The organism is Tritonibacter scottomollicae (assembly GCF_032924845.1).
In the GTDB taxonomy this organism is placed as follows: Bacteria; Pseudomonadota; Alphaproteobacteria; order Rhodobacterales; family Rhodobacteraceae; genus Epibacterium; species Epibacterium scottomollicae.
The window spans coordinates 1-57,671 of sequence record NZ_CP136704.1 but is presented as its reverse complement, the minus strand read 5'-3'; the positions used below and the strand labels follow the sequence as shown (position 1 = coordinate 57,671).

44 protein-coding genes, 3 tRNA genes, 3 rRNA genes and 7 pseudogenes (1 of these 57 running past the window's edge) are annotated in these 57,671 nt (G+C 56.3%); 17 read left to right on the top strand and 40 right to left on the bottom strand.

Annotated elements, in window-relative coordinates; translation table 11 throughout:
* Both R1T40_RS00985 and R1T40_RS00980 read left to right on the top strand, forming a co-directional pair.
* Positions 1-500: the end of a CaiB/BaiF CoA transferase family protein gene (locus R1T40_RS00985; RefSeq protein WP_317385548.1), read on the top strand. Its footprint begins 688 nt before the window's first position; the window shows 500 of its 1,188 coding nt (coding positions 689-1,188); the start codon falls outside the window, past its left edge; its stop codon occupies positions 498-500.
* Entirely contained in the window at positions 490-1,626 is a 1,137-nt protein-coding gene (locus R1T40_RS00980; RefSeq protein WP_317385547.1) for an acyl-CoA dehydrogenase family protein, read from the top strand. The genes R1T40_RS00985 and R1T40_RS00980 overlap by 11 nt, the downstream gene beginning before the upstream one ends.
* A gap of 218 nt (positions 1,627-1,844) precedes the next feature.
* On the opposite strand, the gene R1T40_RS22240 is transcribed toward R1T40_RS00980, so the two are convergent.
* Both R1T40_RS22240 and rsgA read right to left on the bottom strand, forming a co-directional pair.
* Positions 1,845-2,156: a transposase gene (locus tag R1T40_RS22240; RefSeq protein ID WP_394805006.1), complete on the bottom strand. Its 312-nt coding sequence runs from the start codon at positions 2,154-2,156 to the stop codon at positions 1,845-1,847.
* Between the two features lie 550 nt (positions 2,157-2,706).
* Positions 2,707-3,681 (bottom strand): ribosome small subunit-dependent GTPase A, encoded by a 975-nt coding sequence (rsgA, locus tag R1T40_RS00975; protein WP_317385546.1) that lies wholly within the window; start codon positions 3,679-3,681, stop codon positions 2,707-2,709.
* Between the two features lie 707 nt (positions 3,682-4,388).
* On the opposite strand from rsgA, the gene R1T40_RS00970 reads away from it, so the two are divergent.
* Complete coding sequence (locus tag R1T40_RS00970) at positions 4,389-4,856, top strand: hypothetical protein (RefSeq protein ID WP_317385545.1); 468 nt, start codon at positions 4,389-4,391, stop codon at positions 4,854-4,856.
* 216 nt (positions 4,857-5,072) lie between these two features.
* Here R1T40_RS00970 and R1T40_RS00965 read toward each other — a convergent pair.
* The 5 genes and pseudogenes from R1T40_RS00965 to R1T40_RS00945 form a co-directional block, all read right to left on the bottom strand.
* Positions 5,073-5,352, bottom strand: a pseudogene (locus R1T40_RS00965) (integrase core domain-containing protein); the annotation flags it as partial.
* A gap of 72 nt (positions 5,353-5,424) precedes the next feature.
* Positions 5,425-6,189, bottom strand: coding sequence for an ABC transporter ATP-binding protein (locus R1T40_RS00960; protein ID WP_317385544.1), 765 nt, complete (start codon positions 6,187-6,189; stop codon positions 5,425-5,427).
* On the bottom strand, positions 6,186-7,223 hold the full coding sequence (locus tag R1T40_RS00955) for a FecCD family ABC transporter permease (protein WP_317385543.1): 1,038 nt from the start codon (positions 7,221-7,223) through the stop codon (positions 6,186-6,188). Before R1T40_RS00955 ends, R1T40_RS00960 begins: the two co-directional genes overlap by 4 nt.
* A complete protein-coding gene (locus R1T40_RS00950; RefSeq protein ID WP_317385542.1) occupies positions 7,223-8,227 on the bottom strand; it encodes an ABC transporter substrate-binding protein in 1,005 nt (334 codons plus the stop codon). Before R1T40_RS00950 ends, R1T40_RS00955 begins: the two co-directional genes overlap by 1 nt.
* A gap of 328 nt (positions 8,228-8,555) precedes the next feature.
* Positions 8,556-9,325: pseudogene (locus R1T40_RS00945) on the bottom strand (IS5 family transposase).
* Positions 9,326-9,946: 621 nt separating this feature from the next.
* On the opposite strand from R1T40_RS00945, the gene R1T40_RS00940 reads away from it, so the two are divergent.
* Positions 9,947-11,368 carry a sulfotransferase family protein gene (locus R1T40_RS00940; protein ID WP_317385541.1) on the top strand — a complete coding sequence of 474 codons (1,422 nt, stop codon included), beginning with the start codon at positions 9,947-9,949 and terminating at the stop codon, positions 11,366-11,368.
* A 123-nt stretch (positions 11,369-11,491) separates the two neighbouring features.
* Here the strand turns inward: R1T40_RS00940 and R1T40_RS00935 are convergent.
* Positions 11,492-11,716, bottom strand: a pseudogene (locus tag R1T40_RS00935) (transposase); the annotation flags it as partial.
* Between the two features lie 215 nt (positions 11,717-11,931).
* On the opposite strand from R1T40_RS00935, the pseudogene R1T40_RS00930 reads away from it, so the two are divergent.
* Positions 11,932-12,195: pseudogene (locus tag R1T40_RS00930) on the top strand (transposase); the annotation flags it as partial.
* 59 nt (positions 12,196-12,254) lie between these two features.
* Here the strand turns inward: R1T40_RS00930 and R1T40_RS00925 are convergent.
* The 8 genes and pseudogenes from R1T40_RS00925 to R1T40_RS00890 form a co-directional block, all read right to left on the bottom strand.
* Positions 12,255-12,401: pseudogene (locus R1T40_RS00925) on the bottom strand (integrase core domain-containing protein); the annotation flags it as partial.
* Positions 12,400-12,761 (bottom strand): annotated as a pseudogene (locus R1T40_RS00920) (transposase); the annotation flags it as partial. The pseudogenes R1T40_RS00925 and R1T40_RS00920, both read right to left, overlap by 2 nt.
* A 254-nt stretch (positions 12,762-13,015) precedes the next feature.
* On the bottom strand, positions 13,016-13,711 hold the full coding sequence (urtE, locus tag R1T40_RS00915) for an urea ABC transporter ATP-binding subunit UrtE (RefSeq protein ID WP_317385540.1): 696 nt from the start codon (positions 13,709-13,711) through the stop codon (positions 13,016-13,018).
* Positions 13,698-14,453, bottom strand: coding sequence for an urea ABC transporter ATP-binding protein UrtD (gene urtD, locus R1T40_RS00910; RefSeq protein WP_317385539.1), 756 nt, complete (start codon positions 14,451-14,453; stop codon positions 13,698-13,700). Before urtD ends, urtE begins: the two co-directional genes overlap by 14 nt.
* Positions 14,450-15,631 (bottom strand): urea ABC transporter permease subunit UrtC, encoded by a 1,182-nt coding sequence (gene urtC / locus R1T40_RS00905; protein ID WP_317385538.1) that lies wholly within the window; start codon positions 15,629-15,631, stop codon positions 14,450-14,452. Before urtC ends, urtD begins: the two co-directional genes overlap by 4 nt.
* 4 nt (positions 15,632-15,635) lie before the next feature.
* On the bottom strand, positions 15,636-17,564 hold the full coding sequence (gene urtB / locus R1T40_RS00900; protein WP_317385537.1) for an urea ABC transporter permease subunit UrtB: 1,929 nt from the start codon (positions 17,562-17,564) through the stop codon (positions 15,636-15,638).
* A 67-nt stretch (positions 17,565-17,631) separates the two neighbouring features.
* Positions 17,632-18,909 carry an urea ABC transporter substrate-binding protein gene (gene urtA, locus R1T40_RS00895; RefSeq protein ID WP_317386921.1) on the bottom strand — a complete coding sequence of 426 codons (1,278 nt, stop codon included), beginning with the start codon at positions 18,907-18,909 and terminating at the stop codon, positions 17,632-17,634.
* A gap of 567 nt (positions 18,910-19,476) precedes the next feature.
* Complete coding sequence (locus tag R1T40_RS00890; protein ID WP_317385536.1) at positions 19,477-19,656, bottom strand: hypothetical protein; 180 nt, start codon at positions 19,654-19,656, stop codon at positions 19,477-19,479.
* Between R1T40_RS00890 and R1T40_RS00885 the strand changes: the two genes are divergently transcribed.
* Entirely contained in the window at positions 19,648-19,935 is a 288-nt protein-coding gene (locus R1T40_RS00885; protein WP_317385535.1) for a hypothetical protein, read from the top strand. The genes R1T40_RS00890 and R1T40_RS00885 overlap by 9 nt on opposite strands.
* Before the next feature lie 305 nt (positions 19,936-20,240).
* On the opposite strand, the gene R1T40_RS00880 is transcribed toward R1T40_RS00885, so the two are convergent.
* The 3 genes from R1T40_RS00880 to R1T40_RS00870 all read right to left on the bottom strand — a co-directional run bounded on the left by R1T40_RS00880 (position 20,241) and on the right by R1T40_RS00870 (position 24,362).
* A complete protein-coding gene (locus tag R1T40_RS00880; protein ID WP_317385534.1) occupies positions 20,241-21,299 on the bottom strand; it encodes an IS110 family RNA-guided transposase in 1,059 nt (352 codons plus the stop codon).
* A 312-nt stretch (positions 21,300-21,611) separates the two neighbouring features.
* Complete coding sequence (locus R1T40_RS00875) at positions 21,612-23,108, bottom strand: insecticidal delta-endotoxin Cry8Ea1 family protein (protein ID WP_317385533.1); 1,497 nt, start codon at positions 23,106-23,108, stop codon at positions 21,612-21,614.
* A 621-nt stretch (positions 23,109-23,729) separates the two neighbouring features.
* Positions 23,730-24,362 carry a tyrosine-type recombinase/integrase gene (locus tag R1T40_RS00870; protein ID WP_317385532.1) on the bottom strand — a complete coding sequence of 211 codons (633 nt, stop codon included), beginning with the start codon at positions 24,360-24,362 and terminating at the stop codon, positions 23,730-23,732.
* A gap of 284 nt (positions 24,363-24,646) precedes the next feature.
* Here R1T40_RS00870 and R1T40_RS00865 point away from each other — a divergent pair, with 284 nt between their 5' ends.
* The gene (locus tag R1T40_RS00865; protein WP_317385531.1) at positions 24,647-26,743 is read left to right on the top strand and encodes an amidohydrolase family protein; all 2,097 of its coding nucleotides are present in this window, start codon (positions 24,647-24,649) and stop codon (positions 26,741-26,743) included.
* A gap of 549 nt (positions 26,744-27,292) precedes the next feature.
* Here the strand turns inward: R1T40_RS00865 and R1T40_RS00860 are convergent.
* Both R1T40_RS00860 and R1T40_RS00855 read right to left on the bottom strand, forming a co-directional pair.
* Entirely contained in the window at positions 27,293-27,544 is a 252-nt protein-coding gene (locus R1T40_RS00860; RefSeq protein ID WP_317385530.1) for a hypothetical protein, read from the bottom strand.
* A 216-nt stretch (positions 27,545-27,760) separates the two neighbouring features.
* Complete coding sequence (locus tag R1T40_RS00855; RefSeq protein ID WP_317385529.1) at positions 27,761-28,720, bottom strand: hypothetical protein; 960 nt, start codon at positions 28,718-28,720, stop codon at positions 27,761-27,763.
* A 169-nt stretch (positions 28,721-28,889) separates the two neighbouring features.
* On the opposite strand from R1T40_RS00855, the gene R1T40_RS00850 reads away from it, so the two are divergent.
* On the top strand, positions 28,890-29,744 hold the full coding sequence (locus R1T40_RS00850; protein WP_317385528.1) for a LysR family transcriptional regulator: 855 nt from the start codon (positions 28,890-28,892) through the stop codon (positions 29,742-29,744).
* Between the two features lie 333 nt (positions 29,745-30,077).
* Positions 30,078-30,608 (top strand): DUF1415 domain-containing protein, encoded by a 531-nt coding sequence (locus tag R1T40_RS00845; protein WP_317385527.1) that lies wholly within the window; start codon positions 30,078-30,080, stop codon positions 30,606-30,608.
* Positions 30,609-30,966: 358 nt separating this feature from the next.
* Here the strand turns inward: R1T40_RS00845 and R1T40_RS00840 are convergent, their stop codons facing one another.
* The 5 genes from R1T40_RS00840 to R1T40_RS00820 all read right to left on the bottom strand — a co-directional run bounded on the left by R1T40_RS00840 (position 30,967) and on the right by R1T40_RS00820 (position 35,318).
* Positions 30,967-31,470 carry an AAA family ATPase gene (locus R1T40_RS00840; RefSeq protein ID WP_317385526.1) on the bottom strand — a complete coding sequence of 168 codons (504 nt, stop codon included), beginning with the start codon at positions 31,468-31,470 and terminating at the stop codon, positions 30,967-30,969.
* 675 nt (positions 31,471-32,145) lie between these two features.
* Positions 32,146-32,703, bottom strand: coding sequence for a thioredoxin family protein (locus tag R1T40_RS00835; protein WP_317385525.1), 558 nt, complete (start codon positions 32,701-32,703; stop codon positions 32,146-32,148).
* A 76-nt stretch (positions 32,704-32,779) separates the two neighbouring features.
* Entirely contained in the window at positions 32,780-33,346 is a 567-nt protein-coding gene (locus R1T40_RS00830; RefSeq protein ID WP_317385524.1) for a carboxymuconolactone decarboxylase family protein, read from the bottom strand.
* Between the two features lie 127 nt (positions 33,347-33,473).
* Positions 33,474-34,058 carry a TetR/AcrR family transcriptional regulator gene (locus R1T40_RS00825; RefSeq protein WP_317385523.1) on the bottom strand — a complete coding sequence of 195 codons (585 nt, stop codon included), beginning with the start codon at positions 34,056-34,058 and terminating at the stop codon, positions 33,474-33,476.
* Between the two features lie 183 nt (positions 34,059-34,241).
* Complete coding sequence (locus R1T40_RS00820) at positions 34,242-35,318, bottom strand: hypothetical protein (protein ID WP_317385522.1); 1,077 nt, start codon at positions 35,316-35,318, stop codon at positions 34,242-34,244.
* Positions 35,319-36,179: 861 nt separating this feature from the next.
* Here R1T40_RS00820 and R1T40_RS00815 point away from each other — a divergent pair.
* Positions 36,180-37,118 carry a DUF4123 domain-containing protein gene (locus R1T40_RS00815; protein ID WP_317385521.1) on the top strand — a complete coding sequence of 313 codons (939 nt, stop codon included), beginning with the start codon at positions 36,180-36,182 and terminating at the stop codon, positions 37,116-37,118.
* Positions 37,119-37,127: 9 nt separating this feature from the next.
* Here the strand turns inward: R1T40_RS00815 and R1T40_RS00810 are convergent, their stop codons facing one another.
* From R1T40_RS00810 to R1T40_RS00790, 5 genes and pseudogenes are all read right to left on the bottom strand, one after another.
* On the bottom strand, positions 37,128-38,561 hold the full coding sequence (locus tag R1T40_RS00810) for a phospholipase effector Tle1 domain-containing protein (RefSeq protein WP_317385520.1): 1,434 nt from the start codon (positions 38,559-38,561) through the stop codon (positions 37,128-37,130).
* Position 38,562: 1 nt separating this feature from the next.
* The gene (locus tag R1T40_RS00805; RefSeq protein WP_317385519.1) at positions 38,563-39,294 is read right to left on the bottom strand and encodes a hypothetical protein; all 732 of its coding nucleotides are present in this window, start codon (positions 39,292-39,294) and stop codon (positions 38,563-38,565) included.
* 23 nt (positions 39,295-39,317) lie between these two features.
* Positions 39,318-39,971: a GAD-like domain-containing protein gene (locus R1T40_RS00800; protein ID WP_317385518.1), complete on the bottom strand. Its 654-nt coding sequence runs from the start codon at positions 39,969-39,971 to the stop codon at positions 39,318-39,320.
* A gap of 188 nt (positions 39,972-40,159) precedes the next feature.
* Positions 40,160-40,258: pseudogene (locus R1T40_RS00795) on the bottom strand (ATP-binding protein); the annotation flags it as partial.
* A 338-nt stretch (positions 40,259-40,596) separates the two neighbouring features.
* The gene (locus R1T40_RS00790) at positions 40,597-41,874 is read right to left on the bottom strand and encodes a DUF4123 domain-containing protein (protein ID WP_317385517.1); all 1,278 of its coding nucleotides are present in this window, start codon (positions 41,872-41,874) and stop codon (positions 40,597-40,599) included.
* A 62-nt stretch (positions 41,875-41,936) separates the two neighbouring features.
* On the opposite strand from R1T40_RS00790, the gene R1T40_RS00785 reads away from it, so the two are divergent.
* Entirely contained in the window at positions 41,937-43,523 is a 1,587-nt protein-coding gene (locus R1T40_RS00785) for a hypothetical protein (RefSeq protein WP_317385516.1), read from the top strand.
* A 79-nt stretch (positions 43,524-43,602) separates the two neighbouring features.
* Positions 43,603-44,352, top strand: a complete 750-nt coding sequence (locus tag R1T40_RS00780) for a hypothetical protein (protein ID WP_317385515.1) — start codon at positions 43,603-43,605, stop codon at positions 44,350-44,352.
* A gap of 1,254 nt (positions 44,353-45,606) precedes the next feature.
* On the opposite strand, the gene R1T40_RS00775 is transcribed toward R1T40_RS00780, so the two are convergent.
* Positions 45,607-46,278, bottom strand: a complete 672-nt coding sequence (locus R1T40_RS00775) for a deiodinase-like protein (protein ID WP_317385514.1) — start codon at positions 46,276-46,278, stop codon at positions 45,607-45,609.
* A gap of 291 nt (positions 46,279-46,569) precedes the next feature.
* Complete coding sequence (locus tag R1T40_RS00770; RefSeq protein WP_317385513.1) at positions 46,570-47,370, bottom strand: class I SAM-dependent methyltransferase; 801 nt, start codon at positions 47,368-47,370, stop codon at positions 46,570-46,572.
* Positions 47,371-47,728: 358 nt separating this feature from the next.
* Between R1T40_RS00770 and R1T40_RS00765 the strand changes: the two genes are divergently transcribed.
* From R1T40_RS00765 to R1T40_RS00755, 3 genes are all read left to right on the top strand, one after another.
* Positions 47,729-48,109, top strand: a complete 381-nt coding sequence (locus R1T40_RS00765; protein ID WP_317385512.1) for a VOC family protein — start codon at positions 47,729-47,731, stop codon at positions 48,107-48,109.
* Positions 48,110-48,330: 221 nt separating this feature from the next.
* Positions 48,331-48,693 carry a Rid family hydrolase gene (locus tag R1T40_RS00760; RefSeq protein WP_106165696.1) on the top strand — a complete coding sequence of 121 codons (363 nt, stop codon included), beginning with the start codon at positions 48,331-48,333 and terminating at the stop codon, positions 48,691-48,693.
* A gap of 36 nt (positions 48,694-48,729) precedes the next feature.
* Complete coding sequence (locus R1T40_RS00755; RefSeq protein WP_317385511.1) at positions 48,730-49,506, top strand: methyltransferase domain-containing protein; 777 nt, start codon at positions 48,730-48,732, stop codon at positions 49,504-49,506.
* 237 nt (positions 49,507-49,743) lie between these two features.
* Here R1T40_RS00755 and R1T40_RS00750 read toward each other — a convergent pair whose 3' ends face one another.
* Positions 49,744-50,490 (bottom strand): hypothetical protein, encoded by a 747-nt coding sequence (locus tag R1T40_RS00750; protein ID WP_317385510.1) that lies wholly within the window; start codon positions 50,488-50,490, stop codon positions 49,744-49,746.
* Between the two features lie 156 nt (positions 50,491-50,646).
* On the opposite strand from R1T40_RS00750, the gene R1T40_RS00745 reads away from it, so the two are divergent.
* Both R1T40_RS00745 and R1T40_RS00740 read left to right on the top strand, forming a co-directional pair.
* Positions 50,647-51,132, top strand: coding sequence for a hypothetical protein (locus R1T40_RS00745; RefSeq protein WP_317385046.1), 486 nt, complete (start codon positions 50,647-50,649; stop codon positions 51,130-51,132).
* Positions 51,090-51,338: a hypothetical protein gene (locus R1T40_RS00740; protein WP_317385045.1), complete on the top strand. Its 249-nt coding sequence runs from the start codon at positions 51,090-51,092 to the stop codon at positions 51,336-51,338. The genes R1T40_RS00745 and R1T40_RS00740 overlap by 43 nt, the downstream gene beginning before the upstream one ends.
* 360 nt (positions 51,339-51,698) lie before the next feature.
* Here the strand turns inward: R1T40_RS00740 and R1T40_RS00735 are convergent.
* The 6 genes from R1T40_RS00735 to R1T40_RS00710 form a co-directional block, all read right to left on the bottom strand.
* A tRNA-Met gene (locus R1T40_RS00735) sits at positions 51,699-51,775 on the bottom strand.
* 49 nt (positions 51,776-51,824) lie between these two features.
* A 5S ribosomal RNA gene (rrf, locus tag R1T40_RS00730) occupies positions 51,825-51,939 on the bottom strand.
* A gap of 125 nt (positions 51,940-52,064) precedes the next feature.
* Positions 52,065-54,899 (bottom strand): 23S ribosomal RNA (locus R1T40_RS00725).
* 447 nt (positions 54,900-55,346) lie between these two features.
* Positions 55,347-55,423: transfer RNA gene (locus R1T40_RS00720), tRNA-Ile, on the bottom strand.
* A gap of 25 nt (positions 55,424-55,448) precedes the next feature.
* Positions 55,449-55,524: transfer RNA gene (locus R1T40_RS00715), tRNA-Ala, on the bottom strand.
* Between the two features lie 154 nt (positions 55,525-55,678).
* Positions 55,679-57,142 (bottom strand): 16S ribosomal RNA (locus tag R1T40_RS00710).
* The 16S, 23S and 5S rRNA genes sit together here with 3 tRNA genes alongside, the layout of an rRNA operon.
* Positions 57,143-57,671 lie beyond the last annotated feature (529 nt).

Below are 57,671 nucleotides of genomic sequence, written 5' to 3'. Positions count from 1 at the left end.
GGACGGGCAGCAAACATGCCCTATCGGCCCCCTTCGGCACCTATCCGGCCGGGGATGGTAGCTTCACCGTCGCGGTGCTGAACGACCGGCTGTTTGCGCGCTTCGCAGCAGCCATCGACGCGCCGGAGTTGGCGGACGACCCACGCTTTGCCAGCGATGCCTTACGGCAGCAGAACGAACCTGCGTTGGCGCAGCATATCGAAAGCTGGGCCGCCGACCTTAGTGCCCAGGACGCAGTGGCGGTTCTGTCAGGCGCAAGCATTCCAGCCGCGGCGCTGTGTTCGGTGCCCGAGGCCTGGGGCTCGCCGCAAGCGCAGGCGCGCGGGCTGGCTTCGGCGGTAGAGCACCCTGCCCTTGGCACGCTCACGGTGCCGGAGCAGCCGGTGCATTTCAGCGGTGCGCCCCGTGGCAAGCGCCAGTCAGCGCCCGCTTTAGGCGCCCACACCCAGAACATACTGCAACAGCTTTGGCAAAACAGGGAGAGCCCCGATGAGCGTTGATCTGAACAGCGAAGAACAGGCCGTCACCACCCAGATCGAACGGTTTTCCAGCGAGGTTCTGGCACCTGCCGCTGCGGCAATCGATGCAAAGTCCCAATTTGCAACCCTGCACCGCGCAGCACTGGCAGAAATGGGAATTATGGGCATGAACCTGCCCGAAATGTATGGCGGCATCGGTTTGTCCGGGCCTGCACTTTATTGCGCGGTGGAGGCTATCGCGGGGGCCTGCGGTTCTACCGCCTCGATGCTGACGGCCCATTTGCTGGCGACGGATTCACTGCTTCTGGGTGCGGATGAGGTGCTCAAACAGCGCGTCCTGCCAGCCGCCGCAGCGGGTGAGGCACTTGGCGCTTTTGCTCTGACAGAACCGATGGCTGGCTCCAACCCTGCGGACATGCGCAGCACCGCCACCCGGGACGGCGACGGCTACCGGCTGAAGGGCTCTAAATGCTTCATCTCCAACGCGGGCGAGGCCGATTTCATCGTGGTCTATGCCAAGACTGACAACGAGGCAGGCGCTCGCGGGGTCAGCGCCTTTGTAGTGGAACCGGGCAAGACTGATGGTGTCGACATCGGCAAGCACGAGGAAACCATGGGCCTGCGCGGCGGTCATGTGTTCCCGATCTCGTTTGACTGCCATGTGCCCGCGGAAAACCGGCTGGGCGACGAAGGCACCGGGTTCCGCACCGCAATGAAGGTGCTGGACAACGGCCGTATCGAAGTCGCCGCACAGGCCACCGGCATCGCGCGCGCCGCGCTGGATGCGGCCGTGTCCTATGCCAAAGAACGCGAGGTCGGCGGACGGCCGATCAGCAGTTTCCAAGGGCTGCAGTGGATGTTGGCCGACAGTGCCACTGAACTGGCTGCCGCGCGGGCCTTGGGCCTTCAAGCCGCACGCAAGCGCGGCACCGGCGAGCGGTATTCCTCAGATTCGGCCTTTGCCAAGCTATACGCCAGCGAGGCCGCCTGGCGCATCGCAGACCGGGCGCTGCAGATCCACGGCGGCTACGGCTACACCCGCGACTTTCCGCTGGAACGCTACTTGCGCGACTTGCGGATTTTCAGGATTTACGAAGGCTCCTCGGAAATACAGCGAACCATCATTGCCCGCGAACTTCTGAGTTAGCTTTCAGGTTAGCCGCATGTCTGTGTGTGCAGCGCAGACAGCCGCTGGCCCCGATGAGGTCCGCTGACCTAGTCCCAAATCGCTTCGCGGACAACGACGTGTCCCTGACCTTCGGCGGGGAGTCTCGGCGGGCGGGTTGACATTGCTCCACTATCTCAATGGTCTTGCGTCACAGGTGTTCTTTTCTCAGCGACTACGCAGTGTGAAGCCGGTTCCTTTCAATGCGGGTTAGAACCGCCCAGATGATGCGGGCGGTCTGGTTTGTCCTTCATCGGGTTCAATCTGGCAGGCATGCCGGTGACCAGAAGACGCCTGTGGTATCGATCTTTAATCTTGGAGATGCGCTCCAGACCTTCATTGCCGCCGCTGGACCGACTTATGGGTTTTAGCTCCAGCCAGGCCGCAAATTCGCGCCCAACGCGGAACTGATGCCCGTCGGCTCGCTGTCGTAACAGTGGCCGAGGCGGTCGCAGGGCCGACCTCAGAAAGAGTTCGTAGCAGCATGACCTTTGGGTCTTTCCGGCCTTCAAGCAGAATGCGTTTATCGTACGAGATAATGCGCAAGTGCAGAGCAACCATCTGATCGCACAGGTTCGTTAGGACATCCATGGCGACTTCAGGAATGCTTGGCCAATCGCCGTGAAGTACCGACTTTGCAAATTTCACGGCGCTCCCAATCCCTCGGGCAATCACGATGCCAAACTCGCCTAACAGGCCGCGCAGCATGTTGCTGAGCTGGGTCCGTTGCCGCACGATCAGATCACGGCGCGGTGGAAGAACAGAACGCCCTGCTGTTCCTCAGTCCTGATCGCCACGAAACGCATCGTTGGGCGCGTCACGCCTCAAAGATTACTTCTGCGTCCATGTCGTCCGACTTGCCACGTTCGACATGAGCCTTCATATCCATTGCAGGCATCCGCACTATGGCGCAGCGCGACGCAAGTGGAGCAGGAGCCACCCCCCCCTCTTTAACGGACATCAGTGCAGCATGCCGCCTTGAGTTGAGCGACCGCCAAGGGCCGGTTGCGCGTCCAGCAACGAGCGGCGCTCTCGGTGCGGATAGAGTTGGCTTAGTCCGGCTCAGCGCCGTCGACCCCGCACTGACATTTTCTTGTTCCCGCGCGCGCCCGTCACAACGGGCGTGTTCTGTTCGTTTTCATCCCTCAACTTACTCCACCGCGCGAGACGCGCGGGATCTAGCGTCCCAGCGGCGACCGCGGACTGCACCGCGCAACCGGGTTCATGCTTGTGCGTGCAATCGCGAAATCGGCAATCGGGAGCCAGCTCCGTGATCTCGGCAAAAAGCTCATCGAGACCGGCTGATAGATCGCTTACATGCAAGGTGCGCATTCCGGGCGTGTCGATCACCCAAGCACCACCTTCGATGGTGTGCAGGGAACGGGACGTGGTGGTATGCCGTCCTTTTGCGTCATCTGCGCGGATGCCCCCGGTGGCTTGCGCCTCATCTTTGGATTTCTGGGCCAGAGTATTTAGCAGCGTTGATTTGCCCACGCCAGACGATCCGATCAGCGCCACGGTCTGTCCCGCGCCGCACCAAGGCGCGAGGGCAGCAATCGCATCCTGTGACTTTCCGTTGATCGAGACCACTGGCAATCCCCGCTGCAACGCCGCGGCCTCGCGCTGGAATTTTGCCGCATCAGGCGTCTGATCCACTTTGGTCAACACAATCACAGCGCCAGTTCCTGCTTCGTTGGTCAAAGCCAGGTAGCGCTCCAGGCGGGCAGGATTGAAGTCGTCATTACAGGACGTGACGATAAATACTGTATCCACATTCGCCGCGATCAGTTGCAGCTGCCGCGCCCCGACGGTCTGACGTTGCAGCAGCGAGTGGCGGTCCAGTCGGCGGGAAAGTTGATAACTGTGAGGATCGGCCAGAACCCAATCCCCCACGGCGAAATCTGCAGTTGTCATCGCCGCAGGCAGGCTCAGTTTGGCCTGCCCATCAACAGAGACAGCCGTCATCTTCGACCGATGCACCGCGGAGACCCGCATCGGCTCAAGACCTGCGTCTTCAAGGCCAAGTTGACTTTGCAAGGCGGTTGTCCAGCCAAGTGCGTGCAATGATGCGGGGATATGATGGTCTTGCTTTTCCACAAATCCCTGAATGGTGTGATTGAGCCTTCATGGCAAGTGTTTCGGCGGCACCGTTTCCGGTGTTGCACCTCATGACTTCAAGTTCATGGCCTGACGGGGCCCTCGCAAATACGAGCATCCCCAAAAATGTGGTTTGCGATCTGAATGCCTGTCCGGCACTCCCGCTCGTACTCCAGTGTCAAGTTGGCATCGCCCCGCCGGTACGGTCGTGCAGGTAATGGCTCATGGCCATGATCACCCCAGCCACAACCTTCATGCCCAGTCAGCCGCCATTGATTAAGTCGCGTTTAGGCCCAAGGTCGGCGAAGCCGCCGGATTGCGAAACCTGCGCATATGCAAACACAGATCCACCTTCGGGAGCTGACAATCCATTGCGGAAACCGCATCTGTCGACCGATGCCACGACGCGGTCCCATCAGATTAGTCAATTGCAGCTCTTGCGAAGATAGGACGATCCGGGAGCATTTGGAGTGTGTGGCCAGACATCTGTGCGGTGTCCACGAGAGTGAGATATAGGCGGTCCGATCACGTCTTCTTCACTGAAACAAGATTGTCAGGAACAACATTGGATGTGGCGTGTTGATGGCTTGCAACGGAGGCACAAGCCTCTAACGAAACACTGCGATCCTGAAAAGGAGGACAACACTATGAAACGTTTTGCACTGACCACGGCCGCGATCTCCGCCCTGATGGCTGTTCCGGCAATGGCTGATCTCAACACAGCGGACGCCCAGACCTTCAAGGAAATGAAAGAGTCTTATCCCGCGCTCGACCGCAAAGTCTTTGAGCAGGTAGACGTGAACAAAGACGGCGTGGCCGATATGGCAGAGGTTGACGAAGCCGAGCAGTCGGGTGTCCTGAACGAAGAGTTGAGCGTTGCACCGGACAACGGCACCTATGACCCATCTCCGAATGGTGTGGACGAGGCAGGTGCACTGACCTTCTCTGAACTGAAGGAAGAGTACCCATCGCTTACCAAGAAGGTCTTCGAGGAAGTCGACGTGAACAAAGACGGTGTCGCGGACATGGCTGAAATTGACGAAGCCGAGCTCTCCGACGTGTTGGAGCCGGGCATTGGTAACACCGCTGAGGGACAATCCTACAATCAAGGGTAATACTGCCCCACTCGCTGCAGCACATTGGTGATGGCGAATAGAAATGAAAGGGTCCTTCCCGCGATGGGAGGGGCCCTTTATTCTAGGTTCAGGATGCATTGATTTCCGCAAGAGCGCGTGGTTCACGGTTTCAAGAAGAGAGCGGTGAGTTGAGCCACCTCTTCTGGCTGACCGACGCGCAGGTGGCGCGAGACGTGTCCCCCGCTGGCCCCTCGCTCATAACCCGAGACTGCGGGTTTGATTTTGGTAGTCGCCGGCTTCGGGCTGGGCAAGCGTGGCGGGCGAGGAGCACAAATTTCTCAAGCGCATGCTGCGCTTACCTGTGCGTTTTATTACCCCGCGAAGAGTGCGACCTGGGGTTGTCAGAATCGTAGCGCCACAGCACCAGCTTGCGGCGGGCATCGTCCAGGGTATCGAACAATTCTTGATTGAGAAGCTCATCCTATAGGCTAGCGTTGAATGCCTCGATGATTGCATGCTGCTGCGGTTTTCCAGGGGCTCCAACTGGATCTCAACACCGGTGTTTACCTCATCGTGACAAGTGATGCCGCCTTCGATGCCGCCTGCCTCATTCCGGGCTGAACCTGATATGCGGGCGGTCGGCCCCCGGCATTCCGACGATCTGGGCTGTGACGCGGAACACTTCGCGAAGGGTCTTTTGCGTCAAGACCTCTTCGGGCGTGCCACAGGCCCGGACAGCTCCGGCCTCCAGCACTACGATCCGGTTGCAGAACATGGCAGCAAGGTTGAGATCGTGCAGTGCGACGACGCTGGTCAGATCCAGATCGCGAACCATGCGCAGGATCTCGATCTGGTGGTGAATATCAAGATGGTTCGTCGGCTCGTCGAGGAACATCACCTGCGGGGACTGCGCAAGAGCGCGGGCGATATGCACGCGCTGGCGCTCGCCCCCCGACAAGGTCTGCCACGCCTGTTTCCTACGCGACGCCATATCGACACGATCCAGCGCATGGGCCACTGCGGCCTCATCCCCCTCGGACCAGCCTGCAAGGGCAGACCGGTGCGGGGTCCGGCCAAGCCGCACGACATCCGCTACGGTGACATTCGTGTCGGTGGCCACGCTTTGCTGGACAAAGGCAACCTGTCGTGACAACGCCTTGCGCGGGACCTGCGCAATGTCCTGCCCGTTGATCTCGACTTGGCCAGACATGGGGCGTTTCAAACCCGCCAATAGCCGCAACAGGGACGACTTGCCCGATCCGTTGGGGCCGATCAGCCCCAAGGTTTCCCCCGGCGCAACCGTCAGCGACACGTCCGACACGATGGTACGGCGCTTCACGCCCCATATCAGGTTTTTAGCAACAACGCTCATGTCTGCGGCCTCGCGCGGTAGAGGATAATGGCGAAAAACGGGACGCCGACCAGCGCGGTGACGACCCCGATGGGCACTGTCTGCTGTGTAGCGATCAAGCGCGAGGTAATGTCTGCTATCACCATGAAAACCGCGCCGATCATGGCGCTGGCCGGCAGCAGCCGCATGTGCAGTGGGCCCACCAAATAGCGCGCCGCATGCGGCACCACGAGTCCCACGAAGCCGATCGCACCGACCATGCTGACGATGGTCGCGGTCAGAAGCGCGGTCACGGCGAACAGCACGAGGCGTATACGGGCCACTGGCACGCCGAGCGCCGCCGCGTCTTCGTCACCGAAGGTGAAGGCGTCCAGCGACCTCGCCATCCAGATGCAGATGGCAAGGCTGGCGATCACGACTCCGATCAGAAGCTGGAAATCCGGCCATCGCACTCCGCCGAAGCTGCCCAGCAGCCAGAACATCACGTCCCGCGCCTGCTGTGCATTGCCCGAAGTTGTCACAATGTAGGAGGTCAACGCGTTGAAGAGCTGCGAAGCCGCGACCCCCGCGAGGATCGTGTGGTTCGGCCCGCTCGTCGCGCCGTTGGACAGCAGCGCCACCAGCGCAAAGGCAGCGAAGGCCCCACCAAAGGCCCCAAGCGAAAGTGAAAGGCCGCCCGCGCCAATGCCCAGCACGATGACACAGACCGCCCCGGTCGAGGCGCCCGCAGACACGCCAAGCACGAAAGGCTCGGCCAGCGTGTTGCGCAGGAGCGCCTGTAGGATCGCCCCGCAGATCGCTAGCCCGGCCCCCGCCAGCGCCGCGACCAGCGCGCGACTTAAGCGCAGATTCCAAACCACGCTTTGTTCGATAGGCGCGATCCCAGCGCTGGTCAGGCCCACTTCGTTGGTCACGGACAGGAAGACCGTCCGCAAGGGTATGTTATAATCGCCAATCGCCGTCGCGGCGGCGACGGCGAATATCAGGACGATCAGGGACAGGCAAAGGAAGAGGACGAGCCGCGCGGCACCGCCCTCTGATGTGTCATAGGCCATCACGGTAGATCAAGCGCCTTCAGTTGATCTGCCACCTGCTCGGCACCGTAAAGGGTGCGAATGCTGGGGTTCATCGCAGCGCCGTTCATGACAACGATCCGACCGTTTCTGACCGCATCCATCTGGCTGACGGCGGCGGCCGAAGTCAGGAAGTCGACTTTGTTCTCGGCGGTGTCCAGATCCCAACGGTTGCGATCCACCTGCGCCGCGACAAAGACTGTCGGGTCAGCAGCTATGATGCTTTCCCACCCCACGGCGGGCCAGTCCGCCTTTGTCACGATGGCGTTGGAGCCGCCAAGGATGTCCGCGATGTAGCCCGACGGGCCATTGCCACCGCCAAGATAGGCGTCATCGGCGGGCGACGGGCTGGAGAACCAGAACAGGAAGGTCAGGCCCTCCGTCTCTGCGAATTGTTCGCGCAGCGCCGCTTCGCGCGATTTGAAATCCTGGATCAGTACTTGCCCGCGGTCAGCGACGTCGAAGATCCGCGAGAGGTCCTCAATCTCCTTGTAAAGCAGGTCCATGCTCCAGAGTTCAACACGCGATCCGTAGGCATCGTTCGCGTCCAGCGTTGTGGAACAGGCGCTTGGCGACAGGTATGTCGGAATGCCCAGCTCTTCGAAATCCGACCGTTTGGCGACTTTGCTATCGGGACCAAGCAGGGTGGTGAGCATGGCGGCTACGAAGTCGGGTTGCGTCGAAAACACGGCTTCCAGCGTCGGGAATTCCACTGTCAGCACTTCGATCTTCTCGTTGGCCTCGGCCAGTTCGGGAAGCACAGAATTAGGCCAGAAGGCGGTGGCGGCCATCTTGTCTTCCAGGCCCAGCAACAGCATGATTTCGGCGCTATTCTGACCTAGGGCCACGGCGTTCTGCGGCGCCTCTTCGAAGGTAACCGACTGGCCGCAGTTATCGATCACCAAGGGATATTCCGTCTGCGCCTGAACGGCAGTCGCTGACATCGCCAAAGCGATTGAAAATGCAAGGGAGTAAGCGTTGTTCATCGAAGCGATCTCTTACTTGAGTTATTTTATCGGAAATCGGGTACAAGCTTCTTCCCGCACATACAAGAGTACTTTTGTCGGGTTTCCATCAGCATTCTAAAGTTGCAACGGGAAGCCCTCGAACCCAAGCGATCAAGCTCTCCCGCCGAGGCCCAAGTGGCGGGCTTGACCGTATCTGCGGGCAAGTTGTCTCGTTCAAATGGTAGCTTCGAACAACGGACACCGGACGTACGCCATTAGGGTGTGGACAAGCCGCTCCAGAGGATCTCTTTGCTGGCCCGCGAACTTATCACTTGCAAGACAGGTGCAGATTTCACCACGCCAGGCTTCATAACCAATAGATGACGAGAGCTGTGAGGGCGATCGCCGAAAGGAGAACCTTTGGGCATTGATCGTAGCGGGTCGCCACACGCCGCCAATCCTTGAGCCTGCCGAACATGATTGCGATCTGATTGCGCCGTTTGTACCGGCGCTTATCAGATTTGACTGGCGTCTTGCGTTTCTTTCGGCCAGGTACACAGGCGCGTATCCTTTTGTTTTTCAATGCTTCTATGAACCAGCCAGCGTCGTGGCCATGATCTTCAAGCAACCAGTCGACCTTTGTCAGACCACTGAGCGGAGCTCGTGCGCCAATATCATCGCTGACCTGTCCAGCGGTCACGAAGAAGTTGAGCGGGCGGCCTTTACTGTCGCAGATGGCGTGCAGCTTGGTGTTCATGCCGCCCTTGGTCCAGCCGATCAGGCGTCCACGCCCCCGTTCGTCGGGGAATTGATCCTTCTTACTTAACGGCCATACTGGTGGATGTCCGATGGGCTTTCAGATACGTCGCCTCGATCATCACGGTCTTCTGCTCTCTGTGATTGGCGGCCAGACGCACCATCATCCGAGCGAAAGCACCTTTCTCACTCCAGCGCTTCCAGTGGCTGTAGAGCGTTTCCGGGGCGACGGTCCCCTTCAACTGTGGGGGCCATAGGCGGCAGGAGCATCGCGCCACCTTAACCCATTGCGGTTGATAAAGATAATCCCTCTCAAACACGCTTGTCATCAACTCGAGGCTTGCCATGAGACGTCGGAAAGAAAGGCTCCAGGCGTGCCATCTGCTCGTCGGCCAGTCAGAAAAAGGTCGCTCATAATCACCGCTCCGTTTTTCGAAACGTGAATCACGCAGCGTGGCCGAGATCGATGCATCCTGATCCCAAGTGAAGCCCTCTTTCCGATTTGTGCAACACCCCCAGCATAATCGCGACATTTGGAAACTCGCGGTCTGAGGCCTGAAGTCTGCAACCTCGTAGCGATGCGGCAACGGCAAACTTCCGATCTCTGCCGCTTTAGTTCCTAAACAAGATCTCGCGTCGGCCTAGCGGCCTCCTTGACTAGACCGGCGCAATCAGGTTGGCCCAACGCATAAACTCATCCTGTCCCGCGCATTCCGAACGTTGAATAATGCGAATGATTTCGTGCATTTTAACCAAAATCAAAGGAATCCCGAGTACCTTTCATTTAAGTCCGGTGCCTAAAGGCGCAGGGAGCTTCATTGTATGCAGCCAAGTTGAGGTCGAGAGTTTAAATACATCCCAGCACAATTGCATTGTGAAAATTTTCATATTCAAACCTAAGCTTAGACGCCCCTTCTCGTTCGGCAAAACGAGAGAACATTGCGGAGAGCATATTGGATGGAGGCCTTGAGAAATTTGGGCAGAAAGAAAGGAATTGACGTCGTGAACGCGCGTTTCCAAAAAGGCAAAGCCAAGACGGGAGCTACCATCGAGGTTTGTCGCAACCTCATAAACGAAGGACAGCTACAGCACGCCTTGGTCTTGTTGACCCAACGCTTAAAGGAAACTCCGGAAGACAAGCAGTGGCTCAAGCTAACCTCAGATTGTTATTGGGAGATGCGTCGCACCGAACAGTCAATGATGATCCTACAGTGGCTCTTGGAGCAGGACCCCTATGATGTGACCCTGCTCAGCCGCCGTGGCAGTCGAATGCTTTCGTTGGGAGAGAAGTCAGCCGCGAAGCAGGCATTTGAAGCAGCCCTTCAGGTGAAACCAGACGAGGTTGCTCTCATTTGCGCCCTGCATGTCGTTGACCCGCTCCCCCCTGAAAGCCCACAAGTCAATCGGCTGAAGCGCGCAGCTAAAGCGCGGAAAACACCGGAGAAAGACCGAGAATCCGCGCTTAACACTCTCGGAAGCATCGCCAGCCGAGAAGGTGATTTCGCGCAAGCAATGGAGTTCTTTCAAGCCTCGAAGGACTGTATCGCAATGGGTTACGACTCGGCAGCCTTGGAGGCTTTGGTGGAGAGCCAAGTAGAGACCTTCAAGGCGAGTTCGTTGCAAGTTCCAGCTTCAAACAGGCAGAAATCACGCCCACTGTTTATCACCGGTGTCCCCAGAAGCGGTACAACACTCCTTGAGACGATGTTGGCCTCGCATTCGGCAGTTGCCACTGTTGGCGAAAGCACTGCCTTGCAGGTTGCAAAGGCTCATATTCGAGACGAATGTGGTGGAAGTGAAGCCAACTGGACCTGGTGTGAAAACCTGTCTGAGCTGAACAGAGAAAAGGCCAGAACTCTTTATCTGAAGGGGATCTCAAATTTCCTCACGGAGTTAAAGCCGTGGATCATTGATAAGATGCCACGAAACATATTCGAACTTGGCTTCGCCGCACAGGCCATGCCTGAGGCTCGATTTGTCTATATGAAAAGGCACCCCTTAGACGTCGGGCTTTCCCTCCTGTCGAATAATTTCGCTGGCAATACAAATGAGTTCACCAAGTCTCAGGAACGCATTGCTCACTACATTCTACAATCTGAAAAGTCCGCAGATGACATGAAGAGCAAGTTGGGTTGCAGCTTCCGGATGCAGTCCTATCGGGAAATTATCGACAACTCTGAGATGCAACTGAGGGAGATCTTGGCGTTCTTGGAACTCCCCCTGGAAGAAAACGTTTTTAACCCAGAGGCATCACCAATCATGGTCAAGACGGCGTCGGTGGCGCAGGTCCGGCAGGGAGTGAACAGGAAGGGTCTGGGACGTTGGCACGACTATGAAGATTTCCTCCAACCCCTCATCCATGCTCTTGGAGGTTGGGATTGGATTCACGCCTGGGAAGAACAGGATCGCGCGTTGTGGACGTAGCAAGTGTCAGGTGAACCGCGTACGTTCGTTATAAATGAGGGACCGGCAAGGGGCGGCTCACGACGCATGGCGTCTTCTCAGCTGCCCCCTAGAATTCGGACACTAGGCTCCAGACTCATTGTTTTAAAGCCAGAACAAGACGATTGCTGCGAGCGCGATTGCGGAGAGGGAGACTTTCGGGCACCTGTCATATCGGGTTGCGACACGCCGCCAGTCTTTGAGCATGCCGAACATGATCTCGATCCGACTGCGCCTCTTGTATCTCCGCTTGTCGTATTTGATAGGTTTGTCGTGCGACTTCCGTCCTAGGATGCAGGGCTTAATGCCCTTTTCTGTCAAGGCGTCACGGGGTAATCCCCCATTTTTAATGGGGCTCAGCCGTAGAATTCATGCGGCTGTTTTTAGTTTCATGGCGGGTGTCATGCCGCCGATGCCCATGTTGGGCGTTGTTGCGCAAATCCCTGGGGATTCATCTCGTGGATCCAGCATGCTAGCTGTGCAGCATGAGCAGACCTCCGAAGACGACATACAAGACGACCAACTGAAAGAGCTACAATCAGGCGCTGAGGCAGCGCGGTTCGCTGACCGTCTGGTTCGATCCCTCTATGCAGTGGGAGGCGGTGCCGTCCGGGCGGCGCGGACGCCAGCAGTCCTATAGCGACGCCGCGATCCAGGCCTGCCTGACCCTGAAGATCCTCCTCGGGCTGCCACTCCGCCAGGCGACAGGGTTCGTTGCAAGCCTGCTGGAACTGTCCGGCCTTGGCTGGTCCGTGCCTAACTTCAGCACCCTGTCGCGTCGCCAAAAGGCCTTGGACGTCACCATCCCGTAAGTGTGTCCGGGGAAAGGGGAACTCTGGCTGTTAGCTGATTTGTGCAACAGCGCCCCCATGTTGGGTCGCTCGTTGTTGTAAGTCCAGAGCCATTCAGTTGCCTGGTCCTGTGCCTCCTCAATGGTTTCAAAGATATATTGGCCTAGCCATTCGCCACGAACGGTGCGGTTGTAGCGCTCGATATAGGCGTTCTGTTGGGGCTTTCGTACGCCCGATCAGCCGACCACGCCCCCCTTTTTCAACCGCAGGCTGGAGGCCGTGCGGTGCGCCTTGAGGTAAGTCGCGTCGTTCATGACCGTCTTCCGATCTGTTCCCTCCGAAGCAAGCCCCACCATGATCCGAGCAAACACGCCCATGTCGCCCCACCGCTTCCAGCGGTTGTAAAGCGTCTTGGGCGGACGGTATTCCTTTGGTGCGTCGCTCCAACGCAAGCCACTGCGGTTAATAAAGATAATGCCATTCAGGACACGCTTGTCATCAACGCGTAGCTTGCCATGGCTCTTCGGAAAGTACGGTCGAAGCCGGGCCATTTGATCGTCAATCAGCCAGAAAAGGTTGCTCATCGCGCCCCCTAACGTTTGGGAGCTTGAATCAAGATCGCCCGCAAACGGCAACCAAATTAATGGGTCCAGAGCCTAACAGACAACCGATGCTACCGGCTTAAGTCGACCATTGTTGGACGGGTGGCACTTCTCCCAGTTAGCCAAGTGCTAATGACGGATGAAACGATGAATATCGTCGAAACTGGGCAGAGCGCTTCTGCGGCAAGCTGCGAATACTGCAATCTGAATTTCAAGTTCGCTTTGGTGAATCGCTGCTAGAGTGCAAGCGCCTTCAGCAGGTCTTCTCTCTTGGCGTGCGACTTTGGAACGGAGTCCACGACCTGTCCACGCTGCATGATGTGGAAATGGTCAGAGTTGAGGTAGGCAAACTCAAAATTCTGTTCGACAAGGATGATTGCCAGATTGCCCCTATCTCGGAGCAGCTGGATAGTGCGGCCAATCATTTGGACAATATTGGGTTGAATGCCCTCGGTTGGTTCGTCCAGCAACAGAACTTTGGGGCGTGCGATAAGCGCGCGCGCAATAGAAAGCTGCTGTTGCTGGCCGCCGGACAAATCTCCACCGCGGCGGGATTTCATCTCCGCCAAAACGGGGAAGAGGTCATAGATATCATCGGGAATGGTGCGGTCGGATTTTGGCAGGCAGGCGAAACCTGTTTCAAGGTTCTCCTCGACGGTCATCAATGGAAAGATCTCGCGGCCCTGCGGCACGTATCCAACGCCTGACTTAGCGGCCACGGCGGCACGTCCTGGCGGAATCGCCGTGCCATCCAATGTGATCGACCCACCCGAGAACGGATGCCGCCCCGCGATAGCCTTCATAAGGCTTGTTTTACCAACCCCGTTGGTCCCCGTCACGCAGGTGACCTGACCGACAGGCGCGGTCAGCGTGATCCCGGTCAGGATTTGGGACTGTCCGTATTTCAGGTTCAGATCTTCAATCGCCAGCATCGGTGCGCCCCAAATAGACATCTACGACCGTCTTGTTCTTTGTCACGTGATCCAACGACCCCTCGGCCAGTACCGACCCTTCGTGCAATACGGTGACCTTGCAATTCAGCCGCCGAACGAACTCCATGTCATGCTCGACCACGATCACTGCGCGGGTTTGGGCCGCTTTCTTGAGGATATCGGTCGTGTGTTCACGTTCATGGGCCGTCATGCCGGCGGCGGGTTCATCGACCAACAGCAGACGCGGCGACTGGGCCAGAAGCATTCCGATCTCAAGCCATTGCTTCTGCCCGTGGCTCAGCTCGCCGGCGGGGCGGGTCAGCTGGTCTGTCAGGTTAATCTCATCAGCAATTTCTTCAATCCGCTCGGCGCCCTTAGACGTCTTGCGATAAAGCAGGACCGAGAAAACATCGCGGGGGTTTTTAAGGGCCATTGCCAGGTTTTCGCGCACGGTCTGGGCTTCGAAAACGGTCGGTTTCTGAAACTTACGCCCAATACCCAAGCTGGCGATTTCGCTTTCGGACATCCCGATGAGCGAGCGGCTGTCATCCCCGAACAGGATGCGCCCTTCGTCCGGTTTTGTCTTGCCCGTGATGATGTCCATGAAGGTGGTTTTGCCCGCCCCGTTTGGCCCTATCACCGCGCGCAGTTCAGGTTCACCGATTTGAAGGCTCAGGTTTGTGATGGCCTGAAACCCATCAAAATTCTTGGAGATCCCCGACATTTCGAGAAGTGTACTCATGATTTTCGCACCAATTTGTCAAACAGCCCGCCGATGCCCTTGGGGGCAAACAGTGTGACCAGCGCGAACGTCACGCCCAGCAGCACCAGCCACCAATCGACCCACTGTATCTTGTAGAAGCCCAGGTCGATATCCGGTGCTCCGCCGCCCGTGAACCAACTGGAGAGCAATGACACCAACGCCGCACCGATCACCGCGCCATACAGCCGACCGCGCCCGCCAATGGCGACCCAAACGGCGAGGTAAATAGACGCGATCGGAGCAACTTCGGCGGGGTTGATGATCCCTGCTTGCGGGTAATAAAGCGCGCCTGCAATACCTGCGACGATCGCCGTAATCGTGAAGACGAACAGTTTATAGCTCTCGACGTGATAGCCCAGAAAGCGAACGCGGGACTCATCATCGCGGATGGCTTGAATGATATTGCCCAGCTTGCTGTCGGTGATCCAAGCAAACACCACATACCCCAAGGCGAGTGCTGCCGCGGAGGCAAGAAAGAAAACGAGTGAGATCACATCCTGTCCGCTGTCGGCAAAGCCCGGAATGTTCTGCAAGCCTGACAGTCCGTTGTTGCCCCGCAATCCGCTGTCGTTCTGGAACAGGTAAAGCGCCAGCGCCAATGTCATGGCCTGCGTGAGGATCGACAGGTAAACGCCCGTGACACGGCTTCGAAAGGCAAGCCAGCCAAACACCAACGCCAGCAGCCCCGGAACCAACACTACAATAGCGAGCTGCATGAACAGGCTGTCGGCAAACATCCAGATGGCAGGGAAGTCTGACGATCCTACGACGCCAAAGATCTGTTTGCCGATCGCATCGGTGACTTCTTGCTGGGTCGGAGGAATGACCTGCCCCGCGAGGCTTTGTGCAACGATCAGTTCGGTTCGGGCATACATCAACCACATCCCGATAGCGTAGCCGCCGATGCCAAAGAACGCGAAGTGGCCCAAGGACAGGATCCCGCAATACCCCCACACCACGTCCATCGCGATCGCGATGAGGCAAAAGCACAGCGTCTTGCCAAGTGTCTTGACGAAGGAGGTCGAGATAAGGCCCGCACCCGTGGCTTCGGACATCACTGCGACGAAGACAGTGAACAGCGCAAGAGCGGCCAGAAAGTAAAGCACCGATGGGTTGCGCACGATGAAGGATTTGCGAGGGGGGGGTGTTTGGCTCATGGGATCAATCCGCTGCCGCCCGGCCCTTTGGAGCGACGATGCCCTTGGGTCGGAACTGAATGAACAGGATGATGAACAGGATCATGTAGGTCTGCGCGGCCAGCGTGTTGGACGGATTCAACCACTCGATCCCTTTTTGCAGGAACCCGATCAAGCCCGCCCCCGCCAAAGTGCCAAAGACCGACCCGACGCCACCGACAACGACCGTCATAAAGCTCTGTACGATATAGTTTGCACCCATCTCGGATGTGACTTGTGCATAAAGGCCAATGCCGACCCCCGCGACCCCCGCAATGCCGGAGCCGAGCCCGAAGGTCATCATGTTGATGCGGTCCGGGTTGATGCCCATAGAGGCGGCCATGCCCGGGTTCTGTGTCACGGCACGCACTTCCAAGCCAAGCCGCGTGCGTTTGAGGATAAACAGCAGAAAACACAGGAATACGATTGCCAACACGAAAATCGCAATGCGGATGTAGCTGATCTGGATCACGTCCGAGATCACCAGCGCTCCGCCCAGCCATTCGGGCGATGTCAGCGGGCGGGCCTGCGTCCCGAAGATGTTCTTGGCGATCTGCTGGAGCGCGATCGAGATGCCGAAGGTCGCGAGCAAGGTCTCGAGCGGGCGGTGATAAAGGTGCCGGATCACGAGACGTTCCATGGCGACCCCTGCCCCAAAGGTCACCGCAAAGGCCAGCGGCAGGGAAATCATCAGGGAAATCGTGTAATCGGGAACGAAAAGCTGCACGACATAGCCGGTGTACGCCCCCATCATGATGAATTCGCCGTGGGCCATGTTGATGACACCCATTTGGCCAAACGTAATCGCCAGCCCAATCGCTGCCAGGAAATAGATTGACGCCAGCGACAGCCCGTCGAGTGTGAGGTCGAACGTCTGCTCAAGCCCCACACGTGTCTCTACTGTGTCGAGCGTGGCGCGGGCGGCGTCAGTGATGGTGGGGTCGGGTTCGTCGTAGTCTTCATAGAACGTGAAACTCGACAGCGTTGCGGCCACGTCTGCCTGCGTGACAAGTGGCGGGACGAGGCCGTCTGCGGCCAGCGCGGCGTAGGCCTGGACACGCAAGACGTCGGTGCCAAGCTGCGCGATCGGCACGCCCCCGACGCGGCCATCGACGATATTGGCCTCAAGCGCGGCCCTTATGTCACCGGGCGAAACCAAGGGCGGGGCCAAATCAGCCTCGACGAGTTCAGAGTAGAAGGCCGCAGGATCAGTCGAAGGATCGAGGACGCGGGCGATATTGCCGCTCGGCTCGCCGTCGGTGACGTCAGTGGACGTGGACAGGATCTGGCTCAGAACCGCGCGCGCTTCGACAGATGTGTCGGACGACAGGCTTTCAATCGCGACGACACGGTCGACCGTGTCCTCCCCAAAACGCGCGATCAGGAAATTGATCAACTGCACCTTGCGGGCACGGATGTCAGGGTTCGCCTCGCCCTCAAGCGAGGCTTCGAGCAAGGGCAACTGGCTGGCATCCGCCCGCCTGCCGATGCTTTCAAGCGCGGACCGGCGCCGGTCGGGGTCCGGGTCCGTCAGCTGAAATTGCACCAGCGCAGATCCGATAACACGGCGCACACCGCCGTTCGGCCGTATCTGAGTGTATCCGTCAGACGCAGCAGTCGATTGTTCGCCGCTGTCCAGATCGGTCAGGGCAATCGCGTCGCCGTCCTCCGCGCCGATATAGAACAGGCTGGTCGCGTCATCCTGCCAGACGTTTCTTTCGGCCCATTGTTCCAGAAAAACGGACACCTGCGGCGACCCGAGGTCTGCCAGGTCATCCAGCACCACGCTGACGGAATTGCGTGACGGCGAGGCGACCTCTTCGGCGTGGGTCTGCAATACCGATTGCAGATCCTGCGCCGCGGCCAAGCCAACAGTGACCACAAGCCAGACGAGACTGAGCAATACACGGATCATGGATAACTTTCGGTGACGGTCTTCAAGGGCCGCCCCGAACACCAAAATGTCCGGGGCGGTGAGGAGATCAGTAGTTCGAGGTCAGCTGAACGCAGGTCTCGGTCTCGGTGTTGTACATACCACAGCCGAGGTCTTTCCAATCCGAGGTGAGGACAGCGGATTCAGGCAGGAAGTCTGTCCATGCATCGCCGGGGACTTCTTCGGTCTGGCTGATGATATCGAACTGGCCGTCTGCCGTGATCTCACCGATCAGCACGGGCTTGGCGAGGTGGTGGTTGGGCAGCATGACCGCCGTGCCGCCTGTCAGGTTCGGGAACTCCTGCCCGTACATCGCCTCGCGCACTGCGTCGACATCGGTGGTTCCGGCCTCTTCGACGGCGTTCACCCACATGTTGAAGCCAATGTAGTGGGCCTCCATCGGGTCGTTGGTCACGCGCTCTTCGCCCATGGTCTCTTTCCATGCGGCAACCCATTCGTCGTTGGCTTCGGATTCGGCGGATTGGAAATAGTTCCAAGCGGCGAGGTGCCCGACGAGGTCCGAAGTATCCAGACCGGAGAGTTCTTCTTCACCCACCGAGAAGGCCACGACAGGAATGTCATCGGCAGAGATGCCCGCAGAGGCCAGTTCCTTGTAGAAGCCGATGTTGGCATCGCCGTTGATCGTCGAGATCACACCCACTTGGCTGCCATCTGCGCCCAGCTCAACCACATCCGCCACAATCGTGGACCAGTCGGAATGCCCGAACGGCGTGTAGTTGACGAAGATGTTTTCCTCGGGAATGCCTGCGTCGATCAGGTATTGTTCAAGGATGTTGTTGGTGGTTCTGGGGTAGACATAATCCGTGCCGAGCAAAGCGAATTTCTCGACCCCCAGTTCCTCCCGGAAATAATCGGTTGCGGGAATGGCCTGCTGGTTGGGGGCCGCACCCGTGTAGAACACATTGCGCGAGGATTCTTCGCCTTCATATTGAACAGGGTAGAACATCAAGCCGTTGAGTTCTTCCAGAACGGGCAGCGCGGATTTGCGCGAAACTGACGTCCATGACCCGAAGATCACGTCCACGTCGGACACAGTCAGCAGTTCCCGTGCCTTTTCAGCGAACAAGGGCCAGTCAGAGGCAGGGTCAACAACGACCGCCTCGATCTCGCAGCCCAACAGGCCGCCCGCTTCGTTCTGCTGCGCAATCAGCAATTCCATTGTGTCTTTCAGCGTAGTTTCCGAAATGGCCATAGTGCCGGACAGCGAGTGCAGCACGCCGACCTTAATTGGATCAGCGCAATCCTGTGCCGCGACTGATCCTGCGATAAAGAATGCGGCAGTCACACCGAGTGAGTATTTAGTCATAATGTTCATGAGGTAATCCCCGTTGGGCGTGCGGCATGGCTGGCCATCCTTGACGAAGACGCCTAAAGGACCAAGTCTTGACGCACAGCGTTTGCTGTAGCTGCGGGCGGGGTGGATCCTGCAAGATTGTCCCGTCCGTAGCGTTCTTTGCCGAAGCTACCTTTAGGTCAATTCTTAGTCGGTTAGCTTACAAGCCCTCAGGTGGTGGATATTGCTGCGCCGCAGAACAGTCGCCTAATTCGCAGGCAGTTTTATTGACTGTTCCCAAAATTCAAGCATCAGACTCAATTAATAGTTCGTGCGAATTCGTAATGGACGCGCTGCAAATGGCCTGCAGCCAAAGTATCGTTCTATTGGATCCAGATTAGGCTAGTCGGGAGCAATCCGTTCTGAGCATGACCCACACAGGAAACTTCCACCAACAAGATGTTCGCTTAGCAAATCGTTAGGCCGCCCGCGACGAAAACCCGCTATGGCTGCGCGGCGGCCCGCAACAAGGGAGGCGCGATCTGCACCAATCGCGCGACCATCGAACGGGACGATGTCGAAGATCGGGTCCTGTCCGGGTTAACGCACCGGCTTCTTTCCCCAGATCTGCTCGAGCAATTTACGGAAGAGTATCGCAAAGCCTTCAATGCATCTGCGGCCGGCGCGGCGCAGGACCGGCAGAAGGCAGCGAAGGCGCTCATTCAAATCGAGACCAAGATAGCTGGCATCCTCAAGGCCATTGAAGACGGCATGTACCATGCCTCGATGAAGGCGAAGATGACCGAACTGGAAGCGGAACAGTCGAGACTGCAGTCGGTCTTGGCGGAGAGCCCGGAGCCCCCTGTCCTGCGGCTGCACCCCAGCCTGTCGACCCGGTACCGCGAGCTGATTGAAGATCTCGCTCGCTCTCCGAACGCGCCCGACGTCAAACGAGAAGCGACAGAAGCCCTTCGGGGTCTGATTTCAGAGGTTCGGATGGTGCCGGAGGCGACAGCAGGCAACCGTCGCAACCTACCCACCCTTTCAGCGGCGGTTTAGTTCACGTGCAAACGAGAAGTGTGAAATGACCTCTTTAGCCCTTAGCAAAAATGGCTGCACCCAGCCCAATGTATTTACCGGCTGCTATTCGCAAATGATTTCTGGCATGTTCTCGGAAGTCGCAGATATGTATCCGGCCTGTTGGTCGACACGCGGGTCGTGGCCTTGTTGGGGTTACGCACGCGCCGTGATCTCATTAGCGGACAGGTCGACTATGACCATTCGGGCTGTCAGATTCTGGGGGCGTATTATTTCCGTTCCATGCTTTCGATCTATCGCGAACTCTTTTGGATTGCCTTGGGACGCTAAATGCCGATGGCAACCTCATCTCTCGGCGCATCAAACACCGTTTTGTGTCTCAGAATGCTCCAGGCCATCCGCGCCAACTTGTTTGCGAGGACGACGGCGGCCTTGTTGCGATGCATGCGTTCGCAAGCTCGTGCCAGCCAAGCACCGAAGCTGAAGTCCGGCCAACGATGCGGTCGCATCATGATGATCTTCGCCGCTTGAACGAACAGCATCCTCAGATACCTGCTGCCGCGCTTCGATATGCGTCCAAGGACCGTTCGTCCTCCGGTGCTGTATTGCCTGGGGACCAAACCCACCCACGCCGCAAAGTCGCGCCCGCGATCAAACGCTTCTCCTTCACCGATCACTGCAACCATCGCCGTCGAGATCATCGGGCCAATGCCCGGCACCGACATGACGTTGACGCAGTTCTCTTCGGTTCGACTAATTTCTTCGATCTCTGCCGACATCTTGTCGATGCGGTCGTCCATCCACACCCAATCGCCGTAAAGGCCGATCAAAATCGAGCGCATTCGCGGCGATATCTCGCCTTTACGCTCTGCGAGGATCGCCTCGAACGAGTTCCTCAAAGCGCGCAGACCTTTGCGAACAGTGATGCTCTGTTCAATCAAGAAGGCGCGGATCTGATTGATGGTCGCTGTCCGGCGAGACACAAGCCACGACCGGACGCGATGTAGAGCTTGTAGATCAAGCTGCTCCTGGCTCTTCTCGGAAACGGTTTGCAAGTTGGGCCGAAGCGCCGCCTCGGCAATAGCTTCTGCATCGTTGTAGTCATTCTTCTGACCCTTGGTGAAAGGTTTCACATAAATCGCAGGAATAATCCGAGGTTCGAACCCCACCTGCCGTAATGTGCGGCTGACAAAATGGGCGCTCAAACACGCCTCCATGCCGACAATACAGTGCGGCATCTTCTCGAATGTTGCTACCAACGCCAATCGCTTGATCTGTTTGCGCAGGACACGCTGCCCATCGTGGTCAAAGCCAACAAGGTGGAACGTATCTTTGCCGATATCGATTCCAATCGACATCAACTCGTCAAAATCTGTCTTCGCCATGCTACTTCTCCTATCTGCAGGTGAAATAGGCTCAGCCTAACCTGCTGGGTGAAGCAGCCGGTACATCCCATTAGCGGACACTATCTGGTCGACGCTCGCAGCGTAGCTGATCCGGCAGTCCGGGCGGATAGCCGACCTTAGCTGCACTCCACACCGATGATCGCTGCGCGCACTGCGGACCTTGGCATGCCAGATCATGCTGCGCGTTGCCGCCAAGGACCGGTTCGAGGAAGCTGCGACGCAGCGCAGGCGCTGACGTCAGACACTGCGATGTCTGAGACAACAGATTATTTTGGACAGGTATGTGCTACCCTAGCTGCCGGTATTGGTGTTCAGAGGCTGGTCGATCAGGCCTCGCCAACCAGACACGATGGATGTGCGGTCCGGCAGGCCGTCTTCCAGCTCTTGCAGTACCTTTTCCTGATATTTCGCCATGGCCGCCTTCACATCCGCCTCGCTCTTGCCGGGCACCGGAATGGGTTTGCCATCCTTGTCGTTGGTGTATTCGTACTTGATCAGGTTCAGGTGCTTGTCGGGGTCAATCGCCTCGTCAGCGTAATAGCCCTTGTGATACCAGTGCCGGTACACGGCCCAGGTCTCGACCCCGTATTTCACCCGGCTTTTCCGTTTTTCGCGGATTTTCTTCCAAACGTCATCAGCGTGATCGGCATATTGCTTGGCGTATTTGGCGACCGACCCGGTCTTGGGCACGCCATAGCTGGATTTAAGAGGGTCGAATTTTTCGTCCGTGTTGGTCGGGTCGACATTGGCGATCTCCTGCAGGATTGCGAGGTGCATCCCCGCCCCCAGCAAGAACACCGGGAAACAGGCCAGCTGGTGTTTTTCGTCCATCAGCGTGCCCAGCATTCCGTTGGTGCCCTGAAAAAACGTGTTGGAATAATCGTGCAGATGATAATCGAACAGGTTCTTACGATCCTGCTGCACGCTCAGGTCGGATTGCAACCGCGCGGGGGCATAGACATTGGTCATCTCGTTGCGCAGCGACACGAAGGTGCCGGCGATCTCGTCGATTGTCTGCTGTTTCAGCTCCTGCTGCATCAGCTTCTGCATGCCCTCGAAATAGGCATCCACCGTTGATTTCTTGTCCGAGGGAAACAGCGCATCCAAAATCGTGTTGATGATCGCCCCGGCAATCGCGCCCGCAATCACCCCGCCCGCAAGCTGGGTCAGGTTGCCGGTAATGCCCTTGAGCGCGTCCTTGGCCATTTGGTCAGCCAGTTTCTTGGCCACGTCCACGGCAATGCTCTGCGGCAGGGTGGCAGCGGCCAGTACCGTGATCCCGGCGACATGGTGCAGGCCCAGTTCCTCGGCGCTGAGTGTCGCCGCCGCCGGGCTGTCGAACCGCAAATCGCCGCTTTGGGCATCGACCACAACATTGCGGAACGCATACAGCAGGCGCGCCTGTGACGTCTGGCGGTCGACGAAGACCGTGCCAGCCGGAAACACGTCCCAATCCCGGGTCAGAAAGGCGAAGCGATCCTGGATCAGCGTTTCGCCGGGCAAAAGCGGTGATGCGGCGTTTAACTCGTCAATCGCGCAGCGCAGGCGCAGCTTCAGCCGCGTGTCATCGCTACCTGACAGGACCGGGTGTGCATAGGATAGCGGGGCGTCCCCGGCATCAACGATGGCCGCTGCGACCCCGCGGATCGCGGTGTTCGCCAGACCCAGGGCCTGAAACCTCTCCGCCAATTTCGCCGTTGTATAGTCAGTAATATCAATATCTTGATTAACCGACGCCACCATGGGGGTGATCGTGGCTCGGGTCTGTGCTTGCGGAATGTGTAGCATGTGAATTCCTTGAAAAAAGGCCTTGTTCCATCATCCGGCAGGGCTGAAATGCAGCATGCACGGATAAGCTTTAACTGATACCTCCAGAGTTACGTCGGTTCCGACGCACGGTGATGGATTTGGCGACCATCTTCAAGGCTGACGGTCTGACCGGCTGTGCGAGTGGTCGTTGTAGCGGCCTCTTAGCCATGGCGTTCACGTTTTTCACCAAGTTCGATCAATTTGGGCGTCTGTAAGACAAATCCGTCGGGCGACTTTTGTTCGGTTTTCTTCGATTGGGTCGTCATGCAGGCCTCGGCGGTGGCGTGAGGACGTGGATGACGGCGAGTATTTGGCCAAACACGTTGTATGGCACAGCCACCTCAGCCGATTGGCAGGTGATCTTGCGAGCATGGCGCACACCCCGCGCCCAGATCGTGATCAGGCGGCGCTGGATACTCTTTAGCCTTTGCTCGAGTTCCCAATGCTGGAGCGCCGGAAACTAGAGCTCTCCGCCAGTCTCACGATGAGGGGCTGGGATGCCATCAATATAATGCACGGTCGCTTTGCTGAAGCCGCAACGCTGCATGAATGTACGTTTGAGCAGCAGCTAAGGGCCGTCCGTTACGGCGGCCCATGCCTTTAGATTTCTATAGCTTCGGCGATAGCCAGCGCATCTTCAAGCTCGACGCCAAGGTATCTGACGGTGCTGTCCATCTTGGTATGGCCCAATAACAGCTGGACTGCCCGCAGGTTGCCCGTCTTTTTGTAGATTTGGGTCACCTTCGTTCGTCTCATCGAGTGCGTGCCGTAGGCGCTGGCCTCCAGACCGATGGATGTCACCCACTCACGGACAATACGCGCGTATTGGCGGGTCGATATGTGAAGCCGTTCGTGAAAACGCCCGGGCCAAAGATACTCGGAGCCGACCATGAGCGGCTCCCGCATCCACCTTACGAGCGAAGCTCGCGTGCCTTCAGATAGTTCGAAGCGGACCGGTTTCTGCGTCTTACTCTGCAGAACCGACGCGCGGTCCTTAATTTGGCCTGACGCCATGACATCGACCACCTTCATCTTGACCAGATCGCAGCCGCGCAGCTTGCTGTCGATGGCAAGATTGAAGAGGGCCAGATCGCGAGGGTTCTCGGCCAGCTCCAGCCGCACCCTGATCGCCCAGACGTGTTTGGGCTTCAGTGGCCTCTTCTGGCCAACGATCCGGCCTTTGTTCCAAGCAGGACGCAGCGCGCGAATGGCGGGTAAGTTGGGGGTTTGCATGATGGATGCTCCGATCCACCACGCCCTCCTTCATCGACAACCCGACGTTGACGAGACATCATATCACATGATGCTGCGTTGCATCCGGGGGCGACTTCGAGCCTACTTGGACTGACGCGCATGTCGACGCCAATGTCCACTGCGACGCTTGACAGGTGATTGCAACCTTCCCGATAGTGCAGGAGTGTTTTCGATTTTCCCCGGGGCCTTAGAACGGCCCGACTGGCGGAACTCAACGCGCCAACGTTACTGCGCAGATCACTTAAATAGATGGGTTCTCCATTATGCTCCGTTACGTCTCAGTTATAGCCAGTTTGATCGTGGCCTGTTTCACAAGCAATGCAACCGCTTTGGAGCTCTCCAACCCTGCCGCTAAATTTTGCACTGAACAAGGTGGGTCATATTTCCTCGTAGAGGATACCGGTGGCCAACGCGGGATTTGCACCCTCGCCGACGGCAGTGAGGTTGACGCTTGGGCGTATTTTCGAGAGCAACATGCCTCTGTTGAGGAACGCAGTCTGATTGCCGACCGCATTTGGCTGGGCGGCCCAATCCTGACCATGAACGATGACGCGATGCGCGCTGAAGCGTTGGCAGAAAAAGACGGTAAGATTATCGGCGTTGGTGACGCGGACGACGTAACGGCCCTTCAGGGCCCTGAGACTGAGATCATTGATCTGGCAGGCCGCACCATGATCCCCGGTTTCGTGGACGCCCACGGCCATGTATTCATGATCGGCATACAGGCGCTGTCGGCCAACATGCTGCCCGCACCCGACGGCACGGTGAATGACATCCCCACGTTACAGCAGGTGCTGCGCGACTTTGCCGAAGCCCAACCCAAGCGTGTCGGTGCCGCAGGTCTGATCCTTGGCTTCGGCTATGACGACGCACAGCTTGCCGAGCAGCGTCACCCGACGCGGGACGAACTTGACGCTGTCTCAACCGACATACCGGTCTATGTCGTTCACCAGTCCGGTCACCTTGGCGTGGCGAACTCCAAGGCGCTGGAACTGGCGGGCATTACTGCTGACACGCCAGACCCCGCCGGCGGTGTGATCCGGCGGCGCGAAGGCAGCTCTGAACCCAACGGCGTGCTGGAAGAGAACGCGGCAACTGTTGTGATTGGCGGCTTGCTCGGTGGGCTGGATGAACAGGCCAACCGCGCGATTTTCCGCGCTGGCGTCGAATTGATCTCCTCTTTCGGATACACCACAGCACAGGAAGGGCGTTCGATCCCCGCTGTGGCTAACCTGATGCAGACGGTCGCCACCGAGGAAGGGCTGGACATAGATGTGGTGACCTATCCAGATGTGTTGGTGGACCGCGACTATATTCGGGCGAACCACTCCCGCAACTATACAGACCGTTTCCGCGTCGGGGGCGCAAAGCTGACCATCGACGGCTCGCCGCAGGGCTTCACCGCGCTGCGCGACCGCCCATACTACAACCCACCCGAAGGATTTCGGGCGGACTATGCAGGCTATGCATCGGCATCGAATAACCAAGTCTTTGACGCCATCGACTGGGCGTTCGAAAACAACATTCAAATCCTTGTACACGCCAATGGTGAGGGCGCGTCGGATATTTTGATCGGCGCCATCGACACCGCGACGCAAACGCACGGGCAAGCCGACCGACGCCCGGTTCTGATCCACGGGCAGTTCATGCGCGAAGATCAGGTGGATGCCTATAACCGACTGGATGTTTTCCCGTCCTTGTTTCCCATGCACACTTTCTATTGGGGCGATTGGCACCGTGATCGCACGGTTGGTCCCGTGGCAGCGGATAACATCTCGCCCACCGGATGGGTTCGCGAACGTGGCATGATGTTTTCAAGTCACCATGATGCGCCTGTGGCTTTTCCCGACAGTATGCGCATTCTTGATGCCACCGTGACCCGTCGGTCGCGCTCAAACGACATCATCGGTCCGGCGCAGCGGGTCGATGTGTTGACGGCACTCAAATCCCTTACGATTTGGCCCGCGTATCAGCATTTCGAAGAGGGTAGCAAAGGATCGCTAGAGGTCGGTAAACTTGCCGATCTGGTTATTCTGTCCAAAGATCCCACAGCGATAGACCCCGAAACGCTCGATACCATCGTGGTTCTGGAAACGATCAAGGAAGGCGATACAATCTATGAAGCCAGTCAGCGCGAAGGGCGTCTGAACTATCTCCCCCGCAACGACGGCACGGACCCTTATGCCGATTTTCTGCGCATCTTCACCGTGTCACACGAAATGCAGGGCGCCCCAAGATCGTTCAGCGCGATGCGTCCTTCACTTTTCGCGACCGCACCGCACTCCGGTGCCTGTATAGCGCGCACTTTGAGCGATATCATGACCGCTTCGCTTGTAACGGATAGCTCTGGCAAAGAGTAGCTAGAGCAAAGTGTTCGACGAAATTAAGACATTTGTTCGATTTGTAGGAAAGTCAGAAAAGTCCCGCACCGCCGACCTTTCACCCTTCGAAAATGCTGCGCCATGGACAAATGGCCGGTTTGGCGAAGCTGCATTGCGGCGCCGGTCACCGTGGCGAGTGACCGCTAAGTTCCGTCAAACCCTTGGGCTTGCTGGCCGCTCCGACTTTGCCATGCTCACTTTCGGGCGGAGATCCGAGCTTAGCTGCTCCTGCGAAGGTGCAATGCCAAAAAGGCAAAAGCGGCCATTCAAGCCCTCGCAACCGAAACCCACATACTGCACCGCGCACCAAGGTCGGCTATGCGCAGACAGCGACATTTGCAAAGTCTTAGCCTGACCGGCAAACTAAGGGCGCGAACGGCCCTAAGCGGACATCTGCCACCGACTCCGATCCTGCGCCGCGGCCCGTCGTTCCGGACATTCGACGCAGCCGCGAATCCATGCGGTGGAGAAATCTGTGTCGTACTGAGCGGATACTGTTGCTTCCGCGCTGACCGGACCGAATAGGAACTATTTTTGCGAAGACCTGAGGTCTTCAAGGTAGCCACCAAGTTCGTCGCCATAGCCCCAGCCGGTATCCGCAACGCGTTGATATTTGTTCTCCAGCCGGTCCAACCAAGTTGCTGTCAGTTCCAAGTCGGCTTGCATGGATAATTTCTTCATTATCGAGCCAAACATGGACCCCATGCTGTTGTAGAACGTCTCATCCATATCACCGAACTCCAGCGTGACGTCATTGCCGCATTTGACGTAGTAGAACATCAGCTCTAGCGTTTCGCCGAGTTGTCCCCTATTCGCAAACGGCTGGTTTCGGGACGCGGCGCTGCGGCATGAAGCTATGTTCGAAAGGAAGGTAAGGGCCGTCCTTGATGGCCCCTCCGGCCGGGTGATGCTGGAATGCTGCGCCGCCTCCGATGGCCGCGAAGATCCCATGATGTCAGATGCTGCAGACTGCTCGAATGGCTGCTTTGCGGATTGCTATCGCTTGATAGACCAGACCATCGCGGTCTCGTAACCAGCACACTCCAGCAATTCAATCTTGGAAGCCCAACCCGCCGGACAGACGACAAAGGCAGCTCCTATCCCACGGTTGGCGAATGCCGCCTCAGCGGCTCGCAATAGCGCGCTCGCAGCTTCCCCGCCGTGGTCGATAGCTTCCGGGTTGGCCAGCTCAGAGTGGTAGTAGTCGTCAATCACACCCGTCCCCGTGATGTCGTGGGCAGGGGGAAAGTGCATCCGTGAGGCGGGCTGTGCGATGATGTATCCTTGCAAGTCCTCGGACGGTCCCAGAACTATCATGTCTCGATCTCGGAGCGTTAGACACCGCGTCATCCAAGCTGAAAACCGTGCATCAGCTTCGGGATGGGTTTCCCAGAACGGATCGATGCCAAAAAGAACCTGACGGTTCTCGGCGCTGCGCGCAACGATACCTCGAATATTGTCCTCCGTCGCTTTTCGAACACCGTCGGGCATTCCCTGATCGCCAAGGCCATTACGTGACAGATAAAGCGTCAGAGGCTCATAACCGCTTGTCTCAAACGCGGTTCGCCAGCCTTCGCCCACCACGTAGGATGCCAGTTTGATCCGGGCACCGGCTTCATGAAGGGCGTCCTCTGCTGCGGCCAACAGGCCTTCTAGAGTCCCGCTTGGTGCATCGGTTGCCACAAAAGAGTCGGGCAGGATCAGCCCTGGCTCGCCGAACAGGCCTGCATAGATTGGGGGGACCGGCAGCATCATCGCATGAATGACACCTGTGATCTGCCCCCCATCGTCTGCGACATGCCAGAACTGTCGAAAGGGTTGTTGCTCGGCCGTCAGCGCAAATGTCAACGCCTTCTCGATCTGCGCGGGCGCGTCATCTGACATCTTCCAGAGGATGGCATCCTCTGCATGGCGTTCCTGCGCATCCAGCATAAGGAGTTCGACCACGCGCGGCATGTCGTCGGGGGTCGCTGGTCGGATTGTCTGGCTCATTGCTTGGTCTCTAGTAACTATTGCAGAATGCTGCTTGCCCACTTGTATCGGCCGCATGCACCAAGTTGACAAAGCAGGATAATTCCATCAGCGTTTAGAAAAACTATCGGCTCCAAGGTTTTGAATGAAGAATGTGAACCTGAACGCGCTCCGGGTATTCTCTGTCGTCGCATCGCACGGGAACCTGCAACGCGCGGCTGAGGATCTGAATCTATCGCGTGGCGCGGTCTCTCAGCGGATCAAGCAGCTCGAAATCGAGCTGGGGGTAGTTCTTCTTGTGCGTGGCGCACGCGGTGTCTCGCTGACCCCGGAAGGTGAGCGCTGTCATGCGGCGATGGAAAACGCTTTGGCGATCCTCGACACTGCTTTTGTGAGTATCGGTGAGGACGGTAATCGCATCACGCTACACCTTGGTTCTTCCACTGCAACGAAGTGGCTGATGCCCCGGATGGACGCTTTCGCGGCCAAGTTTCCGAACGCGTCCCTTGCTACACAGGTCCACGAGCAGGTTCTGGCGCGCAGTCTGGGCCGGAGCGAGATCGCAATCTGGCCTGGTAAAGCGCATGACACGAATATCGCTCACGCATCGCGCCGCTTGACGGACATCAGTCTGATTGCCGTATGCAGTCCCGATTTCCTGCGACCGGATTGGCCAATGGGGCTGGAGACATTGCTGACGCTGCCGCTCCTTCAGGATGCGCACCGGCGGTGGGAAAAACTGATCCATGAAACCGGGTATGGAGACACGCACAAGCTACTCAACTTCGACCGATCTGCCTTGGCTCTCGATGCTGCTATCGGTGGTCACGGCGTTGCAATCGCGCCGACCTACATGGTGGAGAATGATCTTCGGTCAAAGAAACTGGTGGTGGTTTGGGTCGATCCCGATCCCTCTGATGATGGGCTCTATATCTCATGGTCAAAGGACCATTTGGGCCAGACGCGCATCAAGCGGATCGTTGATTGGATTGCATCTGAATTCGAGTGAAGCAGACCTTCGGTTCGGGAAAGCGAACGGAAGCAAAGTCCGCACACCACCTAGTTCGCCTCCGCCTTGATTTCGCGCCCGCAGCGAAGGTCCGAAATGAAGGGCTGCGTCGCAGCGGAAGCAGGACCCGGTCAATGGCCGCAATGGGCCGTTCTCGGCTATGGCGCAGGATGGCATGACACGATAGACGGTAGTGACTGCACCGTTTCGATGGGTTTCGCTTTCGTAAGCAATTAGGAACCATGGGCAGAACGTGCATAAAGTCTCAAACATGAAGGGATCCATTACATCAAAAAGCGCGAACCAAAGACATTATCGACACCTCATCAAGACGTGGTGAAAAACACACGTCGTTGGCTTGAACACATGGTGGTGGGATTAAATCTGTGCCCATTTTCCTCGAGCGTCATATCCCGAGACCAAGTCCACTATGCCATATGTGACGCCACGACCGATGCACATCTAAAGCGGTTTTTTTTGACGGAACTACAGCGCCTACTCGTGACCAACGAAAATGACATCGCTACCAGCCTGCTAATGTTTACCCAAGGTCTAGAAGAGTTCGATGATTACCTCGACTTACTCGATTGGTTTCAGCAACTCTTGGAGCAAGCAGAGCTGACAGAGGATGTGCAACTGGCATCCTTTCATCCTCAGTACCGATTTGACGGTGTGGCACCGGACGATCTAAGCCATTTCACCAATCGCTCGCCCTATCCAACCATACATCTTCTGCGTCAAGACCAGATGACCAAAACCCTCGCGCACGTTGCGGACCCAGAGAAGATTTATTTGGATAACATAGAAACGTTGAATAAGCTTGGTCGCCGACAGGTCGAGGCACTCTGCCCCTGGGGGAAATAAGGCTGATTGCGGTGGCCTGTAATCGCGTCCGGCGTCAAAGCTCTTTGGGGCCAAAGGTGGATTAAGCTAAGAGAGCGTTTGGCTCATCAGGTTTGGGGCAATGCTATGGTACAGCTCTGTGGTACTCGGCAGCAAATTCGGCGGCGTAAACCTTGGACGAGTCACAGTGCAGCACCGAAACCCCCAGCGTCTGGTCTGGGGAAGCTGCATCGCAGTCTTAGATGGTCTAGCCAAGGTCGGCTGTGGGCCGGAAGCGATGCAGCGCGGGGCGATCAGGCGCTTGCCCCTGCCGCGCAGCGAAGGTCGGCAGTGAGCCCACATTACCGGATGCCGCACCATCAATGAAGGTCCGGTTAACTCAGAGTTTCGTGTCAACGTGATGCATCACCACATTGAAACCTTCCTCAGGTGAAGGAGCGACGAAGTATTTCGAAATTTGTCGGAATTGCTCTTCTGTTGCCGCAAATGGATGATCGCCTTGAGCATTGCGAACATGAAGCCGCGCGATACAGACTTCGTCAGGGACATCTAAAACGTGAAGTTTGTGTGCAGCCTTCGTCTGTTCCAAGATGTCCCGCATCCAATCACGCGAAGCAATCGTGTTTGCTTGGAAGTCCAAAACGACTGAAATTCCCTCATGTAGCAATGAGACGACGTGTGGTCCCATGACCTCGCGAAACTTTGACATGCACCGCATGTAGTCCGAAATCGACGACATTTCTTCAGAATAAAGACCATTCAGCCATTCATCTTCAGCAATCACAATAGTTCCCGCCGTGCGACTAAGTTGGGCAGTCAGAGTGGATTTTCCAGAAGCAATTTTTCCGCACAACAGGTGCAGAGTTGGCGTTGTCGAGGACATATGAATAACCTTGTTCAGCGCGGCGTGCGCAGTTGACGTTCAAATACGAGTTAGCCCGGCCCGGTTTTCAGACCGGGAAGGTAATTCGTTTTTGGCCCTGACGACCAAAGTTCTGAACCAAGGTTTTCATGCGCCTTTAATGACACGTGGGGTTCTTATTGTCTATCGGTGAAGCAGACCTTGGCGCAGCCGCAGCGAATGCACCGTTTGTCCGCGAACTGTGAATCCGCGTCCCTCTTGTTTTTGGCAGTCGCAGCGAGTGGCAGGTTCGACGGCCGCATCGCAGCATTGCTAGGTATCGGCCAACGGCAGGAATGGGCCGTCCTTGATCATAGTGCAGGCGACGCGCCGCGACTTTGCAAAGGTCGCTATTGCGCTTCGCGGACGTCCGACCAGGGCGCAGCGAAGCATGGCTCGCCGGCAGCCCACTCGACCGAAGCGACCGGCCCTGAGCCGACCTTCATCCCCGATGCCGATTACTGCAATGCGGCCAGCCAAAGCTGCCGTTGGCTGCGTCTGCGCACCTCAGTCGCGATCCGAGGTCAGCAACGCGGGACCTTCCTGCAAGTCAGCAAGGGATGCGGGCCGGCACGCCCGGTCTCTGGTTCAGCTTGGCCTCGACGCGAAGGGTGGATCGGGAGCGGGCCAGACGCCAGCCCGCGTTCAGACGGCGCGTTAGAAGCCCGAATTACGCCATTTGATCGAGCAGCCCATCGAAGGCATCTGCTGCTTCGGTCCTTGACCCGTCCTGGCGATCTGCCGCATGGCATCCACCAGCTCGCGGGTTCGGTCTGCGGACGCATCAAGGCGGGCATTGTCCAGACGGCCGCGATATTGCAGCCCGCCATCGGCGTTCAGGCCAAAGAAGTCTGGCGTGCATACCGCGCCCCAAGCCTGCCCGACTGTTTGATGTTCATCTACGAGATAGGGGAAGCGCCAGCCCGCTTCGGCCGCAAAGCGTTGCATGTAGGCCGGGCGGTCTATCGGCACGGCGTGGTAGTCGTTAGACATCACGGCAAGCACTCCTATGCCCTCATCGAGCAAGGTATTGGCGTCTTCTGCCAGTCGGTCGGCAATCGCCTGAACATAGGGGCAATGATTGCATAGAAAGGCGACCAGCAGGCCCTTTTCGCCGAGATATTCGGACATCGTGAAAGCGCGGCCTTCGGGGTCGCCCAGTGTAAAGTCCGGTGCCTTCCATCCGAAGTTGCAAATTGGGGTGTCGAGCAGCATGCGGGAAGCTCCTTGGCTTGATGTGAGATTGGCCCCGCGCTGCTGCGCGAGGCCCGGTGGACGATGGTGATCCGACTTATTCCGCTGCGACAGAGATCCTTTCCCATGCGAAAGCCTGGAACGGCGCGTCGACCGGCGTTTCCGCGAGGTGGTTAGTGTAGTTCGACAGGACCTTCTGCGCCAAACCAACAAGGATATCGAGTATCGCACGGGGTTCGAACCCGGCGGCCAAGAAGGTATCCACAGCCGCTTTTGGCGCGTTGCCGCGTTCGCGCACGAGGATCAGCGTAAACTGGCGCAGCGCTTCGAGGCGCGCATCGGCAAGCGGTCGCTCCTCTCGCAAGGCGGCGACGATCTCGTCATCGACGCCTTGCATTTTGGCAATCGCGGTATGTGCGGGAACGCAGTAATGGCAGGCGTGCTCGACGTTGATCGTCAGCCACACGATATTGCGCTCGGTGACCGAGAGTGCGGTGCGCTCGAACAGTTCATGCAGCTTGAAATAACTCTCCAGCAGCTCCGGCGACGAGGACATCACCTGATAGAGGCCTGGCAGCATACCGTATTCCTTAACCGCCTGTTCCATCAGCGGTTTCGCGGCCTCGGGTGCGCTCTCGATCGAGTGGTGGGTGAAAACGGTCATTTTGAACTCCAATCCGGCGAGTTTGGGGATGGCAATCTATCGGAGCCGGGATCTGATGGATTATGGATGTGCAGACATAAATTGCCGACAAAGAAGGAACCTTGTCGCAAGACAGATGCATCATGCGCTAGATGATGAGCGACAACAGAGCGTCATGCGCGGTGCGGGATATCTCCGGTTTTTGGCGCGCCACCGCCTGCATCATGGCGCCGTTGCCAGCCGAAATCACGAGCCGAGCCAGCGCCTCTGGCGGTGTGGTTGAGGTCACCTCGCCACTGGCCTGCGCGCGGTGAAAGGCCTGCGTGAGCGCCTGCAGCAGCAAGTTGTCCCCACGGCATATCTCAGTGGTCATATGCGGATCGCGCCCGACCTCTGCCGTGGAGCGCACCAACAGACATCCGCGCCCGTTGCCGGAAGACGCATCCGCCTCCCAGGCTTGCAAAAGGGCGTTCAAATTGTCCTTCAGCGGCGCCTCGCGTGCGAGTAGTTCGGTGGCCTTGCGGACGCGTTGGTCGATATATAGCGCCAGCGCACGCCGGAACAAATCCGGCTTCTCGCCAAACGCATAGGTAAGGCTCTGCCGCCTGAGGCCGGTGGCCTGTTCCAGATCGCGATAGGTGGTGCCATTGTATCCGCCCGCCCAGAAAGCGGTCATCGCCGCCTTTAGCGCGGTTGTTTCGTCAAAGGAGCGGGGGCGGCCGGTACGTGTCATGACGCACTATATGGATGGTCATTCACAATTATGCAAGTCCTTAGATCAAACACCTACGGAGGGCCCAGTATTCAGGTGTGTTCCCGAAACAGGACCAACCCTGCTTCGCGGTGTTGAAGGTCCGCTTCGGCGGTTTCTTAGCTCCTCGCTGCAGATCGTCGAATGTGGGCTGTCCGCCCATTTTTACGAGGGCCCCGCATCTGTCCCCTGAGAGATCTGCGCCAGACGAGCCTGAGCCTCTGGCTCCCACTGCTCTCGCAGGCCACGGACATATTCCGCATCGTCCTGCAACTTTTGGCGCTGTTTGGCGAGAACTCGTTTGACGGTACGTGCGACCAGTTGCGCAATTCGCGTGACCATTCCCATCGCAGGATGGATTTGCTTCCGCTTTTCCGCCCGCAGGTCACCCGTTTTCGGTGCCGCCGCTCCCCAAACCAAGCCCGCTTTCCGATCCGTCGCTTCTTCCTGCCAAAGCAGCGCGCCCTCAGCAACCAGCTCCAAACCAGCTTCAACGGCCTCTGAGATGATCTCCGCTTCCGCGACTTTCAGCTGCACCTGCGTTACCGCGTCTTCCAGTTTCTGCTCTTCCACCTGGCGCGCAGATTGGGCGGTAGTACATGCCGCTGCCTCTTGGGCGCGATGTTGTTCCAGCGACTGGACCTCTGCGACAAGGCCGCATTCGCGCCTTCGCAGATCGGCCAACCCTTTCTTTCCCTCCTCCGCTTCGCGATTGATCCGCGCCAACTTTTCTTCTTCCACCTTTCGCTCCGCAACCTTCGCCTGGAACTTTTCAAGAGCTTTTTCTGCCCTCTCCTCATACCCCTTTACCAACGGCTCCAACGCCCCGACCTCGGCCTCAATCCCCATTTTCCGAGAAGATGCGGCGGCAGCCGCTTTTTCAAACTGCAGCGCTTCCTTCTCGGCCGCATCGCGGAGCCGGATCGCTTCTGCAGTTTCTTGCGCAGCCCGCTTTTTGCGGGCCTGCGCCTCTTTTATGGCGCGCTTGCGCGATTTCTTCACCGCAGCCTTGGCAAGGTCCCGACCGTCCTCGACGGTCGCCTTCGCCGCCTCCTCGGCCGCGCCGAGGAGGCGCTTCTTCTCTTCCTGCGCCTTGCGGCGCTCTTCGGCGCACCACTCAGACGGCGGCACGTGCCGCCGTCTGCCCGAAAGAGGTTTGTCCTCGGCCCGCGCCCGGCGTCGGGCCTCGGCACGGCGCTCCCCACGAGTGATCCCAATCTTCGCAAAAGCGGCACCCGCCATATCCTAGGCCAACTCATAATTCCGGAGCAGCGGATTTTCAGATGGTTGCAGTAGAACCTGATGACCACGGTTGGTGGAAGGTTTTTCAGCCCACACAACCACCACAAAGTGGATGTGCAGGGTTTCTTCATCCATATGCATCGACGCGAATCGCAGCTGCCCTGCGGCTGCACCCCAGCCTGTCGACCCGGTACCGGGAGTTGATTGAAGATCTCGCTCGCTCTCTGAACGCGCCGGAGGTCAAGCGGGAAGCGGCGGAAGCACTGAGGGCGTTGATTTCAGAGGTTCGGATGGTGCCGGACACGGCAGCACGCAATGGCCATACCATTGAACTTATTGGGGAACTTGCGAGTATTCTGCGTTTGGGAGGTCTGGATGCAACAAAGCCCCCGCGTTTTGCGAGGGCTTTGTCGGAAACGATGGTTGCGGGAGCTCGCATTTGTCACAGTTTCATTCCATCAGGGGACAATAGTGCCAGACCTCACTTGCTCTAACTCCAGAGAGGTCCGGAGACAGCCCATTCGCACAGGGCGCTGCGAGTGCGAAGCATTTGGGGTATTTCCCCGACAGCGGAAATCCAGATCGGTCGCACCTCATGGTTCGTGCGGCGCTCGGTGCATACGTTAGCGAAGCTTGCGATCACTGTATTGCAGCTCTGCCGTCATGTGTGGTCATGACGTTCCCGTGACGAGCTATTCCCATAATGCCGCCTCCCAAACCGGAGAACGGATCGACCATCAAGCCGCAGGATCAAACACCTAGTCGACAAGTACAACTCAAAAGCTGAACTTTGCTGAACTGCAGAAATTGGCGAAAGGCCGTTGTCACCACTCCAGATCTACCTTTAGGTAAAGAAACAAATTGAGATTTCAGATTGTCATGTCTTCAAAAAAATTCATCGCACGTGATGCACTCGTGGAGACGGTGCGGGCTTATTCAGGTCTATTCCTAGTTCTTGATGCGACTTGTTTGCCTGGCCTGCCGGAGCGTCTGGAGGCTGAGGGAGTGCCGTATAGTTCTCTGTTCCAAGGCCAAACTGCACATGAACTACGTGATGTCGCGCCTTATCTAGTGCAGGTTTCGCCATCCGACCGATTGCTGCGAGATTTTACTGACCCAACGGACAACCCGCGCGCAATTTGGCCAAAGCGTCCGGGCCTGTTGATCGCATGCGAACTGGAACTCACTGCCCTGCGCAAGCATTTGCGACGTTTCCTTCGGGTCGAGATCGGGGATCAAGCGTTCTTCTTTCGCTTCTGGGAGGCTGGGTCTGCCCGCGCTTATTTTGCCGCGTTAACCGAACCAAACCGGCGCAAACGCTGGTTTCTTCCGCGTGAAGCAGGTCAGATCGACGCGTTTTTGATCCCCGATCCAGATCGCGATGGATTGTGTGTCGAAGCCATGAACCTTTCTGAACCGGGGCGAACTGAGGGATATCGCGCGACGGCACCGTTTAATCTGAACGATCAGGAACTTGTCGCCCTGCGCAGTCATCGAACGCGGCAGGAACTAGCGGAAATGGTCAGTCTGATGCGCTCTACTTTTCCCGACGCGTGCACCCCGGAACCGGAACGCGGCCTAGATTATGCGGTGCAACGTTCTGTCGGGCGGGCATGGGAGTTCGGAATCCGACAGCGCAAGCATGCGTTTCGCTTTGCTGCTTGGGACCTGCATGTGTCCGGTGCTTTCGAAGCCATGGATCACGCCGGAGCGCTTCGGAAAATTCTGGAGCAACCTCTTGGTGAGACGGAAAAAATGCGCCGTTTAGAGCAGCGCATTGCAGCGCTGGAGGATATCTAGTCTTAGGCCTTAGATCGCTTTTCCCGGAACGTTATCGTACTCGACTCTCATGTGGTTGGGTTCAGCTTCATGGCCCCAATAATCGCTGCTGAAAACACCACCATCTTTCATAGAGACATGGCCGTAGTTGCGCAGCACCTCTGACCGTGCTGCCCCGGAGAGAGACCCGCCACGGATCGCGTGTTCATAGGCGCTCAACCCTTGAGGGATTTGGTACTCTTCATTCTCCGGTGGCAGCTCAATAAACGCGCCATCCACTTCTGCGACCGCCGCCTCGTACATCATATGAAGTGCGACACGGGACAGGCCAAGCTGGACCCATGGCCTGTTCAGAGCCACCTGTTCTTGGTAGGTATAGGTCTTACGTGTAAAGCTCTTCAACCCATACTGGACCGTCACGGTGCGTTCAGTGATATCCGAAAAGGTTCGCATCACGCCGCCTTCTCTCTCATCGCCGGTCATCCAGCCTTCTTTGATAAACTGCGCTTCGCGTTCCGCATTAGCGCCCGGCGCCAGATCGGCATTCTGGGCAGCAGCTCGAGCGGCTTCTGCTTTGTTTTTATCGTAGAAGAACCGTGTCTCTTCATCCTCCAGCGGCGCAACGTCACCTGACCCTGCATATCCCCCACCGACATCCGAATGCGCCCCGGGGAGCTCAAACGTGTCCCCACCGCCGGGTGTATTCTTGTTTAGACGAAAGTTCTTGCGATACTCATCACCAGCCGTCAGATGATAGATCCTGTTCGTAGCCTGCGCTGTCTTCAGATGGACGTTCACCTCGCCATTGTCGTCGTTCGTGGCGAGGCCGATAGCCGCCACGGTATCGAAGATCCCGAGGAACCGAATGCTGACCTTCAGATCTTCGGGCCATTTCAGAAGCGGTATTCTCTGACCACGGCCGACATCAAGGGACATTTGCCCGTCTCTGATGCAGTTGACGAAATACCTCGCAGCGGCAGCCCCGCGCGAAAAACCAAAAACATCCAGTTTCACTTCGCTCAGATAGGGCGCTCCCCCCATAAGGTTGACGAAGCGCAGCACTTCACTAAACCCTCTACTGACACGCGCTGCAACGCCCGTTTCCCCCATTCCGAGAGCGTACCCTGTGCCATCGTCCGCAGCGCCGGCAGTTGATCCCGGTCCCTCGACATACGTAGATCGAAAGGCACGCGCGATCCCTCCGCAGGCGTTTTCCTCGTCATAATCTCTTCGGTCTTTATATAGCTCGTAGAGCAACGCCGGATTGGATTTGGACGCCTGATAACTACCGTCCTCCCTGCTGCCATCCTCAACATTGTAAAGGTTGTTGAGCGTGCCGTCGAAGAACACGCCAACTTCCAAAACCGTTTTGGGACAAGTTTGTGCCAGGTTGCCGGTCTCACCTTGCAACCCTGCGTCTGAGGACGCGGCTTGTGCCGCTTTGTCAATGTCACCTAAGCTCATATTATTCACTCGGTTCCGGGCAATACGGGGGCGTTTTAGCCTCGTGACGATGCTCTTCGTAATAGTTCATTATTATTGGCATCTGAGGAAAATAGCCGGTTTCCAGGCGCCATGCATGATCCGCCTCTGGCACGCGTGTTCCACAGATATGCGCGATATCATGATGTGCAGATAGCTCCGGCCGCGCCTCATCCGACCCGATCAGCAACTCTCCGTTTGGCCCGAACATCACGAGCAATACGTAGGATCCACCGGAATAGGTCAGGTCATGCGGATCGAAAGAAATGGTCGCGCTCCAAGCCTTGTCTGTCGGAAGCTCCACCCATTGCACTGAAACCGTCCATTCCCCATCACGACCGAGATCTGTCGGCAAATTCAAAATGCGACTTCCGCTTCCCGTTCGATCCAACTGAATATCAACGCCACCGGATGCGAGAAAATCGCGATTGATGGGGCGTATGGCTCCTTCAAGACTGAAATAGTCAACATAAACTGGCGATGCAATGAAGCCGCCAAAGCCAAGCGTCAGTGACCCGGGCTTCATCTTCCCGACACCCATTCGAGACATCAGCAAGGCGACAACAACACCGCAGGCCAAGAGAAATAACAGGGCAATACGTTTGGTAACTCTTGGCATTTGCTTCATAAAAGTACTTCGATGAAAAGGGGTTGCTGCTGTCGACACGTTCGCACCGTGAGGGCGCTGTTGCAATCCTTGCGCGGAAAATCGCATTGTCTGAGCGCCCCAGCGCTGATTTAGCGTTGCTTGATCTTACGCACCATCGGATCATCTCTCATCCAATCAACTAAGGTGATCTGGTGTGAGGAATAAAACTCCTGCAACCACTCAAACGCACTGGTAATCTCATAGTTTTCTACGAACAGTTCTTCGTTGCGGTCGCGAGTTACGTATTTCGTCGCGTAGAGACCTCCGGGCGGCAGGGGCCCGAGTGCTGCCTTGATCCGGTCATGCATGGGCTTGCCTTGAGCGTCATAGCGTTCAAACACTTCAGGGGTGGCTTGGAGAACATAATTCTCGATCTGCAGCTCTGCTGGCATGGGCTTTGCTTCGGTAAGATTGCGCATATCGAGCGATGACAAAACCGGTGACATCATGCCCCAGCCATGTCGCTCGGACCAAACGATCAGCTCGCCAAAGTTCCCAAAAGCGATGGTATGCGTGTCATCCTTTAGATCGCGATCACCACCAAAAACATACGACATAAGCGGTTCAAACGGCTCTGGATCGACTAGGTGCAAGCGCCCCATAGCCAACGAAGTAAATCCATAGCTTCGCCAAACATCCAATAAAAGCTCCGGCAACCGCCCCTGCCAGCGAGAGATAATACCGGGGTCAACAGGCGTCGCATCTGTTGGCACTTCGCCAATTAACATTTGGAGCTCGGTCATAATGCAACTTTCTGAAATGTCTCAACTAGTGGCCTCAAAATCAAACCACATCGTCCGACGCATAAGAACTAATTCGACCGCGTGCAAGCCTGAGCCCCTCGACGAAACTCTGACCCTGTTGATTGTCACTGAGAGCTGAACCGGTATTTTCACCGAGATTTGATTCACCCTCAGTTATGCGTCCTAGTTTATAACGCGGTCAATGTTTTGGTCTCCTTCCCTGTTTTCTTTGCAGCCTCCGAGCTTGCTTTGAAGCGGAAGCTGTCGTTGCCAGTTTCCAGGATGCGCGGGGCGCTATTGCACAAATCAGCTAACAGCCAGAGTTCCCCTTTCCCCGGACACACTTACACTGCCAAAACGCCTCGTTTGCTTCCACAGTGCTTCCACGGACCTCGAGGCGGAAACGCAAGAAGCGCCACATGGGGCGCTAGTGAATTGATATTTCAGTATATTTTTGATTGCGGGAGCGCGCATTGGTCACTGTTCCATCCCAACAGGAGGGGAGAGTGCGAGACCTCACTTGCTCCAAGTCCAATGAGGTCCGGAGTCAGCCCAACCACGACATTCATCCGAGGTGCAGCGAAATCTCTGCCGCATGCGCAAAGGGTTTCCCGAAAGCTGCCATTCAGCAAGCGGCGCCGCAGTGCTCCAGAACAGCTTGCGCGAAATCGAGCTGATGAAGGTTTTTTCGTTGCAATGCAGCGAACCAAGGCGCCCGCGCGAACCCCTGCGGTGTCATCATCCGAGCTTGAGCGTAATCGGCTACAGACCTCTCTAAGGTCAATCCACATTGGCGTGCCTCGCGCACTAGATTGATTACCTCAGCTTCGGTCAAAAAGGTCAAACTCGTGGTTTCAGTGCTTAGGATTTCGTTCAAATGCAAACGAAGCCGACGTACAAATCTCCGCTCACGCTGAGACCGGAAAATCTGCCGAAGTTGCTCCGTCACAATCAATGCAGAGTTTCCCTCGGTAACGGGCAAAGCCTCGCGAGGCGCACTCAAACGGGCTACATGCCAGCTCCCACTCGAATCCATAAAGCTAAAGGAAGCGATCATGGCTTGGCGAGACACGAATAGCCGTCCGAACTCGGCAAGCTCTCCTCGGGTCAGCGCTTCAAACAAACCGAACAGGTATAGCCCTTCCCAAAACCGGAAATAGACCCAGTTGCCCGCTTCGTCTTTAAGACGAATAAATTGACGCAGGTGTGCTTTCACTTCCGTCAGATCATTGTCAGAGCAGAGAAATAGTCCCGTCAAACCACGCTCCGCAGCGAACTCATTAGGCGTGCGCGTGAACAGTTCGCGCACTAAAGCCGTTTCAGAAGCAAGTTCCACCAGCCATGGCGCTGCGGCTCCGAGATCTTCAGAAGCCTGCCCCTCAAACAAGCAGGTATGGCGCAATCCTGAATCCGCAAGGCGCTCAGGCAAGTTCTGCTCACGCGCGGCGTCAAGCACGACAAAGCAGCCGGAAGAGCTTCCCCATAGAGTAGAATGAACAGCATCCGGAGCCGTTTTTTTGGGATGGATTCCAAACTGCGCATCGAGAAACCCCGCCTCAATCGGTGGATCAATATGGACTGCGCTAGCTATTTGCGGACTCTTGTGAACCGGCGGCTCAACATAAGCGAGACGCACAGGATCTTGGGGATGCAACTCCGACAGGACCGCAAGAAGGTCCCAATTACCGTAGCCAGTTTGCAGCCAGTCCCTCAGAGCAACGGGCGGTCTCGTCAGTTGAATGGTGCCAACTGCAATACTCTGAGTAGCGCACCACCGCCGAAGTACGTCCAAAGCCTCACTTGGACGTGACGCGACCACGACAGCGGTATTTTCCCGCGCACTCTGTATCGAGCAGTCGATGATCCAGATTGAACCTTCGTTCGGGACATGGTTGGGTTGCATAATCGCCTCCCCAGACGTTAGATGGGCTCTATATTAGTTTAGCTAACCACCAAGGATAGCGTATGAATTTCTCTGACCAAATTAATGCAGACCAAGATTGTCTTACCTGCCAGCAGGGTAACTTATTCCTTGCCGATATGAGCACCGAAACGCAAGGCAAGCTTCAATTTTCCGGCATCGTCAACGGCAAGGACACCCAAACACTACCTGTACGGCGAGTCTTCCAGCTGGAGAACTCTGCGCAAGGCACGGTGAACCAGCTCGAGTTTAATATCGGCAATGAGACGATGACGGTGATTCCCGATCTTGGTGAGTTCCCGGTCGGCATGCCAGAGCAACTCAAGAGCGCGATCGGGATTCCTGACGAGGCCCCACCAGAAATCCCCGCGGTCCCCTACCACCCCAACGGCGCGGAGGCTTTGACAGTCTTTAGGGAAAGTACATTTATCAATTCGCCTGAAGTACAAGCATTGGCGCAAGTGGATCCCGCACAGCATCGAAATTTGCTGTCTGCCTATCGAAAGATGAACTTTGCCTATAATTTCACAGACTTCCCCATTTTGCACACTTCGGAGCTGATCCGCGAGACTGGAAGACTGGACAACCGTTTGAAAATGGCGGCTCACGAGTTTGAACTGACAGGGCGTAGTAGCGATATCTTATCGCAGAAAACTGAGCGATACCGCTCTATTCTAGAAGCCGAACAAGCACGCCGTGAACAGCCTGAAGGGGAGGGAATTTTCATCATCGCCCTGAAAGAGGGCTGTTTGGCGGCCAATATGCCAAACGGTCCCGGCCTCAAAGAAGACTTAACACCTGCACAAGAAGTTTCCCTTGCCGATTGCCTCGCCGAAGCGTTCGAAGTGGACTGGGATGCTTATATCGAGTCTGGCAGGTTCGATGACACCTTTAGATCTTCTGTAGTTACTGAAGCACTGCATACTGGAGCAGGAACGATTGCTGATTTGGGATCTGCCGCAGCTGATCTAAATCAGGCATTCATGAACTCGATAAGCGGGCGTACAGCGCGGCGTTACCTCCGCACCCCGCCGAGCTTTGAAGAATGGATTCGAATGCATCGAACGTTCCTACGCGAAGTCATGTCTACAGAATATGAGATCAAGGTCCGAAACGGTCAAAAGCATGTGGTGTTCGCAGGAAGGGCCACGCTGCGCGCGCATCTGACCCGTAGTAGATATCCCATGGAAGGGTTTCGAGTAATCGATGCTGTTGCCCGCGACACGCAGCGTGGCATCTGGAGCACTGTCAAAGGAGCCTTTGCCGGCCGTATCAATCGAGTCTTTCTTGCCTTCGCATGTTTGGTGGAAATCAAAAGCTGGTGGGAGGCAGAGCAAGAAGATTGGGCGAATCTGATCTCGCGACTGACAATCGTCGTAGTGACGACGGCTTTCGCAACCTTTCTGGCAGTGTGCATGGCGGGAATTTTCTTCGCCAGCGTACCATTTGTTGTCGGCGGGATCATCATTGCTGGCGCAGCATTTGCACTATCCGTCGCTATGACAATTGCGGTGGACATCTATCAACTAAGAGACAAACTGGCGAACTTCATCCGTTTCGTTGGGCGAGCGATATTCAATAGTTTAGCCAATGTCTGGAATTCAATCCTTGGTGCTCGCAATGCTGTCTAAAACTGTATCAGACAAAAATTCTGCGGACTGCAGCACAATCGTAGAGTATCAAGCGACTTCTGACCTCGGACGATACGTCTTGAGCCTGACGGTTGGTTATCCCGGCTTCTGCATCCCATTCTTTATTTATGCGAGTGATCCTGCGAGGATTATACCAGCGTGCGCTATTATTTTCTTTGTTCTCGCTTCCTGTGCCGAGCGGCTCTTTCCAAATGCAATTTTACGTCAGATAGTTGCCTTGCCAATAGCATGCATGGGCCTATTTTTGATGTCTATTTTTGTTCTTACCATTATGTACGCGGAGCGAATGACGCCACTCATCGCTTCAGTTTTCGCTCTTTGTGCGGGCGGATCACTTGTGGTGAACTTCTTAATCATTCGCCGCCTCACCCCAGAAAGTAGCGTTACTGTAGCTGTGGACTTTGGATTATTGCGTTTAACCAAGCGCGGCATCAGCGTATCCCCACCTTGGACTTCAAGTCTTTTTGTTCCATTTTCTCGATGGGAAAATTACTTGATCAATACTATACGGCTTTTGGTTGGTGCGGTCTGGGCCTATGGCGTTCTCGTACAAGGGCCATATGTTTATACTTCGGTCGGGATACAGGAACGTTGGCCAATGGCCTTCGCCCTTCTCGGGTTTCCTCTAGCCTTTTTCTTGTCTTGGATTTGGTATATCCCCTTTCTCTGGCACTGTCAGGCATCGCCGGGACCTCTCATTCAAAAAGCTCGCCGGAACGCAGCGCGCGCCACGCGTGAGGCAAAACTGGAAGCAGAGCAAGAAGCCAAAGATGCCCGCAAAAAGCGCACCCGCTCTGAAAGATCCTGAAGCAGACCGTATTGCTTTCCGGGATGTGACATTTAGGGTTAGAATTGTCTGTCCAAACTTTTAGTTTAGACAGCTGCACTCCCTCACGACACTATTCTGATCTATGTTTTATCGGGTTGTTTTTTGAGGTTGAGGACGTCGAAGACAAGCTAGAATTAAATTGGTCCAGCACTCAACTTGAGCCTCTGCTCCCGACGCCTCCTTGAAGAACTCCAAGGTTAGTTCCGTCCCGCACCCCTGCCGTTCAATGAAGCTTTCAAGCTGCACCTGCGGCGAAGGTCTGCTCCTTCCATTGCTCTTGCAGCGAGGAAGCATCGCCCAGATGGCAGACACCCAGACTTTGCAAAGGGCGCTATCTGCGCTTCACGGACGTCCGACCATGGCGCAGCGAAGCATTGCTCGCTGGCAGCCCACTCGACCGAAGCGACCGGCCCGGAGCCGACCTTAGATTGAGGTCGAGATGCTGCAACGCAGCCTTGCCTAACCCGACATTCACCCAGTCTGGGTGATTAGGTATTGTGATCGTAGATTCGCCCAGTAAGTTACGACTGAAAGCAGCGAGAAAGTGAGATTGATTGGAATCCCGGCCAAGGATTTAGGGATAGCTTCCGCCTTCTTGGCAGGAAGGGAGCCAATCGTGGTACAATTCAAATTACCGACTTTCGATTTCAGCAAGGGATCTACATCCTCTACGATGAGTACGGACCATCGTATGTCGGCCTGACGAGATCTCAGGGTTTAGGGAAACGCCTCAAAGATCATTTGGATGATCACTTATCTGGGAAGTGGGACCGATTTTCGTGGTTCGGCTTTCGCCCTATAGGTCAGGCGAACATTAAAAGCGGAATATTGAAATTGGGTCAGCCTCCAGAGGACTTAACCGATGACACCAACACTACGATCGGTGATCTTGAGGCTTTGCTCATCCGCGCGATCGGCCCCAAGAGAAACACTGCTTATCCCTCATTCAAGGGCGCTGATGAATGGATACAGATAGAGTACGAAGAGCAAGAAAGATATTTGGAACGAATAGTCTGATGACGGCCCACTGCCGCCGCTCACCAGTGAAGCCTTTGCCGCAGTGCAGCTTCACCAGACCAGCCGTTCGTGCATCGCACAGCATTTCGGCGGCTTGATCGTCGGTCAGCGGACGAAACGGCCTTGCGAGTTGGTCGTACCGCTGGTTCCGGGTTGTAAGGCAAATTGGCCGCCTCTGAATATTGAGACCCAGGGATTTCGCGGATGTAAGTTTGCCTAATTTGAGAGGACGACTTTTTCTAGAGCGGCGGCCCAGTCCTCGAGATGGTTATCATAGTATGGCCCCTGTTCCGATTTGAATGTCACGATGCCGTCACCGTCCAGCACATAAAGCCGTTCTGGTTCTCCAGCATAATCCGCGTTTATTCGATTGTCTGGCCAATCAAGAACAACCGGATTCTCGAATTCGTATGCGCTTCGCCAGTTATTGGCTACTTTGGCACGGTCCTCCAAATTGATGGTCTGGGCATACATTACTCCGGCCGCTCTGTTTGATTCAGTGTTCCATCCATCTGTTGGATGCGCCTCCAACACATAGACAAACACAAACTGAACCCGTCCATCGTAGTGTTTAATCAGTTGCTTCATCCTATCTGATTGGCGACGGAAAACCGGGCATGTGTAACACCCAAATATCAGCGAGACAGGTGCGCCACGAAGATCGGAAAGGTCCAGAAGTCCGGAAGAGATACTTCCTTCGGCGTTCAGAGTGTGAGCGGCAAAATTGGGTGCAGGTTCGCCCTCTTGTGCAAGACAGTTGTCCTCTTGGTCTGCAGCCGTTTTTAGGTAGTCGCGGAATTCAGATTTGCTCAAGCCCATGGTGTCTTTGAAATCGGCTTCCGACATGTCATCCATCTGGTCCCGCATTTCGAATGCAATTCTACTCATAGAAACATCCCTCCTGACCCACACAATAGCAGGAACCGACGCCTACCTGAAAGGTATGTCACCGAAGGCGACATCTGAGTATGACGCAGCATTCAGTAGGTTGGGCTCTTCTCGGCCATCCTCTGTGTGAGGTACGAATGCCTGATACCGGGCGTCGCTACCGTTCATTGCGGCGCCTCTGAACTCACACACTGCGGACAAGGACGAAGTTGACTGTCGTAGGATTGGAGAAAATGTCCGCTGCCCTGTTTTCAAGCCGTCGGTACCGAAACATACGGACTTTAAGGGGCACTAACTTAGCTTGGCAATGGCAGTCGCAAATACCTGATGACCGTAAAGCGTTCCGGCTGCTGCCCGGCGCTTGTACTCAGCGACAAGGCCGCAAAACAGCTCCTCACCGATCTCGCCCCGCTCAAGCATCCGCTTTGCAGTTTCTTCGACCCAGGGCAGCATTTGTTCATTGTCCGCAACTGTTCGGCTTTGGACATCAAAATCGGTCACTTCAAAATCGGTCGCTGTCATCAAAGAACGCATTTTCGCGACGATATGTGGGTCAGTCACAAACTCGTTGACGAAGGCGCGTGCGCATGCGTCGAGCGGATCGTTCGCGCTGTTGCTCAGGCTAGCTTTTGAAAAGTCCGCATCGCACACCACAAGACAACCATCCGATTTAAGAACACGCCGCGCTTCTTGAAGAAGCGGAACGGGGTCCACCACATGAGTCAGGACGGTATGCATTATGAGGTTGCAAACCGAATGGTCATCAAGTGGCAATGCAGTCCCGTCCGCGACTTCAAAGGTTACATTGGTGTGCTGTTTCGCGCGCTCTCTGGCCTCCCTAACAAAGCCAGAGGATGGTTCGAAGGCCATGACCTGTTCAGGCTCGGCCTTCGCTGCAATCCGCCTGGTAACAGCACCGGCACCAGCCCCGACCTCGACGGTGAGGCTGCCTTCCGCAAATTTTAATTTCGAAAGGTACGATGCAACGATGCTCTCCATTTTGGGGTCGGATTGTCTGGCATCCATCGAGTCAGCGAATGCTGCAATGAATTCCTCGCCCGCTGCGTCTACGTCCTGAAAAGGATCGGCCATCAAAAAAGGTTCCCCTTAATGCAATCAAGTTCACGATAGCAGACTTTCATGATTGGCGCAGCATCATGAAGATTGGACTCAGAGCCGCCTTGCGGCGATGCGGCACCCAGATCTTGGCATGGCAGATGCTTGCGCCGGCTACTAGATGCCCCCAGTCAGCCCAAAGTGACCGGTGCGAAGTGAGGTTGGTTGTTGTTGCCGCACATGCACAAACCGCGCCTCAACTTCGCGGAACCTGACATTCAAGCTCTCAAACGCGGCTTCGTGCCTTCAATGTCGGCAGTGAGCCCATGTTGACCATTAATGTGCCTGCGCCTACCATTGGTTGAGGTGGCGATATTTACCTTTGGAGCACCATGTGTTTGATCATGTCGAGTATTCCGTAAGCGATTTCTCAGCTGCTCATCAGTTCTATGTTCCCATTTTTGAAGCGATTGGCGCGCGTGTCGCGTTCTTGGATGAGGATGTCGGCGAATTAGGCATAGAAATGCAGGGTATCGTTCAATTCTTGATAACCAGGGGCGAGCCTACCCACCCTAAGCTTCATATTTGTTTCAAGGCGTTAAACAAAGACTCCGTTCAAAAGGCCTATAGTGGCGCAATTGCTGGAGGCGGCATTTGCAACGGTAAGCCGGGTTATCGTGACCACTATGCACCAGGCTACTACGCTGCGTTCGTGCATGATCCGGATGGGCACAATGTCGAAATTCTCTTTCGAGAGAAGTTGCAGTCAACTTAGTTCCTACTGATTAGTCACAATCGCGCACGTCCACAAACACCCGCTGGAAACGAGGATGTCGGCTTTGTCCGCACTGCAGACGTCCGACTTTCCGATTTCGCTGCACGATGCAGGAATGTCCGCAATTCCGAAAACTTTGTCACGATTGATCAGATGCGTGTATGCTTTCCAGTAGGGAGGAAGCTCACCAAATGCGCCAGCTCATATCAAACGGAAATCCCATGGAGGAAGTCGTTGGCTTCAGTCGCGCGGTTCGTGTTGGTCCTTTCATTGCGGTAGGGGGAACCGCGCCTGTAGATGCTCAGGGCAAGACAGTTGGGGTCGGAGATGTATTCGCCCAGACCACCCAGTGCTTTGAAATCATCAAGGCCGCTCTCGAACAGGCGGGGTCTGGTCTTCATGACATTGTGAGAACGCGGGTCATTCTGACGGATATCGATGACTGGAAGGAGGCCATTGAGGCGCGAAAGAAATACTGCGTCGATGCCCGTCCAGTCGATACGATCATGGCGGTCACGAGGTTCGTTAACCCGGAATGGTTGGTCGAGATCGAAGTTGATGCAGTTGTTCCCGAAGATAGATAGAGCAAAAGCCCATGTGTATTTGTCGCCGGGTGCCCAATGCTGAGGTTTGACGAGGAAACGACGCGGCTTCTGGATATCGTCTATCAAGGTGCAGATATCACGCGCAGACGACAAGCGTCATTCGACGCTCTTCGTCCCGCAGCGGGCGAAACAATTGTCGACATTGGCTGCGGGAATGGCTTGCTGACATTAGAACTTGCCAGAGCGGTTGGATCAGAGGGCAAGGTAATCGGAGTTGATCCCAGTCGCGACATGCTCGGCCCGGCCAAAGAGCGGTGTAGGACGTTTGACTGTGTTGAAATCCTGACGGGCACCGCCAATAGTTTGCCAATTGAGACCGGAACGATGGACAAGGCTGTCTCGGTTCAGGTCTTCGAGTATCTTGACGACATCCCCGGAGCAATCGCTGAAGCTAGCCGAGTGCTGAAACCCGGCGGCAGACTTGTGATCGGCGACATTCATCTCGACAGTCTGGTGTGGTTCAGCGACGAGAAGGATCGTATGGACCGCATGATCGCGTCTTGGGATCAGCATTTCACACAACGCGACGTTCCGGCAATTTTGCCGTCTATCGCGCGAGACGCAGGCTTTATCGTCGAGGGTGTCGCTCCACTAACGACATGTGATCACGAGCTGAAGCCGGACGGGCTTGCGACGATGATGATGCAATTGATGGCCCGATATGCTGTCGACAATAGCCACGTTCCCGCCGAGGAAGCCGCGGCGTGGCTGGCGGAGCAAAAGACATTGGCTGCCCAAGGCCGCTTTTTTTATGCGCTGACCCATTTCGTCGTAAGCGCACGAAAGAAGTAGCCATCAACCCGCACCGTACATCATGAGTCTTTGCAGCGTCGAAATCATTGGTTTTGGCCAGCCGCCCAAAAGCTGTCACTGGCGCACTTGCAGCGAATGCACGCTTTGTCCGCTTTGCTGACGTTGGTGCGCAGCGCAGCATGTGGGTTTCGTTCGGTCAGGGCCTGAATGGCCGCTTTTGCCTGTCTGGAACGAAACCTTAGCGTCGGCAGCGAAGGTCTGCTGTCCGCCGCATCTTTACGAAGGCCCCGCATCTGTCCCCTGCGAGATCTGCGCAAGACGAGCCTGAGCCTCTGGCTCCCACTGCTCTCGCAGGCCACGGACATATTCCGTATCGTCCTGCAACTTTTGGCGTTCTTTGGCCAGAGCTCGTTTGACGGTACGTGCGACCAATTGCGCAATTCGCGTGATCATTCCTATCGCAGGATGGATTTGCTTCCGCTTTTCCGCCCGCAGGTCACCCGTTTTCGGTGCCGCCGCTCCCCAAACCAAGCCCGCTTTCCGATCCGTCGCTTCTTCCTGCCAAAGCAGCGCGCCCTCAGCAACCAGCTCCAAACCAGCTTCAACGGCCTCTGAGATGATCTCCGCTTCCGCGACTTTCAGCTGCACCTGCGTTACCGCGTCTTCCAGTTTCTGCTCTTCCACCTGGCGCGCAGATTGGGCGGTAATACATGCCGCTGCCTCTTGGGCGCGATGTTGTTCCAGCGACTGGACCTCTGCGACAAGGCCGCATTCGCGCCTTCGCAGGTCGGCCATCTGTACAATTTCATCACGGATGACCTGATCCCAATTCTCACCACCAACAAGAATCTCGTTGGCCTTTGTGCGGCCCAAATCAACATGCCCCAGATCCCCACCGCGGCGTTCATCTTGGAACCTAAACCGGCGCAGCGTATGAGGCCAAAGCCCAGAGAACCGCAGAACGATGGGTGGCTTTTTCAGATTGACAGGCTGGGCTTGGGTAAACTGGGGCTGTACGGTCATCTTACTGCTCGGATCTATTTCTCTGATCCGAGTCTCCGCGAAGACGAAGAAAATCCCGATATACTTTTTTTGATTTTGTGAGACTTGTACTCACTAGGCAAGTTGCAATCCCAGGCTGAGCCCTAGACTTACAACTTACCTGTTCGCGAGGGGGATATGCGCACCATCGCCCAGACGGATCTGGAAGCGCGGGTCCTGAACGCCCTGACCCATCACCTGATGGATCCAGACGCACTTGCGATCTTTTGCGAGACCTATGCAGAAGAACGCAACCGGCTGCGCCGGGAGGCTGAGGACGCGAGAGAGACCCTAGAACGCAGCCTCACCCAGACCAAACGCGATCACCAAAAGCTGGTGGATGCGATCATCGCAGGTGTGCCGGCGGAGCAGGTCAAAGACCGGATGATCGAGCTGGATCAGCAACGGCAGCAGCTCGAGCGCAGGCTTTCCGCCTCCCCTGCCCCGGATCCGATCCTGATCCATCCGTCGATGGCGGTGACCTACCGCGAACGGGTGGCGGTGGCGGCATCGCCAAAGTCTCCAAATCGGCCTTCGGCTGTTCCTCCGCGCGCAATAAGGGCAAAGCGGTCTGCGCCAATATGCGCACCATCGCCCAGACGGATCTGGAAGCGCGGGTCCTGAACGCCCTGACCAATCACCTGATGGATCCAGAGGCACTGGCGGTCTTTTGCGAGACTTATGCCGACGAACGCAACCGGCTGCGCCGGGAGGCCGAGGGCGCGAGAGAGACCCTGAACGCAGCCTCGCCCAGACCAAACGCGATCACCAAAAGCTGGTGGACGCGATTATCGCAGGTGTTCCGGCGGAGCAGGTCAAAGACCGGATGATCGAGCTGGATCAGCAAAGGCAGCAGCTCGAGCGCAGGCTTTCCGCCTCCCCTGCCCCGGACCCGATCCTGATTCATCCGTCGATGGCGGTGACCTACCGCGAGCGGGTCGCGGCATTGATTGCGGGTCTGGGGAGAAGCGCAGAGATGCCTGCAGCCAAGGAGGCGCTGCGGGCTTTGGTGGATCGGATCGTACTGATGCCGGCTGCGGGGAGCACGGGCGTGGAGATCGAGTTGGAGGGGGATCTTGCGGCGCTGTTGCGGGTGGCGATGGGGTCTGAAGCGGTCATCCAAACGCCAGCAACCGCGCACTCTGTTGAGGCGCGGCTGGAAGGTGCTGATATTGTTAGAGAATTAGTATTGGTTGCGGGAGTAGGATTTGAACCTACGACCTTCAGGTTATGAGCCTGACGAGCTACCTGGCTGCTCCATCCCGCGGTGTTTGTTTTTTTTGTTTTCGTTTTGAGAGTATTGGGGTTCTTATTAGGTTTGGCGGTGCCCTACTCTCCCACACCTTAAGATGCAGTACCATCGGCGCAACAGCGCTTAACTTCCGGGTTCGGGAAGGGACCGGGTGTTTCGCTTGTGCTTTGGCCACCAAACCGAATAAGAACCCCGCTAGACTTTTTTTGTCTAGCAAATCAACGTTTTGACCTTGTTTTTAGGAGGTCAACGAGTTGTCCAAGTTTTGTGTATGCGTTTTTGGTGTGGCTGTCTTTTACTGGATCAGATCAAGCCAATCGGGCGATTAGTACCGGTCAACTGAATGCATTGCTGCACTTACATCTCCGGCCTATTGACGTGGTGGTCTTCCACGGCCCTCAGGGATACCTTGTTTTGAGGGGGGCTTCCCGCTTAGATGCCTTCAGCGGTTATCCTTTCCGAACATAGCTACCCAGCACTACCGTTGGCACGATAACTGGTCCACCAGTGGTTCGTTCACCCCGGTCCTCTCGTACTAGGGGCAACTCCTCTCAAGTATCCTACACCCACGGCAGATAGGGACCGAACTGTCTCACGACGTTCTAAACCCAGCTCACGTACCTCTTTAAACGGCGAACAGCCGTACCCTTGGGACCTGCTCCAGCCCCAGGATGAGATGAGCCGACATCGAGGTGCCAAACACTGCCGTCGATATGGACTCTTGGGCAGTATCAGCCTGTTATCCCCGGCGTACCTTTTATCCGTTGAGCGATGGCCCTTCCACTCGGGACCACCGGATCACTATGGCCGACTTTCGTCTCTGCTCGACTTGTCAGTCTCGCAGTCAGGCTGGCTTTTGCCATTGCACTCAACGAGCGATTTCCGACCGCTCTGAGCCAACCTTCGCGCGCCTCCGTTACGCTTTAGGAGGCGACCGCCCCAGTCAAACTACCCGCCACGCAGGGTCCCGGATCCAGATAATGGACCGCGGTTAGACATCAAGAGTGCGAAGGGTGGTATCTCAAGGATGGCTCCACAGGAACTAGCGTTCCTGCTTCAATGCCTACCACCTATCCTGCACATCACAATCCTGATGCCAGTGCGAAGCTGTAGTAAAGGTGCACGGGGTCTTTCCGTCTAACCGCGGGAAGCCTGCATCTTGACAGGCAATTCAATTTCGCTGAGTCGATGTTGGAGACAGCGGGGAAGTCGTTACGCCATTCGTGCAGGTCGGAACTTACCCGACAAGGAATTTCGCTACCTTAGGACCGTTATAGTTACGGCCGCCGTTTACCTGGGCTTCAATTCGGAGCTCTCACCCCTCCTTTTAACCTTCAGGCACCGGGCAGGCGTCAGACCCTATACGTCGTCTTGCGACTTCGCAGAGCCCTGTGTTTTTAATAAACAGTCGCCACCCCCTGGTTTGTGCCCCCGGATTCCACTTGCGTAGGACCCGGGCCTCCTTCTCGCGAACTTACGGAGGTATTTTGCCGAGTTCCTTCAACATCGTTCTCTCAAGCGCCTTGGTATTCTCTACCAGTCCACCTGTGTCGGTTTAGGGTACGGTCTGATGGAGGGCTATTTCCAGGGACTACTTAGCAGCCCGCCCAATCCGATAAGGGCAAACTACCTTCGCAATCCGTCACATCCTCCTGGCCTAGGAATATTAACCTAGTTCCCATCGCCTACGCCTTTCGGCCTCGGCTTAGGGGCCGGCTTACCCTGCTCAGATTAGCTTTAAGCAGGAACCCTTGGACTTTCGGCGAGAGTGTCTCTCACACTCTTTGTCGCTACTCATGTCATCATTCTCGCTAGTGATCTCTCCACGGGATCGCTCACGCGCCCGCTTCATCGAAAGCTCCTTGCGTCCAATCCTTCCCGAAAGAAGGTAAGGACGCATGGAACTATGTCACACTACGCTCTGCTACCATGCACTATGTGCATCCTCGGCTTCGGCTCATGGCTTGAGCCCCGTTACATCTTCGCCGCAGGACGTCTTATTTAGACCAGTGAGCTGTTACGCTATCTTTAAAAGATGGCTGCTTCTAAGCCAACTTCCTGGTTGTTTTGGACATCCCACCTGCTTTCCCACTTAGCCATGAATTAGGGGCCTTAGCCGGAGGTCAGGGTTGTTTCCCTCTCCACTACGGACGTTAGCATCCGCAGTGTGTCTGCCATCTAGTACTCCCGGGTATTCGGAGTTTGGTTAGGATCAGTAAGCCTGTGGGGCCCCATTACCCATCCAGTGCTCTACCCCCCGGGGTATTCGGATGACGCTCTACCTAAATAGATTTCGCAGAGAACCAGCTATCTCCGAGTTTGATTGGCCTTTCACCCCTAGGCACAACTCATCCCGACCTTTTTCAACAGGTGTGGGTTCGGACCTCCAGTGCGTGTTACCGCACCTTCATCCTGGTCATGCCTAGATCACTCGGTTTCGGGTCTGATCCCACGAACTCATTCGCCCTATTAAGACTCGCTTTCGCTGCGCCTACACCTAACGGCTTAAGCTTGCTCGTGAGACCAAGTCGATGACCCATTATACAAAAGGTACGCTGTCAGCCCTCAAGGGGCCTCCAACTGATTGTAGGCGTTCGGTTTCAGGTACTGTTTCACTCCCCTCGTCGGGGTGCTTTTCACCTTTCCCTCACGGTACTGGTTCGCTATCGGTCAGTAAGGAGTACTTAGCCTTCGGGGGTGGTCCCCCGATCTTCAGACAGAATTTCACGTGTTCCGCCCTACTTAATACGTCCTTCAGAGCTTCCCATACGGGGCTGTCACCCGCTATGGCCATGCTTCCCAACATGTTCTGGTCACTCATCAGGCTCGGCTGGTCCGCGTTCGCTCGCCGCTACTAACAGAGTCTCTATTGATGTCCTTTCCTCCGGGTACTTAGATGTTTCAGTTCCCCGGGTTTGCTCTTATAAACCTATGTATTCAGTCTATAAGTACCTGATTAAGCCGGATATAAGCAGCAACCGAAGTCGCTATTATATCAAACTTTCAGGTGGGTTGCCCCATTCGGAAATTCATGGGTCAAAGCCTATTCTCGGCTCACCATGACTTATCGCAGAGTATCACGTCCTTCATCGCCTCTTACTGCCAAGGCATCCACCAAACGCCCTTCTCGCGCTTGATCTGATCCAGAAAGAGACAGCCATGCGGCTATCGTGACCTGACAGCTGGTAAGTAGCCAGGTCTCTGTTTCTGAACCAAAAAGCATACTTTCCCGCTCTTCCCTTCAGTGCCTGTGATGTCGATCTCAGGCGAAGAGAAGAACAATGCATGATCGGGTAGATCATGCGGGTTAGTGTACTTGACTTGGACAACTACTGTCGTTTCAGGCAGGCATACATCCGGGCGTCTGAGGAAACATGACGGATCCGGTGCTGTCCACGAGCAAGCTCGCTTCACCTATCTGAGGTCGTTCCCACACTCGGGAGGACCAACAGTGTTGTTGATTTTTCTCTCTAAACGATATCAAGGCAATCATATGATTGCCGCAGTGTCCGATTGGACGTTTGAACCACCTGCGCTGAGGTGTCTCAAAGGTCTAATCGAACTCTTTGATTATTTGGATGAAGAATGGTGGGTCGAGGAGGACTTGAACCTCCGACCTCACGCTTATCAGGCGTGCGCTCTAACCACCTGAGCTACCGACCCATTCTTGTTAGGGCCGTTTGCAAAGTGGTGGAGCCTAGGAGGATCGAACTCCTGACCTCCTGAATGCAAATCAGGCGCTCTCCCAGCTGAGCTAAGGCCCCTTGCTGAACCTAACCAGTTGGTAAGGTCCTGACATTTTCTGAAGAGATATGAGGACGGCTCGGTCCTGATGTGACCAGCTTTGTTTGCTGATCTTCTGCTAAGTGTTCCACGAACTTGAGTGCAAGCACTCAAAGCTGCCAGGAACATCCTTAGAAAGGAGGTGATCCAGCCGCAGGTTCCCCTACGGCTACCTTGTTACGACTTCACCCCAGTCGCTGATCCTACCGTGGCCGCCTGCCTCCCCGAAGGGTTAGCGCAGCGTCGTCGGGTAGAACCAACTCCCATGGTGTGACGGGCGGTGTGTACAAGGCCCGGGAACGTATTCACCGCGTCATGCTGTTACGCGATTACTAGCGATTCCGACTTCATGGGGTCGAGTTGCAGACCCCAATCCGAACTGAGACAGTTTTTTGGGATTAACCCATTGTCACTGCCATTGTAGCACGTGTGTAGCCCAACCCGTAAGGGCCATGAGGACTTGACGTCATCCACACCTTCCTCCCGCTTATCACGGGCAGTTTCCCTAGAGTGCCCAGCCGAACTGCTGGCAACTAAGGATGTGGGTTGCGCTCGTTGCCGGACTTAACCGAACATCTCACGACACGAGCTGACGACAGCCATGCAGCACCTGTCACTAGGTCACCGAAGTGAAAGCCAAATCTCTCTGGCGGTCCTAGGATGTCAAGGGTTGGTAAGGTTCTGCGCGTTGCTTCGAATTAAACCACATGCTCCACCGCTTGTGCGGGCCCCCGTCAATTCCTTTGAGTTTTAATCTTGCGACCGTACTCCCCAGGCGGAATGCTTAATCCGTTAGGTGTGTCACCGAATAGCATGCTACCCGACGACTGGCATTCATCGTTTACGGTGTGGACTACCAGGGTATCTAATCCTGTTTGCTCCCCACACTTTCGCACCTCAGCGTCAGTATCGAGCCAGTGAGCCGCCTTCGCCACTGGTGTTCCTCCGAATATCTACGAATTTCACCTCTACACTCGGAATTCCACTCACCTCTCTCGAACTCTAGACTGATAGTTTTGGAGGCAGTTCCAGGGTTGAGCCCTGGGATTTCACCCCCAACTTTCCAGTCCGCCTACGCGCGCTTTACGCCCAGTAATTCCGAACAACGCTAACCCCCTCCGTATTACCGCGGCTGCTGGCACGGAGTTAGCCGGGGTTTCTTTACCTGCTACAGTCATTATCTTCACAGGCGAAAGAGCTTTACGACCCTAAGGCCTTCATCACTCACGCGGCATGGCTGGATCAGGCTTGCGCCCATTGTCCAAGATTCCCCACTGCTGCCTCCCGTAGGAGTTTGGGCCGTGTCTCAGTCCCAGTGTTGCTGATCATCCTCTAAAACCAGCTATAGATCGTAGACTTGGTAGGCCGTTACCCCACCAACTATCTAATCTAACGCGGGCCGATCCTTCTCCGATAAATCTTTCCCCCGAAGGGCGTATAAGGTATTACTCACCGTTTCCAGTGGCTATTCCTTAGAGAAGGGCACGTTCCCACGCGTTACTAACCCGTCCGCCGCTCCCTCCGAAGAGAGCGCTCGACTTGCATGTGTTAGGCCTGCCGCCAGCGTTCGTTCTGAGCCAGGATCAAACTCTCAAGTTGAAAGCAACTTGCGTTGCTATCCTTGACGTTCGAACCTCTGCACATCACTGGTTGCTTTAACAAAATCACTCGAACACGGGGGTCCAAGTAACCTGCGATCTGACCCGGCTAGGAACCAGAATTGCAACCAATTATTCTCTGTCTTTCGTGCTTCAGTACCAAAGGTACAGAAAGCCGAACAAGACAGTGAAGCTGACACTACATCATCGAACTTGCGTCCTAGTAGCGTTGATATACAGACGTTGATCCATCGAAATGAACCAAACCGCCCACATATCTCTTCAGTCATCCAACAATGTCAAAGAGCAAACACTCAGAGCCCAAAAGCAGACCGTCGCGCAAAACTAAGAGCGCCACCGCCTAATCAATCTCCGAAGTGCCTCAGTCTTCCCTGAGCGCCAAATCGTCTTTCCGACCCGTCAAAACCATCCGTTCCTGCGTCGCCGCCGCCCCGTCCAGTCTGTCACCGTAGCGCCTCAGCGCCGCCGGTAGAGGGGGTTCTAAGGTTAGACCCAATGAGCCGCAACCC

What these genes read in the sequence shown, in the direction of transcription:
- R1T40_RS00980 (WP_317385547.1), top strand. Translation starts at nt 490, where the DNA reads ATGAGCGTTGATCTGAACAGCGAAGAACAGGCCGTCACCACCCAGATC.
- R1T40_RS00970 (WP_317385545.1), top strand. Translation starts at nt 4,389, where the DNA reads ATGAAACGTTTTGCACTGACCACGGCCGCGATCTCCGCCCTGATGGCT.
- R1T40_RS00960 (WP_317385544.1), bottom strand. Translation starts at nt 6,189, where the DNA reads ATGAGCGTTGTTGCTAAAAACCTGATATGGGGCGTGAAGCGCCGTACC.
- R1T40_RS00955 (WP_317385543.1), bottom strand. Translation starts at nt 7,223, where the DNA reads ATGGCCTATGACACATCAGAGGGCGGTGCCGCGCGGCTCGTCCTCTTC.
- R1T40_RS00950 (WP_317385542.1), bottom strand. Translation starts at nt 8,227, where the DNA reads ATGAACAACGCTTACTCCCTTGCATTTTCAATCGCTTTGGCGATGTCA.
- urtE (WP_317385540.1), bottom strand. Translation starts at nt 13,711, where the DNA reads ATGCTGGCGATTGAAGATCTGAACCTGAAATACGGACAGTCCCAAATC.
- urtD (WP_317385539.1), bottom strand. Translation starts at nt 14,453, where the DNA reads ATGAGTACACTTCTCGAAATGTCGGGGATCTCCAAGAATTTTGATGGG.
- urtC (WP_317385538.1), bottom strand. Translation starts at nt 15,631, where the DNA reads ATGAGCCAAACACCCCCCCCTCGCAAATCCTTCATCGTGCGCAACCCA.
- urtB (WP_317385537.1), bottom strand. Translation starts at nt 17,564, where the DNA reads ATGATCCGTGTATTGCTCAGTCTCGTCTGGCTTGTGGTCACTGTTGGC.
- urtA (WP_317386921.1), bottom strand. Translation starts at nt 18,909, where the DNA reads ATGACTAAATACTCACTCGGTGTGACTGCCGCATTCTTTATCGCAGGA.
- R1T40_RS00885 (WP_317385535.1), top strand. Translation starts at nt 19,648, where the DNA reads ATGTACCATGCCTCGATGAAGGCGAAGATGACCGAACTGGAAGCGGAA.
- R1T40_RS00890 (WP_317385536.1), bottom strand. Translation starts at nt 19,656, where the DNA reads ATGGTACATGCCGTCTTCAATGGCCTTGAGGATGCCAGCTATCTTGGT.
- R1T40_RS00880 (WP_317385534.1), bottom strand. Translation starts at nt 21,299, where the DNA reads ATGGCGAAGACAGATTTTGACGAGTTGATGTCGATTGGAATCGATATC.
- R1T40_RS00875 (WP_317385533.1), bottom strand. Translation starts at nt 23,108, where the DNA reads ATGCTACACATTCCGCAAGCACAGACCCGAGCCACGATCACCCCCATG.
- R1T40_RS00870 (WP_317385532.1), bottom strand. Translation starts at nt 24,362, where the DNA reads ATGCAAACCCCCAACTTACCCGCCATTCGCGCGCTGCGTCCTGCTTGG.
- R1T40_RS00865 (WP_317385531.1), top strand. Translation starts at nt 24,647, where the DNA reads ATGCTCCGTTACGTCTCAGTTATAGCCAGTTTGATCGTGGCCTGTTTC.
- R1T40_RS00860 (WP_317385530.1), bottom strand. Translation starts at nt 27,544, where the DNA reads ATGTTCTACTACGTCAAATGCGGCAATGACGTCACGCTGGAGTTCGGT.
- R1T40_RS00855 (WP_317385529.1), bottom strand. Translation starts at nt 28,720, where the DNA reads ATGCCGCGCGTGGTCGAACTCCTTATGCTGGATGCGCAGGAACGCCAT.
- R1T40_RS00840 (WP_317385526.1), bottom strand. Translation starts at nt 31,470, where the DNA reads ATGTCCTCGACAACGCCAACTCTGCACCTGTTGTGCGGAAAAATTGCT.
- R1T40_RS00835 (WP_317385525.1), bottom strand. Translation starts at nt 32,703, where the DNA reads ATGCTGCTCGACACCCCAATTTGCAACTTCGGATGGAAGGCACCGGAC.
- R1T40_RS00830 (WP_317385524.1), bottom strand. Translation starts at nt 33,346, where the DNA reads ATGACCGTTTTCACCCACCACTCGATCGAGAGCGCACCCGAGGCCGCG.
- R1T40_RS00825 (WP_317385523.1), bottom strand. Translation starts at nt 34,058, where the DNA reads ATGACACGTACCGGCCGCCCCCGCTCCTTTGACGAAACAACCGCGCTA.
- R1T40_RS00820 (WP_317385522.1), bottom strand. Translation starts at nt 35,318, where the DNA reads ATGGCGGGTGCCGCTTTTGCGAAGATTGGGATCACTCGTGGGGAGCGC.
- R1T40_RS00810 (WP_317385520.1), bottom strand. Translation starts at nt 38,561, where the DNA reads ATGAGCTTAGGTGACATTGACAAAGCGGCACAAGCCGCGTCCTCAGAC.
- R1T40_RS00805 (WP_317385519.1), bottom strand. Translation starts at nt 39,294, where the DNA reads ATGCGATTTTCCGCGCAAGGATTGCAACAGCGCCCTCACGGTGCGAAC.
- R1T40_RS00800 (WP_317385518.1), bottom strand. Translation starts at nt 39,971, where the DNA reads ATGACCGAGCTCCAAATGTTAATTGGCGAAGTGCCAACAGATGCGACG.
- R1T40_RS00790 (WP_317385517.1), bottom strand. Translation starts at nt 41,874, where the DNA reads ATGCAACCCAACCATGTCCCGAACGAAGGTTCAATCTGGATCATCGAC.
- R1T40_RS00785 (WP_317385516.1), top strand. Translation starts at nt 41,937, where the DNA reads ATGAATTTCTCTGACCAAATTAATGCAGACCAAGATTGTCTTACCTGC.
- R1T40_RS00775 (WP_317385514.1), bottom strand. Translation starts at nt 46,278, where the DNA reads ATGAGTAGAATTGCATTCGAAATGCGGGACCAGATGGATGACATGTCG.
- R1T40_RS00770 (WP_317385513.1), bottom strand. Translation starts at nt 47,370, where the DNA reads ATGGCCGATCCTTTTCAGGACGTAGACGCAGCGGGCGAGGAATTCATT.
- R1T40_RS00760 (WP_106165696.1), top strand. Translation starts at nt 48,331, where the DNA reads ATGGAGGAAGTCGTTGGCTTCAGTCGCGCGGTTCGTGTTGGTCCTTTC.
- R1T40_RS00755 (WP_317385511.1), top strand. Translation starts at nt 48,730, where the DNA reads ATGCTGAGGTTTGACGAGGAAACGACGCGGCTTCTGGATATCGTCTAT.
- R1T40_RS00750 (WP_317385510.1), bottom strand. Translation starts at nt 50,490, where the DNA reads ATGACCGTACAGCCCCAGTTTACCCAAGCCCAGCCTGTCAATCTGAAA.
- R1T40_RS00745 (WP_317385046.1), top strand. Translation starts at nt 50,647, where the DNA reads ATGCGCACCATCGCCCAGACGGATCTGGAAGCGCGGGTCCTGAACGCC.
- R1T40_RS00740 (WP_317385045.1), top strand. Translation starts at nt 51,090, where the DNA reads ATGCGCACCATCGCCCAGACGGATCTGGAAGCGCGGGTCCTGAACGCC.